The organism is Streptomyces sp. Ru71, from assembly GCF_002920535.1.
Classification (GTDB): Bacteria; Actinomycetota; Actinomycetes; order Streptomycetales; family Streptomycetaceae; genus Streptomyces.
The window spans coordinates 1-57,671 of record NZ_PQSS01000047.1; the positions used below are offsets into that span (position 1 = coordinate 1).

Below are 57,671 nucleotides of genomic sequence, written 5' to 3' on the forward strand. Positions count from 1 at the left end.
ACCCGCCCGTCTCGCTTGGTCGAGAGGTTCTGTCGCGGGGCTCCGCCCCGGACCCCATTACGGGCTCCGCCACGGATGCCCTTGGGGCTGCGCCCCGGGCCCCATCACGGGGCTGCGCCAGGGGCTGTGCCCCTGCCCCGCGGACTCCGCACGGCCGGAGGCCGGTGGTGCGGGGTGCAGGGGGCGCAGCCCCGCCGGGGTTCGGGCGGAGCCCCGGGGCTGGCCTCCTGGCCAAGCGAGACGGGTGGGTGGGTGGGAAACGCCCCCCGGGGTCCGGGGCGGAGCCCCTGGCGGGCGGTGCAAGGCCGGGTACCGGGAGCCGGCCGCAGTCACCCGGCGTTCGTACCACGGCGGAGCCGTTACGCTGGAGGCGTGGCAGTCGTCGATGTATCCGAAGAGCTGAAGTCCCTCTCCTCGACCATGGAGTCGATCGAGGCCGTCCTGGACCTCGACAAGCTGAGGGCAGACATCGCCGTGCTCGAGGAGCAGGCGGCCGCGCCGTCCCTGTGGGACAACCCGGACGAGGCGCAGAAGATCACCAGCAAGCTCTCCCACCTCCAGGCCGAGGTGCGGAAGGCCGAAGCCCTGCGCTCGCGGATCGACGATCTCGCCGTGCTCTTCGAGATGGCCGAGGAGGAGAACGACCCGGACACCCGTGCCGAGGCCGAGTCCGAGCTCGCCTCCGTCAAGAAGGCACTGGACGAGATGGAGGTGCGCACCCTCCTCTCCGGCGAGTACGACTCCCGCGAGGCGCTCGTCAACATCCGCGCCGAGGCGGGCGGCGTCGACGCCGCCGACTTCGCGGAGAAGCTGCAGCGCATGTACCTGCGCTGGGCGGAGCAGAAGGGCTACAAGACCGAGCTCATCGAGACGTCGTACGCCGAAGAGGCCGGCATCAAGTCGACCACCTTCTCCGTGCAGGCGCCGTACGCCTACGGCACCCTCTCCGTCGAGCAGGGCACCCACCGCCTCGTGCGCATCTCGCCCTTCGACAACCAGGGCCGCCGGCAGACCTCCTTCGCGGGCGTCGAGGTCCTCCCCGTCGTCGAGCAGTCCGACCACGTCGAGATCGACGAGTCCGAGCTGCGCATCGACGTTTACCGGTCCTCCGGCCCCGGCGGTCAGGGCGTGAACACGACGGACTCCGCCGTCCGCATCACCCACCTGCCCACCGGCATCGTCGTCTCCTGCCAGAACGAGCGCTCCCAGATCCAGAACAAGGCCACGGCCATGAACGTCCTCCAGGCCAAGCTGCTGGAGCGGCGCCGGCAGGAGGAGCAGGCCAAGATGGACGCCCTCAAGGGCGACGGCGGCAACTCCTGGGGCAACCAGATGCGTTCGTACGTGCTGCACCCGTACCAGATGGTCAAGGACCTGCGGACCGAGCACGAGGTCGGCAACCCCGAGGCCGTTTTCAACGGTGAGATCGACGGCTTCCTGGAAGCCGGAATTCGCTGGCGCAAGCAGCAAGAGAAGTAAGTTTGTCGACAAACTCAACCGCCCCTGAACCAGGGGCGGTTGTTGTTTGTCCAGGTTTTGCAGCACGCTCACACTCGCCAACTCCCGGCAAAGATCACCTTATCCGGACAACCCGTCCACAACGGCCTTGACGTTGCTTTGAAAAATGGGAAGGGTTGAGCGCGGCATGCGTAATTCCGGGGCGCATGTGAACCGGGGGACTTGAGTGAATTCGCTGCCTCCGTTGATCACCGTCCCGAGCGCCGCCTCAAAGACGATCATCTACTGGGGGTAGCAGGCACATGACCAAGAAGACGCGGATCCGGGTCGCGCGGATCGCCGCCGGCGCCGTGATCGCGGCCGGTGCGTCCCTGACGGCGGCGGGCGCCGCCTCCGCACTCGAACTCGACCTCGGCGTCAACGTCGCCGCCGCCGACGGGGACAACGGCGGCGCGGACGGCGGGAACACCGGCGGTGACACCGGGGGTGACACGGGCGGCGACACCGGTGGTGACGACGGCGTGATCGGCGGCGTCATCGGCGGCGCGGACGGCGGCACCGGCGACAACGGCGGTACCGGTGACAACGGCGGTACCGGTGACAACGGCGGTACCGGTGACAACGGCGGTACCGGTGACAACGGCGGTACCGGTGACAACGGTGGCACCGGTGACAACGGCGGTACCGGTGACAACGGTGGCACCGGTGACAACGGTGGCACTGGTGACAACGGCGGCACTGGCGACAACGGCGGTACTGGCGACAACGGTGGTACCGGCGACAACGGTGGCACTGGTGACAACGGTGGCACTGGCGACAACGGCGGTACCGGCGACAACGGCGGCACCGGCGACGGCGGTTCCCAGAACGGCGGTACCGGCAACAACGGCGGTACCGGCAACAACGGCGGTACCGGCAACAATGGCGGTACTGGTGACAACGGCGGCACCGGCACCAACGGCAACGGCGGCGGCTCCACCACCGGCGGTTCCACCGGCGGTACCGGCCCCGACGGTGGCAGCTCCCCGCAGCAGGAGGGCTCCTCGGCCCTGACCGACACCGGCGCGGCCACCTCCACTGGCGGTTCGCACGCATCCGCGCAGGGCAAGGACGGTCAGCTCGCCGAGACCGGTGCCGGTCAGACCATGTTCCTGGTCGTCGGCGCCGCCACGATGATCGCCGGCGGTGTCGGCTTCCGCATCCTGCCGCGCCTCGTCAACGGCCGCGGCGCCGCTGCCTGACCGTAGCGGCGACGGCACCCGCCGTACGCACGACGAAGGGCCCGGAGCTCTACGCTCCGGGCCCTTTCGCGTCGTTGGGTGACCGCGCTCACACGGTCTGGTGCGCCAGCAGTGCCACCGCCGCGATGAGTACGGCCAGCAGCGCGATCAGCGCCATGGGGTTGATCCCCGCGAAGAAGTTCTCCTGCTGCAGCCGCTCGCGGTTCGCACGGCACACGGGGCACCGGCCCTCGCTCACGGGCGCCGCGCAGTTCGCGCACACCAGCCGGTCGTACGTCATGCGCTCGCCCTCCTTGAACCGGTTCTGTCCCATATAACGCACAGGGAAACGCGAACGTTCCCCCTACCACTTTGCCAGGTTCCCGCGCGGCGCGCGTCAAGACGCCGGGAGGCCGGCCGCGACCCCGGCGCCTTCAAAGTTCCGTACAAAAACGCACAACCCTCGCTCAACCGCAACCGGTGACTGCGCTCCCACACTCGCTTCGCGTATGGTCACGCTCATCTACCCCCGGCTACCCGTGGTGCATCCGTGATCCGATTCGACAACGTCTCCAAGGTCTACCCCAAGCAGAACCGCCCCGCCCTCCGGGATGTCTCCCTGGAGGTCGAGAAGGGCGAGTTCGTGTTCCTCGTGGGGTCCTCCGGCTCCGGAAAGTCCACCTTCCTGCGGCTGATCCTCCGCGAGGAGCGGGCCAGCCACGGGCAGGTGCACGTTCTGGGCAAGGACCTCGCCCGCCTCTCCAACTGGAAGGTGCCGCACATGCGCCGCCAGCTGGGGACCGTGTTCCAGGACTTCCGGCTGCTGCCGAACAAGACGGTCGCCGAGAACGTCGCCTTCGCCCAGGAGGTCATCGGCAAGTCCCGCGGCGAGATCCGCAAGTCCGTGCCGCAGGTGCTGGAGCTGGTCGGGCTCGGCGGCAAGGAGGACCGCATGCCCGGCGAGCTGTCCGGCGGTGAGCAGCAGCGCGTCGCCATCGCGCGGGCGTTCGTCAACCGGCCCAAGCTGCTGATCGCCGACGAGCCCACCGGCAACCTCGACCCGCAGACCTCCGTCGGCATCATGAAGCTGCTCGACCGGATCAACCGGACCGGTACGACCGTCGTGATGGCGACGCACGACCAGAACATCGTGGACCAGATGCGCAAGCGCGTCATCGAGCTGGAGAAGGGCCGCCTCGTCCGCGACCAGGCCCGCGGCGTCTACGGCTACCAGCACTGAGACCGCACTTCAGACCGCACGAGAGCCACGGAAAGGCATAACCAGCCGCCATGCGCGCCCAGTTCGTCCTGTCGGAGATCGGTGTCGGTCTCCGCCGCAACCTGACGATGACCCTCGCGGTCATCGTCTCCGTCGCCCTGTCGCTGGCCCTGTTCGGCGCCTCGCTCCTGATGAGCGATCAGGTCAGCCAGATGAAGGGCTACTGGTACGACAAGGTCAACGTCTCGATCTTCCTCTGCAACAAGAGCGACGCCGAGTCCGACCCGAACTGCGCCAAGGGCGCGGTGACCGAGGACCAGAAGAAGCAGATCCTCGACGACCTGAAGAAGATGCCGGTCGTCGACAAGGTCGTCTACGAGTCGCAGGACGAGGCGTACAAGCACTACAAGGAGCAGTTCGGCAACTCCCCGCTGGCCGCCTCCCTGACGCCGGACCAGATGCAGCAGTCGTACCGGATCAAGCTGAAGGACCCGGAGAAGTACCAGGTCATCGCGACCGCGTTCAACGGGCGCGACGGCGTGCAGTCGGTGCAGGACCAGAAGGGCATTCTGGACAACCTCTTCACGCTGCTGGGGTATCTCAACCTGGGCGCGCGCGGTGTGATGCTGGTGATGCTGTCGGTGGCGCTGCTGCTGATCGTCAACACCGTCCGCGTCTCGGCGTTCAGCCGCCGGCGGGAGACCGGCATCATGCGGCTGGTCGGCGCGTCCGGCCTGTACATCCAGGCGCCGTTCATCATGGAGGCCGCGGTCGCCGGTGTGATCGGAGGCACGGTCGCCTGCGCGTTCCTGGTCCTCGGCCAGTACTTCGTGATCGACAACGGTGTGGCGCTGTCGGAGAAGCTCCCGCTCATCAACTTCGTCGGCTGGGACGCCGTGTTGACCAAGCTGCCGCTCATCCTCGCGGCGAGCTTCCTGATGCCCGCGCTGGCGGCGTTCTTCGCGCTGCGCAAGTACCTGAAGGTGTGACGCACACCAAGAGGGCCGCGGGGGCAAGAGCCCCTGCGGCCCTTCCTTGTTGTCCTAGACTCGCCGCCATGTCAGGTCGTGACCTGTTCTGTCAGCCCCGCCGCCTCGGCCGCGGGGCCGCCCTGACCTTCGTGTTCGCGGGCGTGCTCGTGGCGGGCGCCGCCACCGGTTCGCTGCCCGGCACCGGCCGCCCGGACACGGTGGACGCGTCCCGCACGGCCGCCTCGCCCTCCGGGCGCCACGACGAGGTGGCCAGGGCCGCCGCCGAGGCGATGGCCGCCGGCAAGTCCCCCACGGAGGCCGCCGAACGGGCCGTCAGCCGCAGCGGGGACCGCTGGGGCGCCGTCTACTCCCAGGGCGAGTACGAGGAGTTCCAGGAGGCCCTCGACGGCCGCTACACCGGCGTCGGCCTGTGGGCGCGGCGCGAGCGGGACGGCCGTATCGAGGTGACGAGGGTCAGCGGCGGATCGCCCGCCGCCGAGGCCGGACTGCGCCCCGGCGACCGGCTGCGCAGCGTCGACGGGCACAAGGTCGACGGCCGTCCCGTCACCGACGTCGTCTCGTTGCTGCGCGGCGACGCCACCGACGCCCCCGCCGGTACGACGGTGACGCTCGGCGTCGAGCGCGGCACACGCGCGTGGACGCTCACGCTGCGCCGCGCCCGGCTGTCCACGGACTCGGTGACCGTGCGCACGCTCCCGGGCGGGGTCACCGTCATCAGGATCACCGCCTTCACCAAGGGGGTCGGCGACAAGGTCCGCGGCGCCGTGCGCCGGGCACCGGCCGACGCCGGGGTCGTGCTGGATCTGCGCGGCAACTCCGGTGGCCTGGTCACCGAGGCCGTCGACACCGCGTCCGTCTTCCTCGACGGCGGCCTGGTCGCCACCTACGACGTGGACGGCGCCCAGCGCGCCCTGCACGCCGCGCCCGGCGGCGACACCACCCGGCCCCTGGTGGCGGTCGTCGACGGCGGCACGATGAGCGCGGCCGAGCTGCTCACCGGCGCCCTGAAGGACCGCGGGCGCGCGGTCGTGGTCGGATCGCGCACCTTCGGCAAGGGCTCGGTGCAGATGCCGAGCCGGCTGCCCGACGGCTCCGTCGCCGAGCTGACCGTCGGGCACTACCGCACCCCCTCGGGGCGCGGTGTCGACGGCACCGGCATCACGCCGGACCTGGAGGCCGACGGCGAGGCGCTGAAGCGGGCGGCGACGGTGCTCACCGGCCTGGGTGACACCACGTAGGGCGTGTGACCCGGGTTAATCCACTTCCCGCGCACCCCCCGGGTGGTGCGAAAATGGGCGGCACTATGGCTAAGGAAAAAGGGCGCAAGCTGATCGCGCAGAACAAGAAGGCGCGGCACGACTACCTCATCCTCGACACCTACGAGGCCGGTCTGGTCCTCACCGGGACCGAGGTGAAGTCGCTGCGCCAGGGGCGGGCGTCACTGGTCGACGGCTTCGTGCAGCTGGACGGTCACGAGGCGTGGCTGCACAACGTGCACGTCCCGGAGTACAGCCAGGGCACCTGGACCAACCACAGCGCCCGCCGCAAGCGCAAGCTGCTGCTGCACCGGGTGGAGATCGACAAGCTGGAGTCCAAGTCCCAGGAGACGGGTCACACGATCGTGCCCCTCGCCCTGTACTTCAAGGACGGCCGGGCCAAGATCGAGATCGCGCTGGCGAAGGGCAAGAAGGAGTACGACAAGCGCCAGGCGCTGCGGGAGAAGCAGGACCGGCGGGAGACCGAGCGGGCGATCTCGGCGGTGCGGCGCCGGCAGCGGGGCTAGCCGGCCCGCCGGGAATAGGCTGGCATCCACCTGCGTTGGTCACGTACGATGGCAGGTAGCACCGGGCGTCATGCCGGGTGTGCTTCTTGAAAAATCAACATGGGGATGATCGGTTTCGACAGCGGCTGTCGAAGCAGGGGAAGCGTGTCGAGGAAGCGGCCATGATCTCGTAAACCACAGGCCGAAAAAAATAATCGCCAACACCAAGCGCGATTCCTTCGCCCTCGCTGCCTAAGTAGCGACTTGCGAAGTGTCAGCCCGGGGCTGTTCCCGACCCGGATCCTGGCATCAGCTAGGGAACTAAACCTCGATCCCGGTCACGGGGTGAAGAGGGAAATCAAACAGTGACTGAGCCCGTCGGAGACTTGTCCGCGTGATCTCCGGGGCCGAGAAAAGCGAAGCGGACTGCACACGGAGAAGCCCTGGTTCCGCACCGTTGGACGCGGGTTCGATTCCCGCCATCTCCACGAGGCCCCTTTGGGGGCCACCCCATGTGGGCAAGGCCCCGTCGCTTTCGAGCGACGGGGCCTTCGCCTTGTCCGGGCCCAGGGTGCGACGGAGAGCCTCAGGGCGCGACGGAGAGGACGATCTTCCCGGTGGTCCGCCCGGTCTCGCCGGCCCGGTGCGCGGCGGCGGCCTCCTCCAGTGGGAAGACGGTGTCGGCGATCACCCGCAGCCGGCCGGTCTCGACCAGCTCGGTGATCTCCAGCAGGCCCTGGTGATCCGGCTCGACGAGCATGAACACCGCCCGCACACCGGCGGCCTCGGCCTCCTCGTGGGGGAAGGTGCCGTCCGGCGGTACCAGGGAGACCAGCGTGCCGCCGGGGCGCAGCGTGCGCAGGGAGCGGCTCCAGGTCGGGCCGCCGATGCTGTCGACGACCACGTCCACGTCACGGACGCACTCGGCGAAGTCCCGGGTGCGGTGGTCGACGAGTTCGTCCGCGCCGAGTGCGCGCAGCAGGTCGTGCTTCCCGGCACTGGCCGTGCCGATCACGTGCGCGCCGCGGGCCTTGGCGATCTGCACGGCCAGGTGGCCGACGCCGCCCGCCGCGGCGTGGATGAGGACGCGTCGGCCCGGCCGGACGCCGGCGGTGTCGACGAGGGCCTGCCAGGCGGTCAGCGAGGCCAGCGGCAGGGCGCCCGCCTCGATGTGGCTCAACCCCCGGGGACGGGGGGCGAAGTGGCGGGCCGGGGCGGTGACGTACTCGGCGTAGGCCCCGGCCGGGTGCGGGAAGCGCGGCATCCCGAAGACCTCGTCGCCCGGCCGGAACAGGGTCACACCGTCGCCGGTCCGCTCCACCACTCCGGAGACGTCGAAGCCCAGCGTGAACGGCGGGGGCGTACCGTCGGCGAACACCCCGCGTGCGCGGATCTTCCAGTCGGCGGGGTTCACACCCGCCGCGTGCACCCGGACCAGGATCTCCCCCCGGCCGGGCCGCGGGCGTTCGGTCTCGACGACCCTGAGGACCTCCGGAGCTCCGGCGGTCTCCTGCACGACGGCGCGCATCGGGGGAGTGGCGGTGGTGGCGGCCTGGGACATGCGGGCGTTTCCTCCTCGGTGGTGCCTGGCTGCGGTGCCCTCTCGTGGACACGGCACCAGGCTGCCGAGGCGGCCGGGTCCGCCGTAGTGGCCTGATGGTCATGCCGTGAAAGGATCTGGCCATGCATCACGTCGGCGTACTGGCGCTGGACGGCGTCGTCCCCTTCGAACTCGGCATCCCCGCCCGTATCTTCGGCACCGCCCGCGACCCCGCCGGCAATCCGCTCTACACGGTCACCACCTGCAGCCTCGACGGCGGTCCGGTGCGGGCCGACGGCGCCCTGGGCCTCACCGTCACCCGCGACGCCTCCCTGCTGGCCGAGGCCGACACCGTCGTCATCCCGCCGTCCCACACGCTCGGCGTCATCCGCGACGAGGGCCGTCTGCCCGAGGCACTGGCCGGCGCCCTGTCCGCCATCCGCCCCGGCACCCGGATCGTCGGCATCTGCACCGGCGCCTACGTCCTGGCCGCCGCCGGGCTGCTCGACCACCGCCCCGCCACCACCCACTGGCGCGAGGCGGAGCGTCTGCAGCGGATGTTCACCAGCACCCGGGTCGACCCCGACGTCCTCTTCGTCGACGACGGTGACATCTGCACGTCCGCCGGAGTCGCCGCCGGAATCGACCTGTGCCTGCACCTCGTCCGCCGCGACCACGGCACCCGTGTCGCCAACGACGTGGCCCGCGCCTGCGTGGTGCCGCCCTGGCGGGACGGAGGTCAGGCCCAGTACATCCAGCGTCCGGTCCCCGACCCGGCGGCCACGAGCACGGCCCCCACCCAGGCCTGGGCCATGGAGCGACTGGCCGAACCCCTCACGCTCGCCGACCTGGCCGCGCACGCCCACATGAGCGTGCGCACGTTCACGCGCCGCTTCCGTGACGAGACCGGGACCACGCCCGGACGGTGGCTGATCCGCCAGCGGGTCGATCTGGCGCGGCAGTTTCTGGAGACGACGGACTGGCCCGTCGACGTCGTCGCCCAGCGCGCGGGGTTCGGCACGGGCGTCTCCCTGCGCCAGCACCTGCACGCTGCGCTGGGCGTGACCCCGCAGGCGTACCGCCGTACGTTCCGGCCCTACGCCTCGCCGGCGGCGTAGGAGAGGAACGCGGCCCAGACGTGGGCGGGCACGGAGACGTGGGGGCCGCGGGGGGAGAGCTTGGAGTCGCGGACGTGGACGGTGTGGGGGCAGGTGGCGATCTGTGACACCCCTGTGACCGGAGCGGTGGCTTCCGCCACAGCCGTGTCCTCGCCGCCCTGATCGGCTGAGCGGATGCGGACCTCTCACCTCCTGCCCCCCGTCGCCGTCGCCGGTGTCCTGCTGCTCACCGCGTGCGGGACGCGGACGGCGGACGGCCCGGCGGCGGGCCGGGCCTGTTCCTCCCCCTCACCCGTGACCGGAGCGCAAGAGGCGAAGGACGGGGTTCGGATCACCGCGCTCACCGACGTTCGCTGCGGGAGCCTCGGCGTCACGTACGAGGTCACCAACCGCGCCGGTGCGCCGATGACGTACACCGTCACGATCGGCCTGATGTCGGCCTCCGGTGGTGCGCTCGACAACGTGACGCAGACCATCTCGCGGGTCCCGCCGGGCGCGACCGTCCGGCGGACGGCCGGGCCGGGGAGCGCCGTGGGGGAGGTGACGGGCGCGGAGATCGTCAAGGTGCGCGCCGTGCCCTCCGCCGAGGACGCCTCGCAGGGCGGCCCGTGTCCGTCGTCCGGGGTGCGGGTGTACGCCGACCAGGGCGATGCCGCGATGGGCCTGCGGGTCGTCGGCCTGCACCTGGAGAACTGCGGCACCGGCGTCTACCGCCTCGACGGCTATCCGCTCCTGCAGCTCCTCGACGAGGAGCACCGCCAGGTCGACGGTGTGCGTGTCCTGCACGGTGGCGACCAGATCGCCTCCGGGACCGGCGCAGACGGGACACCGGCGCCGCTCGCCCTGAAGCCGGGCGAGCGGGCCGTGGCCGTCATGACGTGGCGCAACACCACGGGGTTCGGCGAGGCGGTGAACGCCCCGTACGTCAGGGTGCGCGCGAAGGCGGGTGTCGCGCCGGTCACGGTGATCCCGGAACTCGACCTGGGCACCACGGGCAAGCTGGGCGTAGGCCCGTGGAAGCGGGACGCCGCCTAGCCTCCGATCTCCGCCGGTTTGACGACCACCCAGCCCCGGTCGGCGTCCACCGGTACGCCGGCGGCCTTCTGCCCGTCCGCCCGCTCGGCCTTCTCGGACTCCAGGGCGTCCGTGTACTTCTGCTTGCGGTTGACCCACAGCCGCAGGCCCCCGGCGCGCACATCGGTGTCGAACAGCATGAACCAGTCCGAGGGGGAGTCGCCCGCGACGAGAACGGGGCGCCGGTAGGGGTCGATGTACTCCTTGATCCCGGCCAGCTTGCCGACGTACCAGGTCGCCGGGGTCCACAGGTACGGCGTCACGATCATGGCGGCGTGCTTGTCCGCCGGGTACGCGGCGTCGAGGAAGTGGCCCTGCTCGATCTGCTTGCGGGCGGTGGTCAGTTCACCGGTGGCGGGGTCGCGCAGCGCGGTCGTGACGCCGATGACGTTGCGCGGTTCGACGCCGAGGCCGTAGCGGGGGTCGGAGACGACCATGCGCACCAGCTCCTCGTGCGCGGCGGTCATGACGTACGGCGTGATCCCGTGCCGCCGCAGCGCGTTGAGGAGTTCGCGCTGGCCCGGGTAGATGCGCGGCGGGTTGACGGTGTCGTGCACGAGGGTGTCGCCGTCGTAGTACGTCACCGGGATGGGGCTGCCGTGGGCGAAGAGTTCGTCGACGTACGTCTTGAGCTCGCGCAGGCTGAAGCCCGAGAAGACCTGCGCGATCCAGGGGTAGCCGATCTTGTCGTCGATCTCGCACAGCCGCACGTAGTACGAGTAGAGGCTCTCGCCGTCCCGGAACGGGATGAGCTTGAGCGACGGGTCGATCGCCTCCCGGGTCAGGACGCCCTTCGTCTCCAGGTAGGGCAGCAGGGCCTCTTCGAGGTCGTAGCGCCAGATGGTGTTGTCGGCGTCGAACACGGCGTAGGCGCCGCGCCCGGCGTGCTCCTCGATGAGCCTGGCCAGCCGGCGCCCCTGCGCCTCGGGCCAGTCGCGCAGGCGGACCTCGCGGCCGGGGGCGGGGCCTTCCGAGGCCCGCGCCGGAATCGGTACGGCCGTCGCGGCGGCGACGACCGGGACGGCACTGAGCAGCTGACGCCGGCTCACGGGCATGCTGACCCCTCTCATTGGGTTTCATATCGCGCAATGCCTCGCCCTATGAGCAACGAAGAGAACCGGTATCGGCCGACCGCTGTCAAGACGTGGTGCGCGCCTGGTGGATGAGCGCGATGAGAAGGGCGACCGCCGCCGTCGTCACCGGCACGCCGTAGCCCGCCGTCGGCGAGGCGTGCTCCGCCATCCAGCCGCCCGCCGCGCTGCCGCACGCGATACCGCCGAGCAGACCGGTCACGGCGAGCGTCATGCCCTCGTTCAGGCGGCCCTCCGGGGTGCGCTGCTGCACCAGCGTCATCATGGTGATCATCGTCGGCGCGGTGGCGGTACCGGCGACCAGCAGCGCGGCCGCCAGCACCAGGAGCGAACCCGACAGGGCCGCCGCCAGCAGCGGCAGCGTCAGCAGCGCCGCCATCGCCGCCAGGCACCACGGGTAGCGCCACTCGGCCGGCCCCGACCCACGCACGGCGCCGAAGACCAGCCCCGCCGCGCCCGAACCGGCCGCCTGGAGCGCCAGGACCACGCCCGCGGCCGCCCGGTGCCCGTGTGCGTCCGCGAACGCGATGGTGACGACCTCCGTCGCCCCGAAGACCGCCCCCGTCGCCAGGCAGGCGGCCAGCAGCGGCGGCATCCCCGGCGCGCGCAGCGGTGAGGCGGCCCGGGTGTGCGGCCGGGGCGGCGGCTCGGTCGAGCGCTGCGCCGCGAACAGCAGCACCCCGCCGACCAGCAGCACCACACCGACCAGCGTGCCCGCCTCCGGGAAGAACGTCCCGCACAGGAAGGCGGCGAGCACCGGGCCCAGCATGAAGCACAGCTCGTCCGCGGCCTGTTCGAAGGAGTTGGCGGTGTGCAGCGCCTTAGCGTCGCCGCGCAGCAGGTGGGCCCAGCGGGCGCGGGACATGCCGCCGGTGTTGGGGGTGGTCGCGGTCGCGGCGTACGCGGCGAACAGCGTCCAGTCCGGGGCGCCGGTGCGCACGCACAGCACCAGCGCGAGGCTGCCCAGCGCCGCGAACAGGGTGGCGGGCACGGCGACACGCGCCTGCCCGTACCGGTCCACCAGCCGCGCGATACGCGGCGCGAGCACCGCCGTGGCGGCCAGGCCGGTCGCGGTGACGGAACCGGCCAGGGCGTACGAGCCCCGGGTCCCGGCGATCATCACGACCGCGCTCACGCTGAACATGCCCATCGGCATACGGGCGAGAAGGTTTCCGAGTGTGAACGCCAGCGCGCCGGGGTGGGCGAAGAGACGGCGGTAGGGGCCGGGCGGGCGGTCACGGGTGCGGGGGGTGAAGTCGGCGAGGACGAGGGTGTCGGCGGTCAGGGCGGGCAGCGGGGCAGGGCGGCGTGAGGGGGTGGTCCCCCGGGTGGTCTGCGGCATGGGTCCAGGCTGGCCCCGTGGGGATCATGGGGTCCAACACCTGATCGTCGCGGATTCACGCAGCTGTGTTGTCAATCGCTCCCGAACCGGGGGCCGGTCCCGATCCACGCTCCCCCGTTGTAGTTTCACCCGGTGCCGACCCCGTCCCCCGCCGACCCCCGCCTGCTGCGCGCCTTCGTCGTCGTCGCCGAGGAGCTGCACTTCACCCGCGCCGCCGCCCGCCTCTACGTCGCCCAGCAGGCGCTCAGCCGGGATGTGCGGCGGCTGGAGCGCGAGCTCGGCACGGAGCTGTTCCTGCGGACGACCCGTCAGGTCGCGCTGACCCCCGACGGGGAGCGGCTGCTGCCGCTGGCCCGCCGGGTGCTCCAGGCGCAGGAGGACCTGCTGGCCGCCTTCTCCCAGGCCCGCCCGCTGCTGGTCGATCTCAACTCGCCCGGCCTGCTCACCGGACGCCGCGTCCTGGAGCGGGCCCGCGAACTCGCCCCCGACTGCGAACTGATGGCCCGCTACGAGAGCGGTCTGACCGGCGCCGCCGCCGAGATGACCGCGGGGCGGCTGGACGCCTCCTTCGGCTGCTACGCCGGCCTGGACCCGGCGCTGCGCGGCGTCCTGGAGCACCAGCCGGTGCGCTACGAGCCGATGGCCGTCCTCCTCCCCGAGGACCACCCGCTGGCCGCGCGGGAGACGGTCCCGCTGGCCGCGCTCGCCGGGGAGACCGTCTACGCCGGAGCCGGCAACCCCCGTACCCCGGAGTGGACCGAGCTCGCCCGCCGCCTCTTTCGGGGGAGGGGGATCGAGGTCGCGCCCCCGGCCCCGCTGGCCGTCGGGGAGGAGGAGTTCCAGCGGCTGATGGCGAAGACCGGCCATCCCGTGCTCGCCGTCGTCGACTTCCCGGCACTGCCCGGCACGGTGGTGCGGCCGCTGGTCGACCCCGTGCCGCTGTCGCCGGTGGCGCTGGTGTGGAGAAAGGGCCTGACTCATCCCGCGCTCGACGCGCTGCGCCGGGCCGCCGCCCAGCTCACGGCCTCTCAGGGGTGGCTGCGGCGACCGAGCGAGGGTTGGATTCCGGCCATGGACGATGTCACAAAGCTGCTCCACAACTGACACGTGGCGACCACGGCTCAGCCACGTGCGCTACATTCATGGCCCGAGCACGGTGTGGTAAAGGGGGCGTTCGGCCCGGGTGGGGGCCTGGTCCGGCCGACGGGTGCTCGGAGTCGTAGACGCTTCCAGAACTGACCCGTGGGGGAAGTACGCGCGTGAACAAGTGGCGGGAAGACGCCCAACCGGAATGGCCCCAGGGAGCATCCGCCTCCTGGAACGTCCCGGTGACGGGGGGAGAAACCCAGGCCCTCCCGGAGACCGGACCCGCCGGCATCCGGCACTCCGGCCTGCCCGACGACGCGACCCGCCCCCTGCGCCGCATCGACATCCCCCAGCCCCCGAGACAGCCCGCACCCCACCCGGCCCCCGGACGGCAGGACCGGAGCAGAACGCCCAGGCCCGGCAGGGATACACGGCCCCCGCGGCCTCGCACCCCGCCGCGCCCGGCGCCGACCGGACGGCGGTGCTGCCCCCGTACGCCGCCGCCGACCAGACGGCCGTCCTGCCGCCCTACGCCGCCGCCCCCCGTCAGCCCGCCCCGCGCCCGGCGCCCACCGCCCCCGCACCGACCCCCGCCCCCCGCGCCCCGCGTGACCCCTGGGCCGAGTCCTCCGCGGCCGCCTCCCTCCCGCTGGAGCACGACCCGCACGAGGTCACCGTCCAGATGGACGCCGTGATGCTGGGCGACACCCGGCTGCGCCCGGTCAAGGCCGGCCCCGGCGCGGCCCAGGACGGCTCTGACGGGCCGGTGTTCGTGGACGAGTCCGGCCGGCGCAGCCGTACCTTCCGGCGTCTGGGCATCGCGATCGGCCTGGCCTGCGCGGTCTACGCCGTCGTCATCGTCGCGACCCTGCTGTCCGGCAGCTCCAGCGCACCGTGGGTGCCCGTACCCGCCCAGGGTGGCGACGACAAGCCCGCCGGGCAGGTCGACCCCTCGACGGTGCCCAGCGTCTCCGCCACCCCGACCTCCCCGGGCTCCTCCGAGCAGGCCGTGACGCCGTCGGCGAGCCCGACCGCCACCGCCGGCACCCGGCCCGGCTCCACGCCCGGCGCCCACGGCTCCGGCACGTCCCTGGTCCGGCCGTCCTCGGCCGGCGCGCGCACCCCGTCCGGCACGTCCACGTCGTCCGCCGGCGCGTCCGCCGGCACCGGCAGCAAGTCCCCGGGCACCCCGAGCACGCCCCCGGGCAGCGGGTCCTCCCACCCGTCCACGCCCAGCGGCGGCGGCAGCTTCCCGCACCCCTCCGCCGACCCGGCCGCAGGCAGCGACACGGTGGCCGACGGACCCGTGGCCCCGGCCCCCGCCCAGGTCACCCCCACCGCAACTGACTCGTCCCCGGAGAACGTCCTCTGATGGCACCCCGCACCAGCCGCCGGCGCTGGCTGCCTCTGCGCTACCTGCTGCCCGTCCTCGTCCTGGTCGTCATGCTCGCCATGCTGATGCTGCGCGGCTACGTGCACAGCGAGATCCTCGCCGACTTCCGGGTGCGGCCCGCCGTGGAGAACGACAAGGTCCCGGTGAGCATCCTGGAGGGCGGCCCGGTCATCGACACCCGGGGCGGCAAGGCCACCACGCTCAGGGTGCCGGACCACCGCATCGTGCTCACCTTCGACGACGGCCCGGACCCGGTCTGGACGCCGAAGGTGCTCGACATCCTCAAGAAGCACGACGCGCACGCCGTCTTCTTCATCACCGGCACCATGGCCTCCCGCTACCCGGACATCGTCCAGCGCATGGTGGACGAGGGCCACGAGGTCGGCCTGCACACCTTCAACCACCCCGACCTCTCCTACCACTCCCACAAGCGCATCGACTGGGAGCTGTCCCAGAACCAGCTCGCGCTCGCCGGGGCCGCCGGCATCCGCAGCTCCCTGTTCCGCCCGCCCTACTCCTCCATGTCGCAGAACATGGACAACGCCTCCTGGCCGGTCACGGAGTACATAGGCAGCCGCGGCTATCTGACCGTCGTCAACGACACCGACAGCGAGGACTGGCGCCGGCCGGGCGTCGACCGGATCATCCGCAACGCCACCCCCAAGGGCGGCAAGGGCGCGATCGTCCTCATGCACGACTCCGGCGGTGAACGCCACCAGACGGTCGAGGCGCTGGACCGGTTCCTGCCGCAGATGCAGCAGCGGGGCTACCAGTTCAAGAACCTCACCGAGGCTCTCGACGCGCCCAGCGGCGACATCCCGGTCAGCGGCCTGGAACTGTGGAAGGGCAAGGCCTGGATCTGGCTGGTCCAGGCGTCCGATGACATCACCGGCACCCTCGTCGTCGGCCTCTCCGTGATCGGCGTCCTCGTCCTCGGCCGTTTCGGCCTGATGCTGGCGCTGTCCGGTGTGCACGCCCGCCGCACCCGTCGCCGCCGCTTCCGCTGGGGGCCCGACGCGCCCGTCACCGAACCGGTGTCGGTGCTGGTGCCGGCGTACAACGAGGCCAAGTGCATCGAGAACACCGTCCGTTCCCTGATGCGCAGCGAGCATCCCATCGAGGTCCTCGTCATCGACGACGGCTCCACCGACGGCACCGCGCGGATCGTGGAGGCGATGGGGCTGCCGAACGTGCGCGTCATACGCCAGCTCAACGCGGGCAAGCCCGCCGCCCTCAACCGGGGTCTGGCCAACGCCCGCCACGACCTGATCGTGATGATGGACGGCGACACCGTCTTCGAGCCGGCCACCGTCCGCGAACTCGTCCAGCCCTTCGCCGACCCGCGCGTCGGCGCCGTCGCCGGCAACGCCAAGGTCGGCAACAAGGACACCCTGATCGGCGCCTGGCAGCACATCGAGTACGTGATGGGCTTCAACCTCGACCGCCGGATGTACGACGTGCTGCAGTGCATGCCGACCATCCCCGGCGCGGTCGGCGCCTTCCGGCGCAGCGCCCTGGAGCGCGTCGGCGGCATGAGCGACGACACCCTCGCCGAGGACACCGACATCACCATGGCCATCCACCGCGACGGCTGGCGGGTGGTGTACGCGGAGAAGGCCCGCGCCTGGACCGAGGCCCCGGAGTCCGTGCAGCAGCTGTGGTCCCAGCGCTACCGCTGGTCGTACGGCACCATGCAGGCCATCTGGAAGCACCGCCGCGCCCTGTTCGAGCGGGGCCCCTCGGGCCGCTTCGGGCGGGTGGGCCTGCCGCTGGTGTCGCTGTTCATGGTGGTCGCCCCGCTGCTGGCCCCGCTGTTCGACATCTTCCTGATCTACGGCCTGGTCTTCGGGCCGACCGAGAAGACGATCGTGGCCTGGTTCGGCGTCCTGGCGATCCAGGCGGTCTGCGCGGCGTACTCCTTCCGGCTCGACCGCGAGCCGCTCACCCCGCTGATCTCGCTGCCGCTGCAGCAGATCCTCTACCGCCAGCTGATGTACGTCGTGCTGCTGCAGTCCTGGATCACGGCCCTGACCGGCGGCCGGCTGCGCTGGCAGAAGCTGCGCCGCAACGGCGGGGTGTCCGCCCCGCCCGGCGGCTCCGGTGAACGGCGGCCCCTCGCGAACGGGATCTCCGCCTGATGGACAGCTCCCTCACCCCGCCCACGCCCCGGGAAGCCCCGCAGTACCCGTACCCGCCCACGCCCCGGCAGGCACCGCCCCACCCGTATCCGTCCGCGCCCCAGGAAGCCGCGCCCCACCAGTATCCGTCCGCGCCCCAGGAAGCCGCGCCCCACCCGTATCCGTCCGCGCCCCAGGAAGCCCCGCCGCACGTGACCGCACCGCCCACCCTGCCGTCCGGCACGAGCGAGGCCGCCCCGTCCGCGGCGCCGCGCCGCGGCCCGGTCCGCGACCGGTACTTCGACCTGCTGCGGGCGATCGCCCTGTTCCGGGTCGTCTTCTACCACCTCACCGGCTGGGCCTGGCTGCCCGTCGTGTTCCCGTCCATGGGCGTCATGTTCGCCCTGGCCGGCAACCTGATGGCCCGCTCCCTCAAGCGCCCGGCGGTGCAGGTCGTACGCGGCCGTATGCGCCGTCTGCTGCCGCCGCTGTGGCTGCTCGGCGCGATCGGCGTCACCGGCATGGTCCTCCAGGGCTGGGGCCCGGACGCGGACGGCCGGCCCGGCTGGTGGTGGCTGCACCTGACCTTCTGGATCGTCCCGGTCAGCGACCCGCCGTACGCGGAGGGGCTGCCCAGCGTCCACGGCATCATCGGCGAGGACTGGGCGGCCGAACTGGCCGGACCCCTGTGGTACATCCGCGCCTACCTCTGGTACGTCCTGCTGTCGCCGCTGATCCTCAAGGCGCTGCGCAGGCTGCCCTGGCCGACGATCGCCTTCCCGATCGCCCTCTCCGCGGCCTTCCAGTTCGGCTACCTCGACTTCCTACCCGGCGAGCGCTTCCCCTCCGCCCTCACCGACTTCAGCACCTTCGGCGCCTGCTGGATCCTCGGCATGGCCCACCAGGAAGGTGTCCTGAAGCGGCTGCCGCGCTACGTCGTGCCGTCCATCGCGCCGTTCATCGCCGCCGTCGGCCTCTGGTACGCCCTGACCCACGGCTTCAAGTCCGGCCACGACCTCGACGACATCCCCCTCGCGCAGGCACTGTGGTCCTTCGCGACGGTGCTGCTGCTCCTGCACGTCAGCCCGTCCTGGTCCGAGTGGCCGCGCCCGCTGCGCCGCCTCGACCGGGTGGTCACGCTGCTCAACTCGCGCGCGGTGACGATCTACCTCTGGCACAACCTGTGCATCCTGATCGCCGCCACGATGTGGGACAAGCTGTGGCGCGTCGACGTGCTCGGCGCGGACGTCCCCTGGCTGCTGGACAGCCTCTGGCCCGTCCTGATCGTCGCCTGGATGCTGATCGCCAGCTGCGTCGTCTGGTTCGGCTGGATGGAGGACGTGGCCGCCAAACGCAAGCCGCAGCTGTGGCCGGACGGCTCCGGCGGCGGTGCCCGCGGCGCGGCCCGCAAGGGGGCGCACCGGAGCTGACCGGCTGAGCCTCACCGGTGGCCCCCGGGCCGAGTGAGAGCAACGTTCCCTCCCGGTCACCCACAGGCACAGCGCGGAAACGCGCCCTCCCTAGCGTCAGGACTCGGCACCCGCAGGTCCCAGGAACCGAGCCCGTCGCACCGTGGAGGCGTCATGACAGCCCCTAGCTCCGCTCCCGCCCCCGGCAGGGGCGGCCGCTGGATCCGGCAGTGGGATCCGGAGGACGAGACCTTCTGGCAGCAGACCGGGGAGAGGATCGCCAAGCGCAACCTCCTCTTCTCCGTCCTCTCCGAGCACATCGGGTTCTCGGTGTGGACCATGTGGTCCGTGCTGGTGCTCTTCATGGGCCCCGAGTACGGGCTGACCCCGGCCGACAAGTTCCTGCTGACGTCGATGGTGACGCTGGTCGGGGCGGTCGTCCGGGTGCCCTACACCTTCGCCGTCGCCGTCTTCGGCGGGCGCAACTGGACGGTGATCTCCGCCGGTCTGCTGCTGATCCCGACCATCTCCGCGTTCGTCGTCATGGAGCCGGGCACCTCCTTCTCCACCTTCCTGCTCGTCGGCCTCCTGGCCGGCGTCGGCGGCGGCAACTTCGCCTCCTCCATGACCAACATCAACGCCTTCTTCCCGCTGCGGAAGAAGGGCTGGGCCCTCGGCCTCAACGCGGGCGGCGGCAACATCGGCGTGCCCGTCATCCAGCTCGTCGCCCTGGCCATCATCGGGGCGAGCGGCGGGCCGCGCGTGCTGCTCGGGATCTACATCCCGCTGATCCTGCTCGCGGCGGCCATGGCCGCGGTGAAGATGGACAACCTGGAGAACGTCCGCAACGACACCGGCGCCGCCAAGGACGCCGCGCGCGACGGCCACACCTGGATCATGTCCTTCCTCTACATCGGCACCTTCGGCTCGTTCATCGGGTACTCCTTCGCCTTCGGGCAGGTGCTCACCAACCAGTTCGGGCGCACCCCGCTGCAGGCCGCCTACGTCACCTTCATCGGCCCGCTGCTCGGCTCCCTGATCCGCCCGATCGGCGGGCGGCTCGCCGACCGGTACGGCGGCGCGCGGATCACCCTGTACAACTACGTGGCCATGGCCGTCGCGACCTCGGTCCTGATCGCCGCGTCCATGCGTGAGTCGCTCGCCCTCTTCACGGTCGCCTTCGTCGTCCTCTTCGTGCTCACCGGGCTCGGCAACGGCTCGACGTTCAAGATGATCCCCGGCATCTTCCAGGCCAAGGCCCAGGCCAAGGGGCTCACCGGGGAGGCGGCCGCCTCCTACGGCCGGCGGCTGTCCGGGGCGTCGATGGGACTCATCGGCGCGGTCGGCGCCCTCGGCGGCGTCGGCATCAACCTGGCCTTCCGGCAGTCCTTCCTCTCCTACGGCTCCGGCACCGGCGCGTTCGTCGCCTTCCTCGCCTACTACGCCGTCTGCTTCGCCGTGACCTGGGCCGTATACCTTCGCCGTACGGCAGCGCGCGGCGAGGCCGGAACCGCGGCCGAGGAGACACCGCAGCTCACCTACGCCGAGGTGTGACGTAACACCGGTGACATGAAGCGGAACCGAGCCTGTCACGCGGCGTTGACAGGCTCGGTTCGCGCGCCGGTCAGCGAGGAGAGCCATGTACGACGAACAGCAGCAACCCCGACGAGCGGATCACGGACCCCTGGCGGGCTTCACCGTGGGGGTCACCGCCGCCCGCCGCGCCGACGAGCTGGGCGCCCTGCTGGAACGGCGCGGGGCTGCCGTCCTGCACGCGCCCGCCCTGCGGATCGTGCCGCTCGCCGACGACGGCGAACTGCTCGCGGCGACCAAGCAGCTCATCGACCACGCGCCGGACGTGGTCGTCGCCACCACCGCGATCGGCTTCCGCGGCTGGGTGGAGGCCGCCGACGGCTGGGGGCTCGGCGAGCAGCTGCTGGGGCGGCTGCGGGAGGTCGAGGTGCTCGCCCGCGGGCCCAAGGTGAAGGGCGCGGTGCGCGCCGCGGGGCTCACCGAGGACTGGTCGCCGTCCAGCGAGTCCATGGCCGAGGTGCTCGACCGGCTGCTGGAGGAGGGCGTCGAGGGCCGCCGGATCGCCGTACAGCTGCACGGGGAGCCGCTGCCCGGGTTCGTGGAGGCGCTTCGGGAGGGCGGCGCCGAGGTGGTGGGCGTACCGGTGTACCGGTGGATGCCGCCGGACGACCTCTCGCCGCTGGACCGGCTGCTGGACGCCGCCGTCTCGCGCGGCGTGGACGCGCTCACCTTCACCAGCGCGCCCGCCGCGGTCTCCCTGCTCGACCGGGCCGAGGAGCGCGGGCTGCTGCCCGAACTCCTCACCGCCCTTCACCACGACGTGCTGCCCGCCTGTGTGGGTCCGGTCACCGCGCTGCCCCTGCAGTCGCGCGGGGTGGAGACGGTCCAGCCGGAGCGCTTCCGGCTGGGACCCCTGGTGCAGCTGCTGTGCCAGGAGCTGCCGGCCCGCTCCCGCTCGCTGCCCGTCGCCGGGCACCGGGTGGAGATCCGCGGACACGCGGTCCTGGTCGACGGCGAGCTGCGGCCCGTCCCGCCGGCCGGCATGTCCCTGCTGCGCGCACTGTCCCGCCGCCCCGGCTGGGTGGTCGCCCGCGCCGACCTCCTGCGCGCCCTGCCGGGCGCCGGCCGCGACGAACACGCCGTGGAAACAGCGATGGCCCGCCTGCGGACGGCCCTGGGCGCCCCCAAACTGATCCAAACGGTAGTCAAACGCGGCTACCGCCTGGCCCTGGACCCAGCAACGGACGCGAAGTACGCGGACGCGTAGGGGGCAGGGGGCTGCTCCGATTCGCCGCGCGCGTGAGTGCAGGGCGGGGTTCGGGGCCGGCCCGATTCGCGTACGCGGACGCGTAGTGCCGGGGTTTCGGGGCCGGCCCGAAGCGCCGCCCCTCCGGCTGGACGCGGAGGCCGAGGGCCCTGGGCCCTCCCGCCCCTCGGCTGCCGGATCCGCCCGGCACTGCGGCCGGGCGGGCACCCGGGCGGGGTCGGTCCGGTGCGGCGGGCGCCTGCCGGCGCGGGCCGCACTCTGTCCCGCCTCCCGAGCCGTCCGGGGCCCGGCATCCCTGGCTCACCTGTCCACCGGGCCGTGGGTTGCCGACGCCGGAGTGGGTCCTTCCTCCGCCGGGCGCGTGGTCCGGGGGGCGCCCGCCCCTCCCGCGCCGGGCGGGTAGGTCCGGGACGCCTGAGTGTGCCTCGCGCCGGGCGGTCAGGCCCGCGACGCGTAAGTCCGGCCCGCGCCCCGTGCGTAGTCCCGCCCCGTCCGAGGGCTACCCCGCGTCGCAGTGGGCAGGCACTGTGGAAGGGAGCGATTCCGGTGGGCTAACCCTAGGCGGTGACAGGGGCATGGCACTGGTGACGGCCACGGCACCGTACGAGCTGCGCTTCGACGCGGGGCGGGTCTGTCTCGACCTGCTCGCCACGACCCATCCCGTCGAACGGCTGGACTCCGTCGAGGTGCTGTGCGCCTGGATCACCGGCTCCGGGCTCGTCCCGCCCGGCACGGCGCTCACCCACGCCGACGCCACCTGGCTGCGCGGCTTCCGCGAACTACGCGGCCAGGTGAGCCAGTTGGTGCGCGGCTGGCTGTCGCCCGGCCCGCTGCCGTACGACCTCGCGCTCGCCCGGGTCAACGACACCGCCCGCACCCCGCCCCCGTCCCCCGGGCCGTGCGCGGCCAGGACGGCGTACTCGTACGGCAGTTGGCCGGCACCCCGGAGTGCGCCGCCCTGCTGGCCGCCGTCGCCAGGGACGCCGTGGAGCTGCTCACCGACCCCGCCGCCCGCGCCGCGCTGCGGCAGTGCGAGGGCGACAACTGCCCGATCGTCTACCTGGACACCTCCCGGGGGCGCCGGCGCCGCTGGTGCTCCAGCGAGGTGTGCGGCAACCGCGAGCGCGTGGCCCGCCACCGCCGCCGGGTGGCCTCGCGCACCAAGGGAGCGGGCGCCCGCCTCGCGGCCTCCGCCCGGGGCGCGGCGACTTCGCCGAGAGGAGCCTCGACGTGACTTCCGTTACACCCGGTTTACCTACGGTCCCGTAGGGAAGCGGAACCTGATCTTGCCTTCAGTGGGGGAAATGTAAAGAACGCGGGGCGGGAATGTGCGTGCATGTCCGCCCTCGTCACCCGACCCCACGGAAAACTGTCACCCCGCTTTGAACATCCAACAGCCCGCTTCCGTACCGGTGGACGAGCGACCGACTGGGGGAAGCCCCGGACACCGGAGGTGGGCGTGCGCAAGGATTCCGTCGTGGCCAATGAACGTGGATCGAGGGCCCGACATCGCGCTTCCCAGCCCTCGGAACCCGACGAGGAGCTGGTGCGTGCCCTGTATCGAGAGCACGCCGGACCCCTGCTCGCCTATGTGCTGCGCCTGGTCGCCGGAGACCGTCAGCGCGCCGAGGACGTGGTGCAGGAGACGCTCATCCGTGCCTGGAAGAACGCCGGCCAGCTCAATCGAGCGACCGGTTCGGTACGCCCCTGGCTGGTGACGGTCGCGCGCCGCATCGTCATCGACGGCCACCGCAGCCGGCAGGCCCGGCCGCAGGAGGTCGATCCGTCGCCGCTGGAGGTCATCCCCGCGGAGGACGAGATCGACAAGGCGCTGTGGCTGATGACGCTGTCGGACGCGCTCGACGACCTGACCCCGGCCCACCGGGAGGTGCTCGTCGAGACGTACTTCAAAGGGCGTACCGTCAACGAGGCGGCCGAGACCCTGGGCATCCCCAGCGGCACCGTCCGCTCAAGGGTTTTCTACGCCCTTCGGTCCATGAAGCTGGCACTGGAGGAGCGGGGGGTGACGGCGTGATGAGCGGGTACGGGGGAATGCGAGGATTCGGCATGGAAGGTCCGGGTAACACTGGTCCCATGCAGGGATCACCGGCCCCGAACGAGCACGAGACCGTCGGCGCCTACGCCCTCGGGATTCTGGACGACGCCGAAGCAACCGCTTTCGAGGCCCATCTGGCCACCTGCGAGTGGTGCGCCCAGCAGCTCGACGAACTGGCCGGCATGGAACCGATGATGGCCGCGCTCGCCGACCTGCCCGGCGCGGGCACACCCGCGATCGGGGAGTCCCTGTCGGCCAGGCCCAGCCCCCGGCTGGTGGAGCGGCTCGTCGACGAGGTCGCCGAGCGGCGTGCCGCGAAGCGCCGCCGCGGCTTCTACATGGTGGCGGCCGCCGCCGCGCTGATCGTCGGCGGTCCGCTGGTCGCCGTCGCGACGACCGGCTCCGACTCGGGCGGCTCCAACCAGGCGGCGCCGGCCAGCCCCGCCAAGACGCTGTTCTCGACCATGGGCGACAAGGTCACGGGCACCGACCCGTCGACCCAGGTCACCGGCACGGTCGGGATGGCGCAGAAGGACTGGGGCACCCAGGCGGTCCTGGAGCTGAAGAACGTCAAGGGGCCGCTGAAGTGCTCGCTGATCGCCGTCGGCAAGAACGGTGAGCGCGAGACGGTGTCGTCGTGGTCGGTGCCGGGGTGGGGGTACGGCATCCCCAACGCCAAGACCGAGGAGTCGAAGAACCCGCTCTACATCGGGGGTGGGGCGGCGTTCAAACCGAACGAGATCGACCACTTCGAGGTGATGACGTTCGACGGGAACAAGCTGGTGCAGATCAAGGCGTGAGCCTCCGGCGGTTCGCGGCGCCTACCGAGGTGGGCGGTTGCTGCCGTCTTGCGGGTGCGGGTCGTGGGGGGCTGGTCGCGCAGTTCCCCGCGTCCCTGGGGTTGGCACACCGCCCGGCACCCGGCAGCTCCGTCCCCTCGCCTCTTGTGGTCTCCTTCGCGTACGGTTGACGGCTGCCCAGCACGTCAGAAGGGGGCCCGGTGGCCGCTCAGGCACAGCAATCCGCGGTCGATCCGGTTCACGACTCGGTTCGGGACCGGGAGATCGATGTCGAACAGGAACACCTCGACCGGGTGTACCGGCGCCTTGAGGAGAAGATCCACGAGGCCGAGTTCCTCATGCACGACGCGGCCCGCCGCGGCCAGGTCGGCACCCCCGGCGCGCTCGCCGAGCGGGACGCGCAGGTCTTCCGGGCGGGCGTCCACCTCAACCGGCTGAACAACGAGTTCGAGGACTTCCTCTTCGGCCGCATCGACCTGCTGCTCGGCAAGGACGGCAAGAAGGGCCCCGACGGGGCGTACACCGCCGTGGAGCCCGCCGAGGGCGCCGTGCGGCCCGACAACACCGCCGACATCGCCGAGACGCTGCACATCGGCCGGATCGGCGTCCTCGACGAGGACTACGCCCCGCTGGTCATCGACTGGCGGGCGCCCGCCGCCGCCCCCTTCTACCGGTCCACGCCGGTGGACCCGGGACGGGTCGTGCGGCGCCGGGTCATCCGCTCCAAGGGGCGCCGTGTGCTCGGCGTCGAGGACGACCTCATGCGCCCGGAGCTGACGGCGTTCCTCGACGGCCGGGAGCTGCCCGTCATCGGGGACGGCGCCCTGATGGCCGCACTGGGGCAGGCCCGCACCCACACCATGCGGGACATCGTCGCCTCCATCCAGGCCGAGCAGGACATGGTGATCCGCGCGCCCGCCGCGTCCGTGACGTACGTCGAGGGCGGGCCGGGCACGGGGAAGACCGCCGTCGCGCTGCACCGCGCGGCCTACCTGCTCTACCAGGACCGGCGTCGCTACGCCGGCGGCATCCTGATCGTCTCGCCCACCCCGCTGCTCGTCGCCTACACCGAGGGCGTGCTGCCCTCGCTCGGCGAGGAGGGCCAGGTCGCCATCCGCGCGATCGGCTCCCTGGTCGACGGGGCCGAGGCCACCGTGTACGACTCCCCGGCCACCGCCCGCGCCAAGGGCTCAAGCCGCATGCTGAAGGTGCTGCGCAAGGCCGCCCGGGGGGCCCTGGAGGGGCCGGACACGCCGACCCGGCTGCGGGTCGTCGCCTTCGGGCGGCGCCTGGAGCTGGAGGCCGGGCAGCTGGAGTCCATCCGGCGCAGCGCCCTCGGCGGTACGGCCCCGGTGAACCTGCTGCGTCCGCGCGCCCGCAAGCTGCTGCTGGACGCGCTGTGGGAGCAGTCCGGCGCGGCCGGCCGGCACACCGATCCGGAGCTGGCCGCCGAGCTGCGGTCCTCCTTCGACGAGGACGTCAGCACCGAGGACTCCTTCCTGGAGTTCCTGGACGCCTGGTGGCCCGAGCTGACCCCACGGGGCGTGCTGGCCGCCATGGCCGACGAGAAGCGGCTCGGCCGCTGGGCCCGCCGGGTCCTCAACCCCGGCGAGGTCCGCAAGGTCGCCCGCTCGCTCAGACGCGACGGCTACTCCGTGCACGACATCGCGCTGCTGGACGAGCTCCAGGCGATCCTCGGCTCCCCGGCGCGGCCGAAGAAGCGGCGCGAGCTCGACCCGCTGGACCAGCTCACCGGCCTGGAGGAGCTGATGCCGGTGCGCGAGGAGTCGCAGCGCGAGCGTGCCGAGCGGCTGGCCGCCGAGCGTGTGGAGTACGCCCACGTCATCGTCGACGAGGCGCAGGACCTCACACCGATGCAGTGGCGCATGGTGGGCCGGCGCGGCCGGCACGCCACCTGGACGGTCGTCGGCGATCCGGCCCAGTCCTCCTGGTCCGACGTCGACGAGGCCGCCGAGGCGCGCGACGAGGCCCTCGGGACGCGTCCGCGCCGCCGCTTCCAGCTCACCGTGAACTACCGCAACCCGGCGGAGATCGCCGAGCTGGCCTCGAAGGTGCTGGCGCTGGCGATGCCGGGCTCCACGGCCCCGACGGCGGTGCGCTCCACCGGCGTACGGCCGCGGTTCGCCGTCGTCGAGGACTCGCTGGAGAAGACCGTGCGGGCCGAGGCCGAGCGGCTGCTGGGGGCGGTCGACGGCACGGTCGGTGTCGTCGTCGCCATGCAGCGCCGTGAGGAGGCGCGGCGGTGGCTGTCGGGGCTGGGGGAGCGGGTGGTGGCGCTCGGCAGCCTGGAGGCCAAGGGGCTTGAGTACGATGCGACGGTCGTGGTCTCGCCGGCGGAGATCGCGGACGAGAGCCCTGCGGGGTTGCGGGTGCTGTACGTGGCGCTGACCCGGGCCACTCAGCAGCTGACCGTGGTTTCGGGTGACCGCGATGACGCGGATGCCTCCGGGGTGCCGGACCTGCTGCGCGACTGACGCCTGCGGCGGCCTGTGCGGGTTGCGTTGTGGTTGCTCGCGCAGTTCCCCGCGCCCCTTAAGTGCCTGCGGCGGCCGGGGCCGTCGGGTGCGGGGAAAGAACTTGTCCGGGTGGGAATGGTCTTCCTCGATCCGTTTGTTAGCCTGGGTGTGGCACCGGCTCGATCCAAGCCCCCGGGCCCAACCTTTGTCCCTCAGAGGGACCACTTGCCGCGAGGCGAGCATGGCGGGTCGGTGTCATGAACGTTGAGGAGACCCACGTCACCACGTGACGTGGGTCTCTTTATTTGTCTGATCGCTTGCCGTACTCTCTCGCATGGCGGAAGTCGTTTTCCGAAAACGCGCGCCTGGCGTATCCCTGCCCGTGAACAAAACGTCCGCAATCCGGGGCGACTACCACGTACTCAGGGGTAGGTGCGACGATCGGACGGCTACAAACTCAGCGCAACGGTGAAAGCAGAGGAAGTCGGCCATGGCAACGGCGCCCAGCGTCTCCTACTCGATGACGATCCGGCTGGAGGTGCCCGCGAGCGGAACGGCCGTCTCGCAGCTCACCACCGCCGTGGAGTCCTCCGGAGGCTCGGTGACCGGCCTCGACGTCACCGCATCCGGGCACGAGAAGCTCCGGATCGACGTCACGATCGCGGCCACCTCCACCGCACACGCCGAGGAGATCGTCGGCAAGCTGCGCACCATCGAGGGCGTCACGCTGGGCAAGGTCTCCGACCGTACGTTCCTGATGCACCTCGGCGGCAAGATCGAGATGGCGTCCAAGCACCCCATCCGCAACCGTGACGACCTCTCCATGGTCTACACCCCGGGTGTGGCCCGGGTCTGCATGGCCATCGCCGAGAACCCCGAGGACGCCCGGCGTCTGACCATCAAGCGCAACTCCGTTGCGGTCGTGACGGACGGCTCCGCCGTGCTGGGCCTGGGCAACATCGGCCCGAAGGCCGCGCTGCCGGTGATGGAGGGCAAGGCGGCCCTGTTCAAGCGGTTCGCCGGCATCGACGCCTGGCCGATCTGCCTGGACACCCAGGACACCGACGCCATCGTCGAGATCGTCAAGGCCATCGCCCCCGGGTTCGCCGGCATCAACCTGGAGGACATCTCCGCGCCCCGCTGCTTCGAGATCGAGGCGCGGCTGCGTGAGGCCCTCGACATCCCGGTCTTCCACGACGACCAGCACGGCACGGCCATCGTCGTCCTCGCCTCCCTCACCAACGCCCTGCGCGTGGTCGGCAAGGGCATCGGGGACGTGCGGGTCGTGATGTCCGGCGCCGGCGCGGCCGGTACGGCCATCCTCAAGCTGCTGCTGGCCGCCGGTGTGAAGAACGCCGTGGTCGCCGACATCCAGGGCGTCGTGCACGCCGGCCGCGAGGACCTGGTCGACGCGCCCGCCGACTCCGCGCTGCGCTGGATCGCCGACAACACCAACCCCGAGAACCTGACGGGCACGCTCAAGGAGGCCGTGCGCGGCGCCGACGTCTTCATCGGCGTCTCCGCCCCGAACGTGCTCGACGGCGACGACGTGGCCGCCATGGCCGAGGGTGCGATCGTGTTCGCGCTCGCGAACCCGGACCCCGAGGTGGACCCGGCAATCGCCCGTCAGACGGCGGCAGTTGTGGCCACCGGCCGTTCCGACTTCCCGAACCAGATCAACAACGTGCTGGTCTTCCCGGGTGTCTTCCGCGGCCTGCTGGACGCGCAGTCCCGCACCGTCAACACGGAGATGATGCTCGCCGCCGCGAAGGCGCTGGCGGACGTGGTGACCGAGGACGAGCTGAACCCGAACTACATCATCCCGTCCGTCTTCAACGACAAGGTCGCCGGCGCGGTGGCCGGGGCGGTCCGGGACGCGGCCAAGGCGGCCGGGGCGGCCGCGAAGACGGACGACACGGCCGTCTGACCGCTTGTGAGACTTCCCACGGCCGCCACCCGGCGCGTCGTGGAACCGGGGCCCTTCGGCCGCCCTCTATGGTGGGCGGCCGGCCAGTGGCGAGGGTGACGGCCGGGACGGTGGCGCTTTCGTGTGACTCCCAAGAGTGTTCTCACGACTCCTGCGGGTGGTGGATTGGCTTTCCCGCCGCAGGTAGGGGCAGGATGCGTCTCTGGGCGCTCGCGTCAGCGGACGGCACCGGCCCCCGGGACCGTCCGACGACCCTGGCAGCAACGGCTTCGCTGTGTCCGATATGCGGCTGTCGCCGCATGGCACGCCCCAACGGCAAGAAGAACACGGGAGTAACAACATGAACCGCAGTGAGCTGGTGGCCGCGCTGGCCGACCGCGCCGAGGTGACCCGCAAGGACGCCGACGCCGTGCTGGCCGCGTTCGCCGACGTCGTCGGCGATGTCGTCGCCAAGGGCGACGAGAAGGTCACCATCCCCGGCTTCCTGACCTTCGAGCGCACCCACCGTGCCGCTCGCACCGCCCGAAACCCGCAGACCGGTGAGCCGATCCAGATCCCGGCCGGCTACAGCGTGAAGGTCTCCGCGGGCTCCAAGCTCAAGGAAGCGGCCAAGGGTAAGTGACCTGGCCGTCCGTACGCCACGGGACGGCGTACGAGACGCTCTGAACGTCGATGGGGCGGCCCCCCTTCCCGGGGGGCCGCCCCATTCGTCGTAGGTGCCCTGTGGCCCGTTACAGGGCCTGGCCGGGCAGCTCCACCTTCGCGCCCAGGGCCACGAGCTTCTCCATGAAGTTCTCGTAGCCGCGGTTGATCAGGTCGATGCCGTGCACCCGGGACGTGCCCTGCGCGGCGAGGGCCGCGATGAGGTACGAGAAGCCGCCGCGCAGGTCGGGGATGACCAGGTCGGCGCCCTGGAGCTTGGTCGGTCCTGAGACGACCGCCGAGTGCAGGAAGTTGCGGGCGCCGAAGCGGCAGGCCGAGCCGCCCAGGCATTCGCGGTAGAGCTGGATGTGCGCGCCCATCTGGTTCAGCGCCGAGGTGAAGCCGAGACGGGACTCGTAGACCGTCTCGTGGATGATGGACAGGCCCGTGGCCTGCGTGAGGGCCACCACCAGCGGCTGCTGCCAGTCGGTCTGGAAACCGGGGTGCACGTCCGTCTCCAGCGCGATGGACTTCAACTGCCCGCCGGGGTGCCAGAAGCGGATGCCCTCGTCCTCGATCTCGAAGGCGCCGCCCACCTTCCGGTAGGTGTTCAGGAACGTCATCATCGAGCGCTGCTGCGCCCCGCGGACGTAGATGTCACCCTCGGTGGCCAGCGCCGCCGACGCCCAGGACGCGGCCTCCAGCCGGTCCGGCAGGGCACGGTGGGTGTAGCCGCCCAGCTTGTCCACACCGGTGATGCGGATCGTGCGGTCGGTGTCCATCGCGATGATCGCGCCCATCTTCTGCAGGACGCAGATCAGGTCCTCGATCTCGGGCTCGACGGCCGCATTGGACAGCTCCGTCACGCCCTCGGCGAGCACCGCCGTCAGCAGCACCTGCTCGGTGGCGCCGACGGAGGGGTAGGGCAGCCGGATCTTCGTGCCGCGCAGCCGCTGCGGGGCCTCCAGGTACTGGCCGTCCGCGCGCTTCTCGATGACCGCGCCGAACTGGCGCAGCACGTCGAAGTGGAAGTCGATGGGCCGGCCGCCGATGTCGCAGCCGCCCAGGCCCGGGATGAACGCGTGCCCGAGGCGGTGCAGCAGCGGGCCGCAGAACAGGATCGGGATACGGCTGGAACCCGCGTGGGCATCGATGTCAGCGACGTTGGCGCTCTCCACCCGGGTCGGGTCGAGCACCAGCTCGCCCGGCTCCTCACCCGGACGGACCGTCACCCCGTGCAGTTGCAGCAGGCCGCGCACGACCCGCACGTCGCGGATGTCCGGAACGTTGCGCAGTCGACTCGGCTCACCGCCCAGCAGGGCGGCCACCATGGCCTTCGGCACGAGGTTCTTCGCGCCGCGGACACGGATCTCGCCCTCCAGCGGGGTTCCGCCGTGGACAAGCAGGACATCGTCGTTGACGGTCATGTATCTCGCGTTCCGATGAGTCGGGCAGGGGGAGAGAGACAGAGTAATCGCCACGGACCCCCCTGAAGTAAGCCCGCGGACCGCCCGGGAACGTCATAGCTGTGTCACAACACGAACCGTTGAGTACCGGGCACGTGCGGTCACCGGCGCGGCGCGTGCCCCCGTGACGCCTCCGTGAGCCGTGACCTGCCTTCACCCGCCTACCCCGATTGCCTCCCCACAGCCCGGGAAGATGCGGGATCATGTCTGGCATGACCGAGGTGTCCTCGCTCACAGGGCGGCTGCTCGTGGCCACCCCCGCCCTGGCGGACCCGAACTTCGACCGTGCGGTGGTGCTCCTCCTCGACCACGACGAGGAGGGCTCGCTCGGTGTCGTCCTCAACCGTCCCACGCCGGTGGGCGTGGGCGACATCCTGGAGGGCTGGGCGGACCTCGCCGGGGAGCCCGGCGTCGTCTTCCAGGGCGGCCCGGTCTCGCTGGACTCGGCCCTCGGCGTCGCCGTCGTCCCGGGCGACCCGGGCGCGGACGGCACCCCGCTCGGCTGGCGGCGGGTGCACGGCGCGATCGGCCTGGTCGACCTGGAGGCCCCGCCCGAGCTGCTCGCCTCCGCCCTCGGCTCCCTGCGGATCTTCGCCGGATACGCCGGCTGGGGCCCCGGCCAGCTGGAGGACGAACTGGTCGAGGGCGCCTGGTACGTCGTCGAGTCCGAACCCGGCGACGTCTCCTCCCCGTCCCCCGAACGGCTCTGGCGCGAGGTGCTGCGCCGCCAGCGCAACGAGCTGGCGATGGTGGCGACGTACCCGGACGACCCGACGCTCAACTGAACCGTGTGACCTTCAGTACCCTGGCTTTTATGAGCACTCTTGAGCCCGAGCGCGGGACTGGTACGGGGACCCTCGTAGAGCCGACGCCACAGGTGTCCCACGGTGACGGTGACCACGAGCGCTTCGCCCACTACGTCCAGAAGGACAAGATCATGGCGAGCGCCCTCGACGGGACGCCCGTCGTGGCGCTGTGCGGCAAGGTCTGGGTGCCGGGCCGCGACCCGAAGAAGTACCCCGTGTGCCCCATGTGCAAGGAGATCTACGAGTCCATGGGCGCCGGCGGCGACGACGGCGGCAAGGGCGGCAAGGGCGGCGGCAACAAGTAGTCCGCCGGAGGGCCGGGTCCCCTGCCCCCGTGTCCGCGAGGTCCCCGGGTGCGCTGCGCGCGCCGGGGACCTTTGTGGGTTCCCCGGGCAGCGGCGTGCGGCCCGGCGACTGAGGGCAACTGGTTCAGACCTCTTGTGGGCGCATTGCCGGTGTCCCTAGCCTTCCGCTGTGTGCGGCGGCCGTGAAGCGCCGGTGGCGTTACCCGCGGCCGCTGTGAATGTTGTGCGCCGGTTTCCCGCCGCGGGGGCGGGCCGCGACGGAGCGGCGGAGGACGGACGTGAGTGCAGCGGAACTGATTCCGGCGCCGGGGGCCGTACGGACGCGCGGCGCCGCCTTCGCCCTCGACGAACGCACCGGGCTCGACGCCGGACCCGGCACCGAGGCGACGGCGCGCTGGCTGCGCGGCATCCTCGGCGCGGCGACGGGCCTGGCACTGCCCCCGGGCACGGGCCCGCACGGCGGGGCGATCCGGCTGCGCGTCGACGACACCGGGAGCCTCGGGCCGGAGGGCTACCGGCTGTCCGTCGACGAGGCCGGCGTCAGCGTGCACGGCGGCGGGCCGGCCGGTGTCTTCTGGGGTGCGCAGACGCTGCGCCAGCTGCTCGGCGCCGAGGCCTTCCGGCGCGCGCCCGTCACGCCCGGCCGGCGCTGGACGGTGCCCGGCGTGACCGTCGAGGACGCTCCCCGCTTCGGCTGGCGCGGCCTGCTGCTCGACGTCGCCCGGCACTTCCTGCCCAAGGACGGGGTGCTGCGGTACCTCGACCTGATGGCCGCGCACAAACTCAACGTCCTGCACTTCCATCTGACCGACGACCAGGGCTGGCGCGTCGAGATCCGGCGCTACCCGAAGCTGACGGAGACCGGCGCCTGGCGCTCGCGCACCAAGGTCGGCCACCGCGCCTCACCGCTGTGGGACGAGCGGCCCCACGGCGGCTTCTACACCCAGGACGACATCCGGGAGATCGTCGCCTACGCCGCCGAGCGGCATATCACCGTCGTCCCGGAGATCGACGTACCGGGACACTCGCAGGCCGCCATCGCCGCGTACCCGGAACTCGGCAACACCGACGTCATCGACACCACCGCCCTCTCCGTCTGGGACACCTGGGGGGTGAATCCCAACGTACTCGCCCCCACCGACAACACCCTGCGCTTCTACGAAGGGGTGCTGGAGGAGGTGCTGGAGCTCTTCCCCTCGGCCTTCGTCCACCTGGGCGGCGACGAGTGCCCCAAGGACCAGTGGCGGTCCTCGGCCGCCGCGCAGGCCCGCATCAAGGAACTCGGCCTGGCCGGCGAGGACGGGCTGCAGGCGTGGTTCATCGCCCACTTCGACCGGTGGCTGACCGAGCGCGGGCGACGGCTCATCGGCTGGGACGAGATCCTGGAGGGCGGCCTCGCGCCGGGCGCCGCCGTGTCGTCCTGGCGCGGCTACGGGGGCGGGATCGCCGCCGCCCGCGCCGGCCACGACGTCGTCATGTGCCCCGAGCAGTATGTGTACCTGGACCACCGTCAGGCGCCGGGCGAGGAGGAACCGGTGCCCATCGGCTTCGTGCGCACACTGGAGGACGCCTACCGCTTCGAACCCGTGCCGGCGCGGCTCACCGAGGACGAGGCCCGGCATGTGCTGGGCACACAGGCCAACCTCTGGTCGGAGGTGACGGAGGACCAGCAGCGCGTGGACTACCAGGTCTTCCCGCGCCTGGCCGCGTTCGCCGAGGTGGCCTGGAGCGCCCTGCCCGCGCCCGCGCAGCGCGACTTCGCGGGCTTCGAGCGCCGTATGGCCGCCCACTACCAGCGACTTGACGCGCTCGGCGTCGCCTACCGCCCGCCCACCGGACCGCGGCCGTGGCAGCGGCGGCCCGGTGTCCTCGGCCGCCCGATCGAGGGCACGCCGCCGGACAAGTAGCGCCCGCCGGCCGGACGGACGGCCGTCGCCCGGCGGTACGGACGGAGGTTTTCCACAGGCCCCGCGCCGCGCGAACAGGTAATGGCACAATCCCATCAGGGTCACCGAAGAGTGCCAATTAGCGCGCTTCGGTGAAGCCGTACGAAAACGGACGTTCTCGCCGGTGAGGTGGGCGAACGCCTCCTACCGGACCCGCGTCCTCGGCTGCACGGAAGATGTGCCAGAGTTGCCACGTCCGCCCTGTCAGCACGTACCGTACGGCGCAACAGGTGGGACCAGGTGGGGCAGCGGGAAGGGGCAGCCGGTTTTGACCACGCACGCACCGCAGGCGGCGCAGACCGTCACGCTGCCCACGACGCTGGACGAGGCCGTGGCGGCCCTGACCGCCATGCCCGCCGCCGTGCCGGTCGCGGGCGGCACCGACCTGATGACCGCCGTCAACTCCGGGCAGCTCAGGCCCGCCGGACTGGTCGGCCTGAACCGGATCAGCGAGATCCGCGGCTGGCAGTACCTGGACGGCCACGCCCTGCTCGGCGCCGGCCTCACGCACGCGCGCATGGGCCGCCCCGACTTCGCCGCCCTCATCCCGGCGCTGGCCGCCGCCGCCCGCGCCGCCGGCCCGCCGCACATCCGCAACGCCGGCACGCTCGGCGGCAACATCGCCTCCGCCGCCCCGACCGGCGACGCGCTGCCCGTATTGGCCGCGCTGGAGGCCACCCTGATCATCGCGGGCCCGGGCGGGGAGCGCCGGGAGATCCCGGTCTCGCACCTGCTGGCCGGGATGGACATGCTGCGCGCCGGTGAACTCATCGGCTACGTGCGCGTGCCGCTGCTGCACGCCCCCCAGGTCTTCCTGAAGGCGACCGGCCGCACCGGCCCCGGGCGCTCCGTCGCCTCCGTCGCGCTGGTCCTCGACCCCGCGCGCCGGGGCGTGCGCTGCGCGGTCGGCGCCATAGCGCCCATGCCGCTGCGGCCCCTGGAGGCCGAGCACTGGGTCGCCCAGCTCATCGACTGGGACAACAACCGCGCCATCGTCCCCGAGGCGCTGCAGGCCTTCGGCGAGTACGTCGCCGCGGCCTGCATCCCCGACCCGGTCCCGGAGGCGGACGGCTCCGTGGCGCAGCTGCCGCCCGCCGTACTGCACCTGCGGCGCACCGTCGCCGCGCTGGCCCGACGAGCACTGGGGAGGGCGTTGTCGTGACCGACGACCAGCACGGACCGGGCACCCCCCAGGGCGGCGGCCGCTGGGACCCGCTGCCCCAGGGCGACTACGACGACGGCGCGACCGCCTTCGTCGAGCTGCCTGAGGGCGGCATCGACGCGCTGCTGGCCGGCGACAGCCCGCTCGCCGCGCCCGGCCACGGCTACGTGCCGCCGCAGATAACGGTGGCCCCCGCCACGACCGCCGGCACCGACCCCGCCGCCACGGGCACCTGGAGCATGCCCGTGGACGGCGCGCAGTGGGGCACGCCGGCGCAGGGCGAGGCCTCGCAGCCGGGCGCGGACGACCGGTTCACCTACCAGCCCGGGGCGACCGGGCAGTGGAACTTCGAGGAGCACACGGGCGCGTACGGCGCCGGGGCCGCCGAGCAGGAGCCCGCGCCCGCCCCCGGGCACGACGTCACCGGGCAGTGGTCCATCCCCGTCGCCGGGGGCGACCTGCCGGACGAGTCCGGCGAGTACACCACGTCCGCGCTCGTCGAGCAGTGGGGCGGCACCCCGCCGGCCACCCTGCCCGGGGGCGCTCCCGCGCCCTGGGCGACCGGAGCACCGGGCCAGCCCTGGGACACCCCGCAGCCGGCCGCCGAGACGCCGGGCGAGCAGCCGCAGGCGCAGCCGGCGCACGGGGGCGACGCGGCCACCGGGCACGCGCACGACGCCGGTTACCCCCAAGCGCCGGACACCGGGCACTTCGCCGGGCACGGGGGCGAGTACGCCGCCCCCGCGGACGTCCCCGTGACGGACACCGCCGCGGCGGCCCCTGCCGAGACGGCCGGCGCTCCGGAGGCGTCCGCCGCTCCCGAGGCACCCGCCGACTCCGAGGCGCCGGGCGACGAGTCCGCGTCCGCCGCCGAAGCCCCGGACGACGAGGAACTTCCCGCGGAGGGCGCCCCCACCGCCGTACCCGAGCAGGAGCCGTACGCCGAAGAGGCGGCGCCCCAGGAGCCCGCGGTGTCGCCGGAGCGGCGGGAGACGCCGGAGCAGCAGGAGCAGGCCGAGAGCCCGGCGGACCCCTCCGGGGAGCCCGCCGCGCCCCAGGACGCCCCCGCCCCGCACGCGCCCGAGGCGTCCGCCCCGCACGACGAACGGCCCCTCGCCTCCTACACGCTGCGCGTCAACGGCACCGACCGGCCCGTCGGCGACGCCTGGATCGGCGAGTCGCTGCTGTACGTGCTGCGCGAGCGGCTCGGGCTCGCCGGAGCCAAGGACGGCTGCTCGCAGGGCGAGTGCGGCGCCTGCAACGTGCAGGTCGACGGCCGGCTCGTCGCCTCCTGCCTGGTGCCCGCGGTCACCGCCGCCGGCAGCGAGGTCCGCACCGTCGAGGGCCTCGCCCAGGACGGGCAGCCCTCCGACGTGCAGCGGGCGCTCGCCCGGTGCGGCGCGGTCCAGTGCGGCTTCTGCGTGCCCGGCATGGCGATGACCGTGCACGACCTGCTGGAGGGCAACCCGGCACCGACCGAACTGGAGGCCCGCCAGGCGCTGTGCGGCAACCTGTGCCGCTGCTCGGGCTACCGGGGCGTCCTGCGGGCCGTCCAGGAGGTCGTCGCCGAGCGTGAGGCACTGCGCGCGGGCGACGGTGAGACGGACGGCGACGAGCCGCGTATCCCGCACCAGGCGGGCCCGGGCGCCGGGGGAGTGCACCCGAGCGCGTTCGAGGCCGGCGGACACCCGGCCGCCTTCGGCGACCCCGGCGGCCCGCACGGGCACGACCAGCAGCCGTACGGACAGGGAGAGGACGGAGGCCAGGCGTGAGCAACGAAGCCGCCGCCGCGACCACCACCGCGGAGGCAGCACCCGCCCCCGAGCAGATCCCGCACGGCCTGGGCGCCTCCCTGCAGCCCGCCGACGCCCGCGCCAAGACCGAGGGGACCTTCCCGTACGCGGCCGACCTGTGGGCCGAGGGCCTGCTGTGGGCGGCCGTGCTGCGCTCCCCGCACCCGCACGCGCGCATCGTGTCCATCGACACCAGCCACGCGCACGAGATGCCCGGCGTGCGCGCCGTCGTCACCCACGAGGACGTCCCCGGCAGCCCGGTGTACGGCAGGGGCGCCGCCGACCGCCCGGTGTTCGCGGCCGACGTCGTACGCCACCACGGCGAGCCCATCGCGGCCGTCGCCGCCGACCACCCGGACACCGCCCGGATGGCCGCCGCGGCCGTCATCGTCGAGTACGAGGTGCTCGACCCGGTCACCGACCCCGAGCACGCCTTCGAGGCCGAGCCGCTGCACCCGGACGGCAACCTGATCCGGCACATCCCGCTGCGCCACGGCGACCCGGAGGCGCTCGGCGAGGTCGTCGTCGAGGGCCTGTACCGCATCGGCCGCCAGGACCCCGCCCCGATCGGCGCCGAGGCCGGCCTCGCCGTGCCCCGCCCCGACGGCGGTGTGGAGCTGTACACGGCGTCCACCGACCCGCACGCCGACCGCGACACCCTCGCCGCCTGCTTCGGCCTGGAGCCGGAGCGGGTGAAGGTCGTCGTCACCGGCGTGCCCGGCGCGACCGCCGACCGTGAGGACCAGGGCTTCCAGCTCCCGCTCGGCCTGCTGGCGCTGCGGACGGGCTGCCCGGTGAAGCTGACGGCGACGCGCGAAGAGTCCTTCCTGGGCCACACCCACCGGCACCCCACCCTGCTGCGGTACCGCCACCACGCGGACGCCGAGGGCAAGCTGGTGAAGGTCGAGGCGCAGATCCTGCTCGACGCGGGCGCGTACGCCGACACGTCCTCCGACGCCCTGGCCGCAGCGGTCTCCTTCGCCTGCGGCCCGTACGTCGTGCCGAACGCCTTCATCGAGGGCTGGGCCGTACGCACCAACAACCCGCCGTCGGGCCATGTGCGCGGCGAGGGCGCCATGCAGGTGTGCGCCGCCTACGAGGCGCAGATGGACAAGCTGGCGAAGAAGCTCGGCCTGGACCCGGCGGAGCTGCGCCTGCGCAACGTCATGGCCACCGGGGACGTGCTGCCGACGGGCCAGACCGTCACCTGCCCGGCGCCCGTCGCCGAACTCCTCCAGGCGGTACGGGACTTCCCCCTTCCGGAGCTGCCCAAGGACACTCCGGAGGAGGACTGGCTGCTGCCCGGCGGCCCCGAGGGCGCGGGCGAACCGGGCGCGGTGCGGCGCGGCGTGGGCTACGGCCTGGGCGTGGTGCACATGCTCGGCGCGGAGGGCGCCGACGAGGTGTCGACGGCGACCGTGAAGGTGCACGACGGGGTGGCGACCGTGCTGTGCGCGGCGGTGGAGACCGGACAGGGCTTCGCCACGCTGGCCCGGCAGATCGTGCAGGAGACCCTCGGCATCGACGAGGTGCACGTGGCGCCCGTCGACACCGACCAGCCCCCGGCGGGCCCGGGCTGCCGGGGCCGCCACACGTGGGTGTCGGGCGGCGCGGTCGAACGCGCGGCGAAGATGGTCCGCACCCAGCTCCTGCAGCCGCTGGCCCACAAGTTCGGCATGTCCACCGAACTGCTGCAGATCACCGACGGCAAGATCACGTCGTACGACGGCGTGCTGTCGACCACCGTCACCGAGGCGATGGACGGCAAGGAACTGTGGGCCACGGCCCAGTGCCGCCCGCACCCGACCGAACCGCTCGACGAGTCGGGCCAGGGCGACGCCTTCGTCGGCCTCGCCTTCTGCGCGATCCGCGCGGTGGTGGACGTCGACATCGAGCTCGGCTCGGTGCGCGTGGTGGAACTGGCCGTCGCCCAGGACGTGGGCCGGGTCCTCAACCCCGCGCAGCTCACCGCGCGGATCGAGGCGGGCGTCACGCAGGGCGTGGGCATCGCGCTGACGGAGAACCTGCGCACCCCGCGCGGCCTGATCCGCCACCCCGACCTCACCGGGTACGCGCTGCCGACAGCCCTGGACGCGCCCGACATCCGGATCGTCAAGCTGGTCGAGGAGCGGGACGTGGTCGCGCCGTTCGGCGCGAAGGCGGTCAGCGCGGTGCCGGTGGTGGCCTCACCGGCGGCCATCGCGTCGGCGGTGCGCGCCGCGACCGGCCGCCCGGTCAACCGCCTGCCGATCCGCCCGCAGGCTGCGGTGGTGAACAACTGACGGGTCCGTTGTCAGTGGTGGGGCGTAGTGTTCTGACCACGGGAGAGGCACAGCGCTTCTCCCGTACGGGGAAGCGCACGGGGGAAGCATGAGCACGCACACCATCACCGCAAGGGGGCCCGACACGACGTCCGGGCTGGCCCTGGACCTGCCGCCGCGGCTGCTGGACGAGGAGTTCGGCGCCGGGCGGATCGTCCGCTTCGAGGAGATCGACTTCCCGCGCACCCTCACGCACGAGCCGACCCGCCGCTTCCTGCGCGAGGTCGGCCTGCCGGAGGAAACCCCGTGGTTCCGGCTGGACCTGGACGTCCCGCTGGCCACGCTGGAGGAGTACGCCGTGCACGAGCTGCGGTCGCCCCTCCCCCTGCCGCCGGGCGCGTCCCGACTGGTACGCCTCGGCGAGGCCGCGGAGGGCACGAGCCTGACGCTCGACGGCACGACGGGCGCGGTCCTGTCGTGGCCGGGCCCGGGCACGGCACCCCAGCCCCTGAAGGCCGACGTCTCCGGCCTGGCGTTCCTGCTGTGGCTGGCCCACCACCGCAGCGCACGCGCGCTCGGCGACATGGGCGAGCCGGTGGCGCTGGCGCCGTAGGGGAGCGGCACGCCCGCCCGGACAACAGAAATGGGTGGCACGGCCCCGCGTGCCACCCCTTCCCGCACCCGCCGCGGCCCGTGAGGCCGCGACGGATCAACCCAGAGGCCGTGGCGGGAATTGAACCCGCGTAACTCGCTTTGCAGGCGAGTCCCTGAACCACTCGGGCACACGGCCGGGTCGGTCGGAGCTTTCGGGCTCCGTGCCGAACTCGGTGAGATGACCGTACGGCCGGGGAGAAGTGGGGCTCAAGGGAAACGGGGGTGGTGCAACGCGACTGCCATACCGCGTTCATGAAGGGAGGGTGCGACAGGGGCCAAAGCCGGTTGCGGGCCTTACCCTGGCGACCATGACCGCCCTCGAACCGCACGACAGCGACGTCGTACACGACCAGGCCGCCGACGAGGCGGGCACGGGGACGCAGGGTTCCCACGAGACCGTGCTGAGCCGGTCCTACCGGGCCCTGAGCATCGGGATCGTCTCCGTCATCGTCCTGATCGCCTTCGAGGCCACCGCCGTGGGCACGGCGATGCCGGTCGCGGCGCGGGAGTTGAACGGGGTGTCGCTGTACGCGTTCGCGTTCTCCGGGTACTTCACGACCAGTCTGTTCGGCATGGTGCTGGCCGGGCAGTGGTCCGACCGGCGGGGGCCGCTGGGGGCCCTCACGTGCGGGATCGGTGCCTTCGGGGCCGGGCTGCTGTTGTCGGGGACGGCGGGGGCGATGTGGCTGTTCATCGCCGGGCGGGCCGTTCAGGGGCTCGGTGGCGGGCTGGTCATCGTCGCGCTGTACGTGGTCGTGGGGCGGGCGTATCCCGAGCCGTTGCGGCCGGCGATCATGGCGGCGTTCGCGGCGGGCTGGGTGGTGCCGTCCGTCGTCGGCCCGCTGGCGGCCGGCGCGGTGACCGAACACCTCGGATGGCGCTGGGTGTTCGTCTGCATCCCCGTGCTCGTCGTCGTCCCGCTGGCGCTCGCGCTGCCGCAGATACGGCTGCGGGCGTCCGGGCCGGTGGAGAGCGGCGCCGACGCTCCGGGGCGCGAAGGCGCCGGACGCGCGGCCGACCGCCGCCGCCTGCGGCTCGCGCTCGGCATCTCCGCCGGCGCCGGGCTGCTCCAGTACGCCGCCCAGGACCTGCGCCCGCTGTCCCTGCTGCCCGGCGCCGCAGGCGTCGCGCTGCTCGTGCCCTCGGTGCTGGGGCTGCTGCCCCGCGGCACCTACCGTGCCGCCCGCGGGCTGCCGTCGGTCGTGCTGCTGCGCGGCATCGCGGCCGGGTCGTTCATCGCCGCCGAGTCGTTCGTCCCGCTGATGCTGGTCACCCAGCGCGGGCTCGCCCCGACCCTCGCCGGGTTGTCGCTCGCCGCGGGCGGCGCGACCTGGGCGCTGGGCTCCTGGGTGCAGTCCCGGCCCCGGGTGGAGCCGTACCGGGAGCGGCTGATGACCCTCGGCATGGTGCTGGTCGCCGCCGCGATCGCCGCCGCGCCGAGCGTACTGATCGAGGCGGTGCCGGTGTGGACGGTCGCCGTCGCCTGGGGCTTCGGCTGCTTCGGGATGGGCCTGGTGATCTCCTCCACCAGCGTGCTGCTGCTCCAGCTGTCCGCGCCCGAGGAGGCCGGCGCCAACTCCGCCGCGCTGCAGATCTCCGACGGCCTGTCCAACGCGCTGCTCCTCGCCGCCGGCGGGGCGGCTTTCGCCTCCCTGGGCGGCGGCACGGTGAGCCATACGGTGACCCGGGCAGCGGGGGCCGGGACCCACCCGGCCGCCTTCGCCGCGGTGTTCCTGCCGATGGCGGGGGTGGCGCTGGTGGGCGCCTGGGTGACGAGACGGCTGCGGGAGCGATGAGGGGGGAGGGGGCGTGCCGTGTCCGGTTGTCCGGACGAGGGGGTGGCGGGTCGGTCTCCGGTCGTTCGCACGAGGGGGCGGCGTGCCGTGTCCAGGTCGTCCGGACAGGGGCGGCGTGCCGTAATCCTGTCGCCCCGGGGTGAACCCCGTTCGTAGCCTTCCGGCATGGACGAGCTGACCTTGGCCCTCGATCCCGCCCTGCGCGAGGCCCTCGACGATCTCGCGGACGCGACCGGGCGGCGGCCGGAGGAGGTCGCGCGGGAGGCCGTGCGCCGGTACGTCGGTGAGGAGGCCGCGCGGGTGCGGGCCGCCGCCGAGCGGCTCGCCGGGGCCCACGCCGAGCTGCTGCGGAGGCTGGGCGAATGACCGCGCACCCGAGCCCGGCCGGCACCCGGCACCTCGCCGTCGCCGAGGTCACCGCGCTCGCCGCGGTCGCCTTCGGGGGACGGGCGCCCGAGGCGCGGGAGGCCGGGCTGCTCGCGTCCGCGGTGCACCGACCCCGGGCGCGGATGTTCGGCACCCCGGCCTACGACGACCTGTACGAGCAGGCCGCCGCGCTGCTGCACGCGCTCGCCGCGAACCACCCCCTCGTCGACGGCAACAAGCGCACCGCCTGGCTGGCCGCGGCCACCTTCCTCGTCGTCAACGGGGTCGATCTCGCGGGCTGCGACCAGGACGTGGCGTATGACCTGGTCATCGACGTGGCCTCGGGCGAGGAGAGTGACGTGGGGGCGATCGCGGGACGGCTGAGGGCGCTGTGACGTGAGTCCCACCCGTGGGCGACCCGGCCTCGTCCGGGCGTCCGCGCCGGGTCGGCGCCGGTAGGGTGGCCCGGTTGTCATACGTAGCCGAGCCGCCCGACCTTGATCCCGGAGACCGTGACTACCACCGCCAGCACCAGTTCCGCGCACTCGCACCACCTGTCGCCCGCGTTCCCCGGCCGCGCCCCCTGGGGCACCGCCAGCAAGCTGCGTGCCTGGCAGCAGGGGGCGATGGAGAAGTACATCCAGGAGCAGCCGCGTGACTTCCTGGCAGTCGCCACCCCCGGCGCAGGCAAGACGACCTTCGCCCTGACGCTGGCGTCCTGGCTGCTGCACCACCACGTCGTGCAGCAGGTGACCGTCGTCGCCCCCACCGAGCACCTGAAGAAGCAGTGGGCCGAGGCGGCCGCCCGGATAGGCATCAAGCTGGACCCGGAGTACTCCGCCGGACCGCTCGGCAAGGAGTACCACGGCGTCGCCGTCACCTACGCCGGCGTCGGTGTGCGGCCCATGCTGCACCGCAACCGCTCCGAGCAGCGCAAGACCCTCGTCATCCTGGACGAGATCCACCACGCCGGTGACTCCAAGTCCTGGGGCGAGGCGTGCCTGGAGGCCTTCGAGCCGGCGACCCGGCGCCTGGCGCTGACCGGTACGCCGTTCCGGTCCGACACCAACCCCATCCCCTTCGTGACGTACGAGGAGGGGGCGGACGGCATCCGGCGGTCGTCGGCGGACTACACCTACGGGTACGGCTCCGCGCTCGCCGACGGCGTCGTGCGGCCGGTCATCTTCCTCTCCTACAGCGGCAACATGCGCTGGCGCACCAAGGCCGGCGACGAGATCGAGGCCCGCCTCGGCGAGCCGATGACCAAGGACGCCATCAGCCAGGCCTGGCGCACCGCGCTGGACCCGCGCGGCGAGTGGATGCCGTCCGTGCTGCGCGCCGCCGACCAGCGCCTCACCGAGGTCAGGAAGGCGATCCCGGACGCCGGTGCCCTCGTCATCGCCTCCGACCAGGACTCCGCCCGCGCCTACGCCAAGCTGATCCGTGAGATCACCGGCCACAAGGCGACTCTCGTACTTTCCGACGACGCCGGTGCCTCGAAGCGGATCGACGACTTCAGCGCGAGCGACGACCGCTGGATGGTCGCCGTCCGCATGGTGTCCGAGGGCGTCGACGTGCCGCGCCTGGCGGTCGGCGTGTACGCCACCACCATCTCCACGCCGCTGTTCTTCGCGCAGGCCGTCGGCCGTTTCGTACGGTCGCGGCGGCGCGGCGAGACCGCGTCCGTGTTCCTGCCGACCGTGCCCGACCTGCTCTCCTTCGCCAACGAGATGGAGCGCGAGCGCGACCACGTCCTCGACAAGCCGAAGAAGGACGGCGAGGAGGACCCCTACGCCGAGGAGGACAAGCTCCTCCAGGAGGCGGAGCGGCAGCAGGACGAGGACACCGGCGAGCAGGACATGCTGCCCTTCGAGGCGCTGGAGTCCGACGCCGTCTTCGACCGGGTGATGTACAACGGCGCCGAGTTCGGCATGCAGGCCCACCCCGGCAGCGAGGAGGAGCAGGACTACCTCGGCATCCCCGGACTGCTGGAGCCCGACCAGGTGCAGATGCTGCTGCAGAAGCGGCAGGCCAAGCAGATCGCGCACAGCAGGAAGAAGCCGGCCGAGGAGGCCGACCTGCTGGAAATGCCCGCCGAGCGGCGGCCGGTGGTCACGCACAAGGAGCTGATGGAGCTGCGCCGCCAGCTCAACACGATGGTCGGCGCCTACGTCCATCAGAGCGGCAAGCCGCACGGCGTCATCCACACCGAGCTGCGCCGGGTGTGCGGCGGCCCGCCCAGCGCCGAGGCGACGGCGGGGCAGCTGCGGCAGCGGATCGCCAAGGTGCAGGAGTGGGCGACGCGGATGAAGTGACGCCCCGCGGGGCGTCTTCGAGGGTCGGCGCGTGCCGAACGTATCGGGACAAACACAGGTAGTCCGTATCGGCCGTTGCCCGGATTCTGGACGGAGCCTTCCGCTGAGCGAACCTGCTTCGCTACTGTCCCGCTACGCACACGCCCCGTGGCAGCGCCGCCGCGGAGCGCAGCCGTGAAGCGACTTGAGTCCGGAACGACCCGGACCGTCACCGATCGGCGGCCTTCGTTGCGCGTCGCCGACGGGACTCGGTGACGCATCCGTCCCTGTGGAGGCCCGCCGACCTCACCACTTGGAGGAGTGGGCGTCGTGACCGCGGAGACCTCTCAGACGCTCGACCGAGGACTGCGGGTCCTCAAGCTGCTGGCCGACACGGACCATGGGCTGACCGTCACCGAGCTTTCCCACAAACTGGGTGTGAACCGGACCGTTGTGTACCGGTTGCTCGCCACGCTGGAACAGCACGCCCTCGTACGACGGGACCTGGGCGGCCGCGCGAGGGTGGGCCTGGGCGTCCTGCGCCTGGGCCGCCAGGTGCACCCGCTGGTGCGGGAGGCGGCACTGCCGGCGCTGCGTTCGCTGGCGGAGGACATAGGCGCGACCGCGCATCTGACGCTGGTGGACGGAACGGAGGCGTTGGCCGTCGCGGTCGTGGAGCCGTCGTGGACGGACTACCACGTGGCGTACCGGGCCGGGTTCCGCCATCCGCTGGACCGGGGGGCCGCCGGCCGCGCGATCCTCTCGGCCCGGCAGAACCCGCTGGGCGAGCCCGGGTACACGCTCACCCACGGGGAGCTGGAGGCGGGCGCGAGCGGGGCGGCGGCGCCGCTGGTCGGGGTGACCGGCGTGGAGGGCAGCGTGGGCGTGGTCATGCTCGCCGACGCCGTACCCGAACGGGTCGGCCCCCGAGTGGTGGACGCGGCACGGGAGGTGGCCGAGGCCCTGAGGTGACCGGGGCACGGACGTGACCGGGGACGCGGGACGGCGTTCCCCGGGGTGCCGGGGTGCCGGGGTGCCGGGGTGCCGGGGTGCCGGGGTGCCGGGGTGCCGGGGTGCCGGGGTGCCGGGGTGCCGGGCCCGGGAGCCGCGAACCGGGAGCCCGGGGCCCGGAGGCCCCGAAGCCTGGGCGCCGGCAGCCCGGCGGCCGGGAAGCCCGGGGCCGAGAGCCCGCGGGCCGGGGGCCGGGGGCGCGGGACGGGCTTCCCCGGGCACCGGGACTGCTAACCGGGAAACCCGGGGCCTGGAGGCCCCCGGAGCTTGGGAGCCGGGCGCCGGAAGCCCGGCGGCCGAGAGCTGGGGGCGCGGGACGAAGTTCCCCAGGAGTCAGGAGCCAGGAGCCCGGGGCCCGGAGGTCCGGGAGCCCGGAGCCCGAGGCCCGGGGTCCGGGGTCCGGGGTCCGGTGGGCCGGTGGCCGGGCGGCAGCCGGGTGTCCGGGGGGCGTTAGATTGGCTTTGTGTTCTCTCGCCTCACACGCCCCCAGGCCCTCGCCGTCTGCGCGCTGCCCGTCGTGGCCCTGCTCGCCACGGCGGCGTTCGCGCCGTTGCCGTTCTCGGTGGCGCAGCCGGGCGACACGGCGAACGTCCTCGGTGACCACAAGGGCACGCCGGTCATCACGATCACCGGGGCGCCGACCCGGAAGACCAGCGGTCAGCTGCGGATGACGACCATCGTGGCGACCGGCCCCGACGCCAGCGTCTCGCTCGGTGACGTCGTCGACGGCTGGTTCGCCACCGACCGGGCGATCATGCCGCGCGACGCGGTCTACCCGAGCGGGGAGAGCGTCAAGGAGGTCGAGCGGCACAACCTCGCGCAGATGGAGGAGTCGCAGGACGCGGCGACCAAGGCCGCGCTCGGCTATCTCCACCTCAGCGACAAGAAGGTCAAGGTCGATCTGAAGCTGGCGGACATCGGCGGCCCCAGCGCCGGGCTGCTGTTCACCCTCGGCATCATCGACAAGCTCGACGGCGACGGCAGCGGCGGCGACCTCACCGGCGGCCGCACCATCGCCGGCACCGGCACCATCGACGCCGACGGCAAGGTCGGCGCGGTGGGCGGTGTGGGGCTGAAGACCCAGGCCGCCCGCCGGGACGGGGCGACCGTCTTCCTCGTACCGAGGGCGGAGTGCTCCGACGCCAAGGGCGAGCTGCCCAAGGGGCTGCGGCTGATCCCGGTCACCACGCTCAAGAGCGCGGTGGACGCCCTGGTCGCCCTGGAGAAGGGCAAGGGCTCCGTCCCCAGCTGCTAGGCGGGGCCGGGCGTGGCCAGACGCAGGCCCACCTCCACGAGGGTCCAGCCGAGGCGGGCGCGCAGTTCCCGCCGGGGCTGCGGCGAGGGCTCGGGCGCGATGTGGCGGTGCGCCTCCGCCTGCGAGATGCGCTGGCGGTGCAGGACGAGGTGCGTGTGCGGATCGAGCATCGGAGCCTCTCTCAGTCCGTGATGAACGGGAAGACGTGCGTGTGGACGCGGACGTGCTCGGCGTCGGGGGACTCGTCCTGGTCCCGGTAGCCCTCGATCAACTCGTGCATCTTCGCGATGAGTTCGGCCGCGCGAGCGGGGCCCAGCCGGAGCGTGAAGTCGCTCATGTCAGTGGCGTGCGACCAGGCCGGCAGCCAGTCCTCCCGGGTGGCCACCCAGGTGGACACTTCCCGGGCGTGCGTGGCGCCGATCTCGTGCAGATAGGTGTCCGCCGCTCCCCGGGTGTCCGGGTCGGTCGAGTGGAGCAGGTTCTCGTCGAAGCTGACTCCCTCGGCGACGGCCCGCCACCAGCGCTCCCGTCCCTTGCCGTGCTCGGGGGCGTCCTCCACGAACCCGTGCGCGGCGAGCTGCCGCAGGTGGTAGCTGGTGGCCCCGCTGGACTCGCCCAGCCGCCCGGCGAGCTGGGAGGCGGTGGCCGGGCCGTGCAGGCGCAGCGCGCGGAGCAGCTGCATGCGCAGGGGATGGGCGAGCCCGCGCAGTGAACGGGCGTCGAGCGTACGGACGTTGCGGTGTTCAGGCTCGGGCATGCGTACAAAGGTAGCGTTGCAAAGACCTCTTTGCAACGGCTTCTTTGTAACTCGCCCCGGCTCAACTCGCCCCGGCTCAACTCATCCCGGCCCGACCCGCCCCGCACAACCCGCCGCAACCGCCCCCTACTTCACCAGCCCCTCCTTCTTCATCCAGTCCAGCGCCACCTGATGCGGGTCCTCCCCGTCCACGTCCACCTTCGCGTTCAGCTGCTGGGCCACCTTGTTGTCGAGGCGTTCCGTCAGCGGGGCCAGGACCTGGGCGATGGCCGGCCACTTCTTGAAGGTGCCGGTGTTGATCTCGGGGGCGGCGTTGTAGTTGGGGAAGAACTTCTTGTCGTCGTCCATCACCACCAGGTTCATGGACCGGATCCGCCCGTCGGTGGTGAACACCTCGCCGTAGGTGCAACTGCCCTTCGCCGTCTGGGTGTAGATGATCCCGGTGTCCATCTGCGTGACGTTCTTCGCCGGGATGTCCATCCCGTACTTCTTCTCCATCCCCGGCAGCCCGTCCGCCCGGTTGGCGAACTCGCCCTCCACGCACAGCGTCACCGCCCCCGGGTCCTTCTTCGCCAGCGCCGCCACGTCCGACAGGGTCCGCGTGCCGTACTTCTTGTGCGCGTCCTGGTTCATCGCCAGCGCGTAGGTGTTGTTCAGCCGGGACGGGGGCAGCCAGGTCAGCCCCTCCTTCACGTCGGCGTCCTTCACCGCCTGCCACTGCTGCCGCGGATCGGGGATGGGCGTGCTGTGGCCCTGGTAGGTGATCCACGCGGTGCCCGTGTACTCGTACATGGCGTCCGCGTCGCCGTTCTTCACCGCCTCCCGGCCGCCGATGGAGCCCTGGATGCCGGTGCGGTCCACGACGTGCGCGCCGGCCGCCTGGAAGGCGATGCCCATCATCGCGCCGTGGATCAGGCTCTCCGTGAACGACTTCGACGTGACCGTCAGATCCGCCCCCTTGAGCGGCTCGCCCTGGCCGATCAGGCCGGGTTTGACGTCGTCGCTCATCGGGGAGCCGCTGGTCAGCCCGCAGCCGACCGCGGCGAGCAGCACGCAGACCGGCCATGCGCGGGCGCGGAGGCGTCGTGTCACGTGCCCACCTCCAGCCCCCGCGGTTTGAGCAGCAGCTCGGCGAGCGAGGCCAGCCAGTCCACCAGCAGGGCGAGGGAGACGGTGAGGATCGAGCCCAGGATCAGCACCGGCATCCGCTGGGTGGTGATCCCGGTCGTGATGAGGGTGCCCAGGCCACCGCCCCCACCGAACACGGCCAGCGTAGCCGTGCCGACGTTCAGCACGAGCGCCGTGCGCACCCCGGCCAGGATCAGCGGCACCCCCAGCGGCAGCTCCACCCGCAGCAGCACCCCGAGCGGGGACATCCCGATGCCCCGGGCGGCCTCCAGCAGCATCGGGTCGTTGGCTCTCAGGCCCGCGATCGTGTTGGACAGCACCGGCAGGATGGCGTAGGCGATCATGCCGATCAGGGCGGACCGGCGGCCGATGCCCAGCCAGATCACCAGCAGCGCCAGCAGACCGATCGCCGGGGTGGCCTGCCCCATGTTGGCGAACGTCATCGCCACCGGCGTGGCCCGGCGGAAGGCCGGGCGGGTCAGCAGGATGCCCAGCGGGATCGCGATGATCAGCACGAAGAAGGTGGAGATCACCGTCAGCTGCACGTGCTGCCACAGCGCCTTGGAGACCTGGCCGCCGGACAGGGCGTTGGTGGAGATCCGGTCCAGGTCGGCCTGCTCGAACCACAGCCAGGTCGCCAGCAGCACGGCGACCAGGAACGCGGGCAGGAAGGTGAGCTTCTGCCAGGTCACCCGCCGGTGCGGGGCGGGCCGGGGCGGCGCCGGCGCCTCCTCCTCGTCGAGCCGGTCCGCACCGCTGCCGAGGTCGCTCATGCCTTCTTCCCCCCTGGCTCGCCCTCCTGTTCCGCGTGCGTCTGCGCCGACCGGGCCACCTCCAGCTCGTGCTGGTGCTCGATGGCCTCAAGACGGTCGGCCTCCAGCAGCTCGTGCACGGAGTTCATCAGCGTCTCCATGTCGACGACCCCCGTGTAGGCGCCGTACCGCCCGGTCACCGCGACCCGCCCGGCGCTGTCGGTGAGCACCGCCTCCAGCGCGTCGCGCAGGGTCGCGTCCCGGGTCACCGTGTCGCTGACCAGCGTCCCCGCCCGCGCCAGCGAGCCCTTGGCCCGCATCAGGTCGCCGCGCCGCAGCCACTTGTAGGGGCGGCGGCGCTTGTCGAGCAGCAGGATCTCGTTGGTGCCGCTGGAGCGCAGCAGGCCGAAGATCTGCTGCAGCGGGGTGTCCACGGTGACCGTCGGATAGTCGGTGATCTCCACATCGCGTACGCGGGTCAGGTTCAGCCGCTTCAGGGCCGCCCCGGCGCCGACGAACCCGGAGACGAAGTCGTCGGCGGGGTTGGTCAGGATCGCCTCCGGGGTGTCGAACTGGGCGATGTGCGAGCGCTCGCGCAGCACCGCGATGCGGTCGCCGAGCTTGATGGCCTCGTCGAAGTCGTGGGTGACGAAGACGATCGTCTTGTGCAGCTCGTGCTGGAGCCGGATCAGCTCGTCCTGGAGGTGGTCGCGGGTGATCGGGTCGACCGCGCCGAACGGCTCGTCCATCAGCAGCACCGGCGGATCGGCGGCCAGCGCGCGGGCCACGCCGACGCGCTGCTGCTGCCCGCCGGACAGCTGGCGCGGATAGCGGCCGTGGAACTCGCCGGGGTCCAGCCCGACCAGGTCCAGCAGCTCCTCCACCCGGGAGCGGATCCGGGACCTGGACCAGCCGACCATCCTCGGCACCAGCGCGATGTTCTGGGCGACGGTCATGTGCGGGAACAGGCCCGCCGACTGGATGGCGTAGCCGACCTTGCGGCGCAGCTTCACCGGGTCCATGTCGGTGACGTCCTCGCCGTTGATGCGGATGCGCCCGCCGGTCGGCTCGATCAGCCGGTTGATCATCTTCAGGGTCGTCGACTTGCCGCAGCCCGAGGGGCCGACGAAGATCACGGTCTCGCCGGCCTTGATCTCCATGCTGACGTTGTCGACGGCCGGTGCGGCACTGCCCGGGTAGCGCTTGGTGAGGTTCTCCAGCTCGATGGCCGCCCCCGCGACGGAAGCCCCCGAGGCGCGGGACACGTCAGGCACGTCAGGCACGGATCCCCCTGGGGATGGTCAGCCGTCCGATCAGGACGTACGCGGCGTCGAACAGCAGGGCGAGCACGATGATCCCGAGCGTGCCCGCGAGCACCTGGTTCAGGGCGTTCTTGCTGCCCAGCGAGGCCAGCCCGCGGAAGATCTCGTTGCCGAGCCCGGGCCCGGAGGCGTAGGCGGCGACGGCCGCGATGCCCATCAGCATCTGGGTCGCCACCCGGATGCCGGTCAGGATCGGCGGCCAGGCCAGCGGCAGCTCCACCCGCACCAGCCGCATCGGCCCGGACATGCCGATGCCGCGCGCCGCGTCCACCAGCGCCGGATCGACACCGCGCAGGCCCACGATGCAGTTGCGGACGACCGGCAGCAGTCCGTACAGCGTCAGCGAGATCACCGTTGGCGGCACACCCAGGCCCACGACCGGGATCAGCAGACCGATCATGGCGAGGGAGGGGATGGTGAGGAGGGTGGCCGTGGTGAGCGTGGCCAGGTTGCCGGCCCAGCCGCTGCGGTAGGTCGCGACCCCGATGAGCACGCCCAGCGCGGTCGCCAGGACCATGCACTGGAAGACCACGCTGGCGTGTTGCCAGGCGTCGGTGAGCAGCTGCTGGTGGCGCGTGCCGAGGTACTCCCAGAAGTTCACCCGGCCTCACCTCGCCCCACTGACGGCTACACGGAACGCTCCCGGTCCTCCGCCGCCTGCTGCACCAGCGGGATGATCCGCAGCGGCACGGGGTTCTCCATGACGATCGCGGTGGAGGCCCGGACGATGCCATCAAAACCGACGACCCGGTCGATCACCCGCTGGAGATCGGCGTTGGAGCGGGCCACCAGCCGGCACATCATGTCCCCGGTGCCGGTCGTGGTGTGCAGCTCCAGCACCTCCGGCACGGTCGCCAAGTGGGCGCGTACATCGGCCCCTTGGCCCTGCCGGATCTGCAGCGTGGCGAACGCGGTGACCGGGTAGCCGAGGGCCGCCGGGTCCACCTCGGGGCCGAATCCGCGGATGACTCCGTTCGACTGAAGCCGGTCCAGCCGGGCCTGCACCGTCCCGCGTGCCACACCGAGCCGCCGGGACATCTCCAGCACCCCGATGCGCGGTTCCTGCGCGAGCAGCACGATGATCCGGCCGTCCAGGTGATCGATCGCCACAGCAGCCTCCCAGGGGTGGGCATCCTGTACAGAAAGGCCGTAGGTACGGCCGTATCGCTGAGCAGATTGCCCAGTGAACACGCAAACTATTGCGCACCTTGCAGAGCGGGGCCAGGCTTCGGCTATGACGCAGACCACACACCACACTCCCGACACCGCCCGGCAGGCCGACCCCTTCCCGGTCAAGGGAATGGACGCGGTCGTCTTCGCCGTGGGCAACGCCAAGCAGGCCGCGCACTACTACTCCACCGCCTTCGGCATGCAGCTGGTCGCCTACTCCGGACCGGAGAACGGCAGCCGCGAGACCGCTTCGTACGTGCTGGAGAACGGCTCCGCGCGGTTCGTGTTCACCTCGGTGATCAAGCCCGCCACCGCCTGGGGGCACTTCCTCGCCCAGCACGTGGCCGAGCACGGCGACGGCGTCATCGACCTCGCCATCGAGGTGCCGGACGCGCGCGCCGCGTACGCCTACGCCGTCGAGCAGGGCGCGAAGAGCGTCGCCGAGCCGTACGAGCTGAAGGACGAGCACGGCACCGTCGTCCTCGCCGCCATCGCCACCTATGGCGAGACCCGCCACACCCTCGTCGACCGCAGCGGCTACGACGGCCCCTACCTGCCGGGCTACGTCGCCGCCAAGCCGATCGTCGAGCCGCCCGCCCAGCGCACCTTCCAGGCCATCGACCACTGCGTGGGCAACGTCGAGCTCGGCAAGATGAACGAGTGGGTCGGCTTCTACAACAAGGTCATGGGCTTCACGAACATGAAGGAGTTCGTGGGCGACGACATCGCCACCGAGTACTCGGCGCTGATGTCGAAGGTCGTCGCCGACGGCACGCTCAAGGTCAAGTTCCCGATCAACGAGCCCGCCATCGCCAAGAAGAAGTCCCAGATCGACGAGTACCTGGAGTTCTACGGCGGTGCCGGCGTCCAGCACATCGCCCTGAACACCGGCGACATCGTGCAGACCGTGCGCACCATGCGCGCGGCCGGCGTGGAGTTCCTCGACACCCCCGACTCCTACTACGACACGCTGGGGGAGTGGGTCGGCGAGACCCGGGTGCCGATCGACACCCTGCGCGAGCTGAAGATCCTCGCCGACCGTGACGAGGACGGCTATCTGCTGCAGATCTTCACCAAGCCGGTCCAGGACAAGCCGACCGTCTTCTTCGAGATCATCGAGCGGCACGGCTCCATGGGCTTCGGCAAGGGCAACTTCAAGGCGCTGTTCGAGGCGATCGAGCGCGAGCAGGAGCGGCGCGGCAACCTCTGAGCTCCGCTCGCCGGCCAGGTCAACGGTTCGTTCGTCTTTGTCCGCGGCGCCGTTGTGGCTGGTCGCGCGGTTCCCCGCGCCCCTTTGGGGCGCGGGGTCTCAACTCGGGATCTTGGTCTGTGGGGGTTCGCCCAGTGCGGCCAGGGCGCTTCGGGCCTCCTGCGCGTCCAGGGGGGAGAAGTACGGGTTGATCCGCAGGGCCTCCTGGAGGTGGCGGCGGGCCGGGCCCGTCTGGCCCAGGGACTTCTCGATCATGCCCCGGTGGAAGGCGTACGGCGCGCTGCGCACCGTACCGCCGTGCTCCCGGTCCGTGGCGGCCACCGCGAACCTCAGCGCCTCCCGGTCCTGGCCCGCCCGGTGCAGCGCCCAGCCCAGCGCGTCGGCCACCTCGATGCCGGGCTGGCGCTGCCACTCGGCGCGCAGCAGCCGCACCGCCTCCACGGCGTCCCCGTGGTCGGCCTCCAGCCGGCCGAGCACCAGCGCGTCGTCCACCCCGCCCGACTCCTCCAGCCGGACCCGCTCACGCAGCAGGTCGTACTGCACCCGGGCCGGCTGGGCGAGCCCCAGCGAGTCGTACAACTCGCCCAGCTCCAGCGCGTAGGCCGGCAGCGGCTGCCGCTCCAGCGCCACCCGGTACGCGCTCAGCGCCTCCGAGGTGCGCCCAAGCGCCGCCAGCGCCCGCCCCTGCCCGGCCTGGCCCGCCCGCTGGTCCGGGTCCAGCCGCACCGCCTCGCTGAAGTGCCGCAGCGCCACCTCCGGCTCCCCGCGCTCGAACGCCAGCTGCCCCGCCCGCTCCAGATACGCCGCCTGCTCGGACGGGTTCCGCGCGGCCGCCGCCGCGTCCGCCAGCGCCGCCGCCGCGTCCTCCCGCCAGCCGCGGTCCCGGAACACCCCCGCGGCCCGCGCCCGCACCGCCGGACCGGAGTGCAACGCCGTCAGCCGGTCCAGGGCCCGCCCTGCCGCCTTGTAGTCGCCGACCCCGGTGCACGCGTCGATCAGCGGCCCGTACGCCGTCCACCGCTTCGGCTGGGCCTTCAGCGCCTCCTCGGCGTAGCCGCGCGCCGCCCGGAAGTCCCGCCGCGCGTTCGCCAGCACCGCGAGCCCCTCCAGCGCCTCGGCGTTGCCCCGCTCCCGCACGGTGAGCGAGGTGCGCAGCGCCCGCTCCGCCTTCGGGAACGCGCCCGCCGCGTCCGCCGTGCGGCGGCCCTGCTCCACATAGGCGGTGCCCAGCACCGCCCACGCCGCCGCGTCCTTGGGACGGGTGCGCAGATACGCCTCCCGCTCGGCGATCAGCGCGTCCAGATCGGGCAGCGCCGCCGGCACCCCGGCGCGCACCGCGGCCTGCGCCTGCGCCCCCGCGGCCGGCTGCGGCGGCCGTCGCACGGGCTCCCCGCCGGGCCGCAGCACCAGCACCGCCCCGCCGAGCACGAGCGCGCCCGCGAGCGAGGCGAGCAGCACCCGGACCGGCCACCGGCGACGCGCGGGCGCGGCTTCCTCGACCCTCTCCCGGTTCCTGCTGCCGTGGTTGTCCATGGCGCTCACTGTGCGCCAGCACCCCCGCCGCCCACGGCATACGGCAGCCGCCGTCCACAGGGGTTCACACCGATGGCCCCCGGGTGCGAACCTGTGATCATGAGCCGTATCGAAGCGCCTCGCGACGAGCACACGGGCAACCTCCTGGACCGGCTTCTGTCGTATCTGCCCGCCGAGGCGGTCCTCACGGACCCCGACGTCACGGCCTCCTACGCCAACGACATGGCGAGCTTCTGCCCGGCCGGCACCCCGGCCGTGGTGGTCCTTCCGCGCACGGTCGAGCAGGTGCAGCACGTCATGCGCACCGCCACCGAACTGCGCGTCCCGGTCGTCCCGCAGGGCGCCCGCACCGGCCTGTCCGGCGGCGCCAACGCCACCGACGGCTGCATCGTGCTGTCCCTGACCAAGATGGACCGCATCCTGGAGATCAGCCCCGTCGACCGGGTCGCCGTCGTCGAACCGGGCGTGATCAACGCGACGCTCTCCCGCGCGGTGGACGAGTACGGCCTGTACTACCCGCCGGACCCGTCCAGTTGGGAGATGTGCACCATCGGCGGGAACATCGGCACCGCCTCCGGCGGCCTGTGCTGCGTGAAGTACGGCGTCACCGCCGAGTACGTGCTCGGCCTGGACGTCGTCCTCGCCGACGGCCGCCTGATGTCCACCGGCCGCCGTACCGCCAAGGGGGTCGCGGGATACGACCTGACCCGCCTGTTCGTCGGCTCCGAGGGCTCGCTCGGCATCGTCGTCCGGGCCGTCCTCGCGCTCAAGCCGAAGCCGCCCGCGCAGCTGGTGCTGGCCGCGGAGTTCGCCTCGGCGGCCGCCGCCTGTGACGCGGTGTGCCGGATCATGGAGGCCGGACACGTGCCGTCACTCCTCGAACTGATGGACCGTACAACGGTCAAGGCGGTCAACGACCTCGCCCACATGGGCCTGCCCGAGACGACGGAGGCGCTGCTGCTGGCCGCCTTCGACACCCCCGCCCCGGCCGCCGACCTCGCGGCCGTCGGCGCGCTGTGCGAGGCCGCCGGCGCCACCCAGGTCGTCCCGGCCGAGGACGCCGCCGAGTCGGAACTGCTGCTCCAGGCCCGCCGGCTGTCCCTGACGGCACTGGAGGCGGTCAAGGGCACGACCATGATCGACGACGTGTGCGTGCCCCGCTCCCGGCTCGGGGACATGCTGGAGGGCGTCGAGCGCATCGCCGAGAAGTACAACCTGACCATCGGGGTCTGCGCCCACGCCGGCGACGGCAACACCCACCCCACCGTCTGCTTCGACGCCGCCGACCCCGACGAGTCCCGGCGCGCTCGCGAGTCGTTCGACGAGATCATGGCCCTCGGCCTGCAACTCGGCGGCACGATCACCGGCGAGCACGGCGTGGGCGTCCTGAAGAAGGAGTGGCTGGCGCGCGAGATCGGCCCCGTGGGCGTGGAGATGCAGCGGGCCGTCAAGCAGGTCTTCGACCCGCTGGGCATCCTCAACCCCACGAAGCTCTTCTGACCGCTTCCTCCCGGACGCCTCACTGGGCGAGCAACTGGTCGAGCGCGTCGTCGATCCCCAGCTGCTCGCCCTCCGTCCCCGGCGGCACCACCCGCAGCGTGCGCTCCAGCCACGCCGACACCTGGGCGGCGGGCGCCTCCAGCAGGGCGTCCCCGTCCGGCGAGCTGAGCGCCATCAGCACGACGCCGCGCCCGTCGACCTTCGTCGGCCACACCCGCACGTCCCCGTGCCCGCACGGCCGGAACACCCCCTCCACCAGCAGCTCCCGCGCGAACGTCCAGTGCACCGGGCACTCGGAGTTGATGTGGAAGGCGATGTGCACGGCGTAGGGGTCGTCGGTGCGGTAGGCCAGCCGGGCCGGTACGGGGATGCCGCGTTCCGGCGACAGGATCAGCCGCAGCTCCAGTTCGCGTTCCACGACGGTGTGCGTCACGTGCGTTCCTCTCGGTCGTAGGCCCCACGGTGGGCCCGCGGGAGGTGAGAGGGGGCCGGGCCGGAAGCATTACGCGGGTTCGGAGAATTTTTTTCCGAGGCGGTGAAGGAACGGGTGCGGCGTTGCCCGGAAAGGGGTGGGTCCGGCGGGAGAGGCGGTGGCGCTCGCGCTCGTCTGATAGATGTGGAGGCCGCCATACGACCCCCTCGACAGATACGGGACGACGGACATGAGCGCCCCAACCCCGGCCCCCGGCGACGACCGGCCCCGCGAAGGCTATTACCCGGACCCGTCCATCCCCGGATACGTCCGCTACTGGAACGGCGCCGCCTGGATCCCGGGCACCAGCCGCCCCGCACCGACGGACGGCGAACAGCTCCCGCCCCCGCCGGGCGCCCACCCGGCGACCGCGCCGGCCGCGGTCGAGGAGACCGGGCCGCACTTCTTCGACGAGGACCCGCAGCCGGAGGCCAACCCGGCGGCCGATCAGGGCGGTTCGGCGCCGGCGGGTGCCGGGCAGGGCGGTGCGGTGCAGGGTCCGGTGGCGGGCGGAGCCGGGCAGGGCGCTCCTGGTGGTCCTGTGCAGGGGCCCGTCGGTTCCGCGCCGGGCCCTTCCGCCTCCGGTGCCGCGCCGCAGGGCGGCTGGCCGCAGCCGGCGTCCGCGTGGGGTGCCGACCGGTCCCAGCAGTCCGGCTTCGGCGGCGACCAGGACCGGCGCGTGTCGTGGGGCGCGGCCCCGGGCACCGACCCCCGGGTCCCGGCCGAGCGGCGCACCTACAGCCCGGCCGACGCGGCGCCGGGTGCCGCCGCGGGCTCCGGTGACGTGCCCTCCGACGGCACGTTCGTCTTCCGGCGCCCGACCGGCGGGGCGGACGCGGGCAAGGGCGCGGCCGGAACCCCGGGCGCCCCGGCGGGCGGTGCCGGCGGCCGGGCCGGCGCGGGCCGCGGCCGCGACTCGGACGAGGGCACCATGACGTTCCGCGCGGTCCCCCCGCGCGCCGGCACGGCCTCCGCGCCGGGCGGTGCCGCGCCGCAGGGTCCCCAGGCGCCGCAGGGTGCGCAGACCACGCCGAGTGCGCAGGGTCCGCAGGCCCCGCTGCCCGGTTCCCAGCAGGCCGCCCCTACGGCCACCCCGGGCGCCCAGGCCGCAACCCCCGGCGCCCAGGCCGGCCCGCAGGCCGCAGCCCCCGGCGCCCCGGCCTCCGCCACCGCCGCCCCGCCCGGCGTC

The 57,671-nt window shown here is 72.5% G+C and carries 50 protein-coding genes, 1 tRNA gene, 1 other RNA gene and 1 pseudogene (1 of these 53 running past the window's edge); 37 read left to right on the top strand and 16 right to left on the bottom strand.

The annotated features are described in order from the left end of the window. Positions 1–372: 372 nt before the first annotated feature. Complete coding sequence (gene prfB, locus C3489_RS24700; protein ID WP_103784252.1) at positions 373–1,479, top strand: peptide chain release factor 2; 1,107 nt, start codon at positions 373–375, stop codon at positions 1,477–1,479. A gap of 281 nt (positions 1,480–1,760) precedes the next feature. Beyond that, entirely contained in the window at positions 1,761–2,699 is a 939-nt protein-coding gene (locus tag C3489_RS24705) for a hypothetical protein (protein WP_103784253.1), read from the top strand. Between the two features lie 88 nt (positions 2,700–2,787). Here the strand turns inward: C3489_RS24705 and C3489_RS24710 are convergent, their stop codons facing one another. Next, positions 2,788–2,979, bottom strand: a complete 192-nt coding sequence (locus C3489_RS24710) for a hypothetical protein (RefSeq protein ID WP_103784295.1) — start codon at positions 2,977–2,979, stop codon at positions 2,788–2,790. Positions 2,980–3,228: 249 nt separating this feature from the next. Between C3489_RS24710 and ftsE the strand changes: the two genes are divergently transcribed. From ftsE to ssrA, 5 genes are all read left to right on the top strand, one after another. Beyond that, entirely contained in the window at positions 3,229–3,918 is a 690-nt protein-coding gene (gene ftsE, locus C3489_RS24715; protein WP_103784254.1) for a cell division ATP-binding protein FtsE, read from the top strand. 50 nt (positions 3,919–3,968) lie between these two features. Further along, on the top strand, positions 3,969–4,886 hold the full coding sequence (gene ftsX / locus C3489_RS24720; protein ID WP_103784255.1) for a permease-like cell division protein FtsX: 918 nt from the start codon (positions 3,969–3,971) through the stop codon (positions 4,884–4,886). 68 nt (positions 4,887–4,954) lie between these two features. After that, a complete protein-coding gene (locus tag C3489_RS24725) occupies positions 4,955–6,127 on the top strand; it encodes a S41 family peptidase (RefSeq protein ID WP_103784256.1) in 1,173 nt (390 codons plus the stop codon). Between the two features lie 65 nt (positions 6,128–6,192). After that, entirely contained in the window at positions 6,193–6,672 is a 480-nt protein-coding gene (gene smpB / locus C3489_RS24730) for an SsrA-binding protein SmpB (protein WP_103784257.1), read from the top strand. Between the two features lie 101 nt (positions 6,673–6,773). Next, positions 6,774–7,142: a transfer-messenger RNA gene (gene ssrA, locus C3489_RS24735) on the top strand. Positions 7,143–7,237: 95 nt separating this feature from the next. Here the strand turns inward: ssrA and C3489_RS24740 are convergent. Next, positions 7,238–8,212: an NADP-dependent oxidoreductase gene (locus C3489_RS24740; RefSeq protein ID WP_103784258.1), complete on the bottom strand. Its 975-nt coding sequence runs from the start codon at positions 8,210–8,212 to the stop codon at positions 7,238–7,240. A 122-nt stretch (positions 8,213–8,334) separates the two neighbouring features. Between C3489_RS24740 and C3489_RS24745 the strand changes: the two genes are divergently transcribed. Further along, entirely contained in the window at positions 8,335–9,309 is a 975-nt protein-coding gene (locus tag C3489_RS24745; protein WP_103784259.1) for a GlxA family transcriptional regulator, read from the top strand. Here C3489_RS24745 and C3489_RS24750 read toward each other — a convergent pair. Next, on the bottom strand, positions 9,288–9,419 hold the full coding sequence (locus tag C3489_RS24750; protein ID WP_258054931.1) for a DUF397 domain-containing protein: 132 nt from the start codon (positions 9,417–9,419) through the stop codon (positions 9,288–9,290). The genes C3489_RS24745 and C3489_RS24750 overlap by 22 nt on opposite strands. Before the next feature lie 64 nt (positions 9,420–9,483). On the opposite strand from C3489_RS24750, the gene C3489_RS24755 reads away from it, so the two are divergent. Then, on the top strand, positions 9,484–10,344 hold the full coding sequence (locus C3489_RS24755) for a DUF4232 domain-containing protein (RefSeq protein WP_103784261.1): 861 nt from the start codon (positions 9,484–9,486) through the stop codon (positions 10,342–10,344). On the opposite strand, the gene C3489_RS24760 is transcribed toward C3489_RS24755, so the two are convergent. Together C3489_RS24760 and C3489_RS24765 are read right to left on the bottom strand one after the other, a co-directional pair. After that, a complete protein-coding gene (locus tag C3489_RS24760; RefSeq protein WP_103784262.1) occupies positions 10,341–11,438 on the bottom strand; it encodes a haloacid dehalogenase-like hydrolase in 1,098 nt (365 codons plus the stop codon). The genes C3489_RS24755 and C3489_RS24760 overlap by 4 nt on opposite strands. Before the next feature lie 82 nt (positions 11,439–11,520). Beyond that, entirely contained in the window at positions 11,521–12,816 is a 1,296-nt protein-coding gene (locus C3489_RS24765; RefSeq protein ID WP_103784263.1) for an MFS transporter, read from the bottom strand. 132 nt (positions 12,817–12,948) lie between these two features. Between C3489_RS24765 and C3489_RS24770 the strand changes: the two genes are divergently transcribed. The 12 genes and pseudogenes from C3489_RS24770 (at position 12,949) to C3489_RS24830 (ending at position 29,503) form a co-directional block, all read left to right on the top strand. Continuing rightward, entirely contained in the window at positions 12,949–13,920 is a 972-nt protein-coding gene (locus C3489_RS24770) for a LysR family transcriptional regulator (protein WP_103784264.1), read from the top strand. 463 nt (positions 13,921–14,383) lie between these two features. After that, positions 14,384–15,274: a hypothetical protein gene (locus tag C3489_RS24775; protein ID WP_103784265.1), complete on the top strand. Its 891-nt coding sequence runs from the start codon at positions 14,384–14,386 to the stop codon at positions 15,272–15,274. Next, entirely contained in the window at positions 15,274–17,433 is a 2,160-nt protein-coding gene (locus tag C3489_RS24780; protein WP_103784266.1) for a bifunctional polysaccharide deacetylase/glycosyltransferase family 2 protein, read from the top strand. The genes C3489_RS24775 and C3489_RS24780 overlap by 1 nt, the downstream gene beginning before the upstream one ends. Before the next feature lie 191 nt (positions 17,434–17,624). Next, a complete protein-coding gene (locus tag C3489_RS24790) occupies positions 17,625–18,842 on the top strand; it encodes an acyltransferase (RefSeq protein ID WP_181139830.1) in 1,218 nt (405 codons plus the stop codon). Between the two features lie 153 nt (positions 18,843–18,995). Then, complete coding sequence (locus C3489_RS24795) at positions 18,996–20,375, top strand: NarK/NasA family nitrate transporter (protein ID WP_103784267.1); 1,380 nt, start codon at positions 18,996–18,998, stop codon at positions 20,373–20,375. A gap of 85 nt (positions 20,376–20,460) precedes the next feature. Continuing rightward, positions 20,461–21,621: a uroporphyrinogen-III synthase gene (locus C3489_RS24800; protein ID WP_103784268.1), complete on the top strand. Its 1,161-nt coding sequence runs from the start codon at positions 20,461–20,463 to the stop codon at positions 21,619–21,621. 575 nt (positions 21,622–22,196) lie between these two features. Continuing rightward, positions 22,197–22,855, top strand: a pseudogene (locus C3489_RS24805) (CGNR zinc finger domain-containing protein). A gap of 219 nt (positions 22,856–23,074) precedes the next feature. After that, positions 23,075–23,656 carry a sigma-70 family RNA polymerase sigma factor gene (locus tag C3489_RS24810; RefSeq protein ID WP_103784269.1) on the top strand — a complete coding sequence of 194 codons (582 nt, stop codon included), beginning with the start codon at positions 23,075–23,077 and terminating at the stop codon, positions 23,654–23,656. Further along, positions 23,656–24,477 (top strand): anti-sigma factor, encoded by an 822-nt coding sequence (locus tag C3489_RS24815; RefSeq protein ID WP_103784270.1) that lies wholly within the window; start codon positions 23,656–23,658, stop codon positions 24,475–24,477. Before C3489_RS24810 ends, C3489_RS24815 begins: the two co-directional genes overlap by 1 nt. Before the next feature lie 200 nt (positions 24,478–24,677). Next, entirely contained in the window at positions 24,678–26,972 is a 2,295-nt protein-coding gene (locus C3489_RS24820) for a UvrD-helicase domain-containing protein (RefSeq protein ID WP_103784271.1), read from the top strand. A gap of 472 nt (positions 26,973–27,444) precedes the next feature. After that, complete coding sequence (locus C3489_RS24825; RefSeq protein ID WP_103784272.1) at positions 27,445–28,881, top strand: NAD-dependent malic enzyme; 1,437 nt, start codon at positions 27,445–27,447, stop codon at positions 28,879–28,881. A gap of 340 nt (positions 28,882–29,221) precedes the next feature. Then, positions 29,222–29,503, top strand: a complete 282-nt coding sequence (locus C3489_RS24830) for an HU family DNA-binding protein (RefSeq protein WP_103784273.1) — start codon at positions 29,222–29,224, stop codon at positions 29,501–29,503. Between the two features lie 109 nt (positions 29,504–29,612). Here C3489_RS24830 and murA read toward each other — a convergent pair whose 3' ends face one another. Continuing rightward, positions 29,613–30,950 (bottom strand): UDP-N-acetylglucosamine 1-carboxyvinyltransferase, encoded by a 1,338-nt coding sequence (murA, locus tag C3489_RS24835; RefSeq protein WP_103784274.1) that lies wholly within the window; start codon positions 30,948–30,950, stop codon positions 29,613–29,615. A gap of 251 nt (positions 30,951–31,201) precedes the next feature. Between murA and C3489_RS24840 the strand changes: the two genes are divergently transcribed. From C3489_RS24840 to C3489_RS24870, 7 genes are all read left to right on the top strand, one after another. Then, positions 31,202–31,774 carry a YqgE/AlgH family protein gene (locus C3489_RS24840; RefSeq protein ID WP_103784275.1) on the top strand — a complete coding sequence of 191 codons (573 nt, stop codon included), beginning with the start codon at positions 31,202–31,204 and terminating at the stop codon, positions 31,772–31,774. Positions 31,775–31,803: 29 nt separating this feature from the next. Next, the gene (locus C3489_RS24845) at positions 31,804–32,100 is read left to right on the top strand and encodes a DUF3039 domain-containing protein (protein ID WP_103784276.1); all 297 of its coding nucleotides are present in this window, start codon (positions 31,804–31,806) and stop codon (positions 32,098–32,100) included. 218 nt (positions 32,101–32,318) lie between these two features. Further along, positions 32,319–34,007: a beta-N-acetylhexosaminidase gene (locus C3489_RS24850; RefSeq protein ID WP_103784277.1), complete on the top strand. Its 1,689-nt coding sequence runs from the start codon at positions 32,319–32,321 to the stop codon at positions 34,005–34,007. A 307-nt stretch (positions 34,008–34,314) separates the two neighbouring features. Further along, positions 34,315–35,208, top strand: coding sequence for a xanthine dehydrogenase family protein subunit M (locus tag C3489_RS24855; RefSeq protein ID WP_103784278.1), 894 nt, complete (start codon positions 34,315–34,317; stop codon positions 35,206–35,208). Continuing rightward, positions 35,205–36,980, top strand: a complete 1,776-nt coding sequence (locus C3489_RS24860; protein ID WP_103784279.1) for a 2Fe-2S iron-sulfur cluster-binding protein — start codon at positions 35,205–35,207, stop codon at positions 36,978–36,980. Before C3489_RS24855 ends, C3489_RS24860 begins: the two co-directional genes overlap by 4 nt. After that, entirely contained in the window at positions 36,977–39,283 is a 2,307-nt protein-coding gene (locus C3489_RS24865; RefSeq protein ID WP_103784280.1) for a xanthine dehydrogenase family protein molybdopterin-binding subunit, read from the top strand. Before C3489_RS24860 ends, C3489_RS24865 begins: the two co-directional genes overlap by 4 nt. A gap of 88 nt (positions 39,284–39,371) precedes the next feature. After that, positions 39,372–39,875 (top strand): SUKH-4 family immunity protein, encoded by a 504-nt coding sequence (locus C3489_RS24870; protein WP_103784281.1) that lies wholly within the window; start codon positions 39,372–39,374, stop codon positions 39,873–39,875. A gap of 105 nt (positions 39,876–39,980) precedes the next feature. On the opposite strand, the gene C3489_RS24875 is transcribed toward C3489_RS24870, so the two are convergent. Further along, positions 39,981–40,052, bottom strand: a tRNA-Cys gene (locus C3489_RS24875). Between the two features lie 172 nt (positions 40,053–40,224). On the opposite strand from C3489_RS24875, the gene C3489_RS24880 reads away from it, so the two are divergent. The 6 genes from C3489_RS24880 (at position 40,225) to C3489_RS24905 (ending at position 46,638) form a co-directional block, all read left to right on the top strand. After that, positions 40,225–41,712 (top strand): MFS transporter, encoded by a 1,488-nt coding sequence (locus C3489_RS24880; RefSeq protein WP_103784282.1) that lies wholly within the window; start codon positions 40,225–40,227, stop codon positions 41,710–41,712. A 165-nt stretch (positions 41,713–41,877) separates the two neighbouring features. After that, positions 41,878–42,078: a hypothetical protein gene (locus C3489_RS24885; protein WP_103784283.1), complete on the top strand. Its 201-nt coding sequence runs from the start codon at positions 41,878–41,880 to the stop codon at positions 42,076–42,078. Next, entirely contained in the window at positions 42,075–42,473 is a 399-nt protein-coding gene (locus tag C3489_RS24890; protein ID WP_103784284.1) for a type II toxin-antitoxin system death-on-curing family toxin, read from the top strand. The genes C3489_RS24885 and C3489_RS24890 overlap by 4 nt, the downstream gene beginning before the upstream one ends. Before the next feature lie 117 nt (positions 42,474–42,590). Further along, the gene (locus tag C3489_RS24895; RefSeq protein WP_103784297.1) at positions 42,591–44,393 is read left to right on the top strand and encodes a DEAD/DEAH box helicase; all 1,803 of its coding nucleotides are present in this window, start codon (positions 42,591–42,593) and stop codon (positions 44,391–44,393) included. A 309-nt stretch (positions 44,394–44,702) separates the two neighbouring features. After that, the gene (locus C3489_RS24900; RefSeq protein WP_103784285.1) at positions 44,703–45,344 is read left to right on the top strand and encodes an IclR family transcriptional regulator; all 642 of its coding nucleotides are present in this window, start codon (positions 44,703–44,705) and stop codon (positions 45,342–45,344) included. Positions 45,345–45,846: 502 nt separating this feature from the next. Then, the gene (locus tag C3489_RS24905; protein WP_103784286.1) at positions 45,847–46,638 is read left to right on the top strand and encodes a S16 family serine protease; all 792 of its coding nucleotides are present in this window, start codon (positions 45,847–45,849) and stop codon (positions 46,636–46,638) included. Here C3489_RS24905 and C3489_RS38790 read toward each other — a convergent pair. The 7 genes from C3489_RS38790 to C3489_RS24935 all read right to left on the bottom strand — a co-directional run bounded on the left by C3489_RS38790 (position 46,635) and on the right by C3489_RS24935 (position 51,707). Beyond that, positions 46,635–46,808, bottom strand: a complete 174-nt coding sequence (locus tag C3489_RS38790; protein WP_181139829.1) for a hypothetical protein — start codon at positions 46,806–46,808, stop codon at positions 46,635–46,637. The genes C3489_RS24905 and C3489_RS38790 overlap by 4 nt on opposite strands. 11 nt (positions 46,809–46,819) lie before the next feature. Beyond that, the gene (locus tag C3489_RS24910) at positions 46,820–47,395 is read right to left on the bottom strand and encodes a transcriptional regulator (RefSeq protein ID WP_103784287.1); all 576 of its coding nucleotides are present in this window, start codon (positions 47,393–47,395) and stop codon (positions 46,820–46,822) included. Between the two features lie 126 nt (positions 47,396–47,521). Next, entirely contained in the window at positions 47,522–48,403 is an 882-nt protein-coding gene (locus C3489_RS24915) for a glycine betaine ABC transporter substrate-binding protein (protein WP_103784298.1), read from the bottom strand. An 80-nt stretch (positions 48,404–48,483) separates the two neighbouring features. Beyond that, on the bottom strand, positions 48,484–49,296 hold the full coding sequence (locus tag C3489_RS24920) for an ABC transporter permease (RefSeq protein WP_103784288.1): 813 nt from the start codon (positions 49,294–49,296) through the stop codon (positions 48,484–48,486). Next, positions 49,293–50,558 (bottom strand): betaine/proline/choline family ABC transporter ATP-binding protein, encoded by a 1,266-nt coding sequence (locus tag C3489_RS24925; RefSeq protein ID WP_374936777.1) that lies wholly within the window; start codon positions 50,556–50,558, stop codon positions 49,293–49,295. Before C3489_RS24925 ends, C3489_RS24920 begins: the two co-directional genes overlap by 4 nt. Continuing rightward, positions 50,551–51,198, bottom strand: a complete 648-nt coding sequence (locus C3489_RS24930) for an ABC transporter permease (protein ID WP_103784289.1) — start codon at positions 51,196–51,198, stop codon at positions 50,551–50,553. The genes C3489_RS24925 and C3489_RS24930 overlap by 8 nt, the downstream gene beginning before the upstream one ends. Before the next feature lie 26 nt (positions 51,199–51,224). Further along, on the bottom strand, positions 51,225–51,707 hold the full coding sequence (locus C3489_RS24935; RefSeq protein WP_103784290.1) for an Lrp/AsnC family transcriptional regulator: 483 nt from the start codon (positions 51,705–51,707) through the stop codon (positions 51,225–51,227). Between the two features lie 124 nt (positions 51,708–51,831). On the opposite strand from C3489_RS24935, the gene hppD reads away from it, so the two are divergent. After that, positions 51,832–52,977: a 4-hydroxyphenylpyruvate dioxygenase gene (gene hppD, locus C3489_RS24940; protein ID WP_103784291.1), complete on the top strand. Its 1,146-nt coding sequence runs from the start codon at positions 51,832–51,834 to the stop codon at positions 52,975–52,977. A 99-nt stretch (positions 52,978–53,076) separates the two neighbouring features. On the opposite strand, the gene C3489_RS24945 is transcribed toward hppD, so the two are convergent. Beyond that, positions 53,077–54,510 carry a lipopolysaccharide assembly protein LapB gene (locus C3489_RS24945; RefSeq protein WP_103784292.1) on the bottom strand — a complete coding sequence of 478 codons (1,434 nt, stop codon included), beginning with the start codon at positions 54,508–54,510 and terminating at the stop codon, positions 53,077–53,079. 93 nt (positions 54,511–54,603) lie between these two features. Here C3489_RS24945 and C3489_RS24950 point away from each other — a divergent pair, with 93 nt between their 5' ends. After that, entirely contained in the window at positions 54,604–56,010 is a 1,407-nt protein-coding gene (locus tag C3489_RS24950; RefSeq protein WP_103784293.1) for an FAD-binding oxidoreductase, read from the top strand. A gap of 19 nt (positions 56,011–56,029) precedes the next feature. Here the strand turns inward: C3489_RS24950 and C3489_RS24955 are convergent, their stop codons facing one another. Beyond that, positions 56,030–56,443, bottom strand: a complete 414-nt coding sequence (locus C3489_RS24955; RefSeq protein ID WP_103784294.1) for an SsgA family sporulation/cell division regulator — start codon at positions 56,441–56,443, stop codon at positions 56,030–56,032. Between the two features lie 229 nt (positions 56,444–56,672). Here C3489_RS24955 and C3489_RS24960 point away from each other — a divergent pair. Continuing rightward, the coding region annotated (locus C3489_RS24960; RefSeq protein ID WP_146075348.1) for a DUF2510 domain-containing protein crosses the window boundary (this coding region is incomplete at its 3' end): on the top strand, positions 56,673–57,671 show 999 of its 1,124 nt. The annotated region continues 125 nt past the right edge of the window.

Coding starts and splice junctions, on each gene's coding strand:
- C3489_RS24705 (WP_103784253.1), top strand. CDS start 1,761: ATGACCAAGAAGACGCGGATCCGGGTCGCGCGGATCGCCGCCGGCGCC.
- C3489_RS24710 (WP_103784295.1), bottom strand. CDS start 2,979: ATGACGTACGACCGGCTGGTGTGCGCGAACTGCGCGGCGCCCGTGAGC.
- ftsX (WP_103784255.1), top strand. CDS start 3,969: ATGCGCGCCCAGTTCGTCCTGTCGGAGATCGGTGTCGGTCTCCGCCGC.
- C3489_RS24725 (WP_103784256.1), top strand. CDS start 4,955: ATGTCAGGTCGTGACCTGTTCTGTCAGCCCCGCCGCCTCGGCCGCGGG.
- smpB (WP_103784257.1), top strand. CDS start 6,193: ATGGCTAAGGAAAAAGGGCGCAAGCTGATCGCGCAGAACAAGAAGGCG.
- C3489_RS24740 (WP_103784258.1), bottom strand. CDS start 8,212: ATGTCCCAGGCCGCCACCACCGCCACTCCCCCGATGCGCGCCGTCGTG.
- C3489_RS24745 (WP_103784259.1), top strand. CDS start 8,335: ATGCATCACGTCGGCGTACTGGCGCTGGACGGCGTCGTCCCCTTCGAA.
- C3489_RS24755 (WP_103784261.1), top strand. CDS start 9,484: ATGCGGACCTCTCACCTCCTGCCCCCCGTCGCCGTCGCCGGTGTCCTG.
- C3489_RS24760 (WP_103784262.1), bottom strand. CDS start 11,438: ATGCCCGTGAGCCGGCGTCAGCTGCTCAGTGCCGTCCCGGTCGTCGCC.
- C3489_RS24765 (WP_103784263.1), bottom strand. CDS start 12,816: ATGCCGCAGACCACCCGGGGGACCACCCCCTCACGCCGCCCTGCCCCG.
- C3489_RS24780 (WP_103784266.1), top strand. CDS start 15,274: ATGGCACCCCGCACCAGCCGCCGGCGCTGGCTGCCTCTGCGCTACCTG.
- C3489_RS24795 (WP_103784267.1), top strand. CDS start 18,996: ATGACAGCCCCTAGCTCCGCTCCCGCCCCCGGCAGGGGCGGCCGCTGG.
- C3489_RS24800 (WP_103784268.1), top strand. CDS start 20,461: ATGTACGACGAACAGCAGCAACCCCGACGAGCGGATCACGGACCCCTG.
- C3489_RS24815 (WP_103784270.1), top strand. CDS start 23,656: ATGAGCGGGTACGGGGGAATGCGAGGATTCGGCATGGAAGGTCCGGGT.
- C3489_RS24825 (WP_103784272.1), top strand. CDS start 27,445: ATGGCAACGGCGCCCAGCGTCTCCTACTCGATGACGATCCGGCTGGAG.
- C3489_RS24830 (WP_103784273.1), top strand. CDS start 29,222: ATGAACCGCAGTGAGCTGGTGGCCGCGCTGGCCGACCGCGCCGAGGTG.
- murA (WP_103784274.1), bottom strand. CDS start 30,950: ATGACCGTCAACGACGATGTCCTGCTTGTCCACGGCGGAACCCCGCTG.
- C3489_RS24840 (WP_103784275.1), top strand. CDS start 31,202: ATGACCGAGGTGTCCTCGCTCACAGGGCGGCTGCTCGTGGCCACCCCC.
- C3489_RS24845 (WP_103784276.1), top strand. CDS start 31,804: ATGAGCACTCTTGAGCCCGAGCGCGGGACTGGTACGGGGACCCTCGTA.
- C3489_RS24850 (WP_103784277.1), top strand. CDS start 32,319: ATGTTGTGCGCCGGTTTCCCGCCGCGGGGGCGGGCCGCGACGGAGCGG.
- C3489_RS24870 (WP_103784281.1), top strand. CDS start 39,372: ATGAGCACGCACACCATCACCGCAAGGGGGCCCGACACGACGTCCGGG.
- C3489_RS24880 (WP_103784282.1), top strand. CDS start 40,225: ATGACCGCCCTCGAACCGCACGACAGCGACGTCGTACACGACCAGGCC.
- C3489_RS24885 (WP_103784283.1), top strand. CDS start 41,878: ATGGACGAGCTGACCTTGGCCCTCGATCCCGCCCTGCGCGAGGCCCTC.
- C3489_RS24890 (WP_103784284.1), top strand. CDS start 42,075: ATGACCGCGCACCCGAGCCCGGCCGGCACCCGGCACCTCGCCGTCGCC.
- C3489_RS38790 (WP_181139829.1), bottom strand. CDS start 46,808: ATGCTCGATCCGCACACGCACCTCGTCCTGCACCGCCAGCGCATCTCG.
- C3489_RS24910 (WP_103784287.1), bottom strand. CDS start 47,395: ATGCCCGAGCCTGAACACCGCAACGTCCGTACGCTCGACGCCCGTTCA.
- C3489_RS24915 (WP_103784298.1), bottom strand. CDS start 48,403: ATGAGCGACGACGTCAAACCCGGCCTGATCGGCCAGGGCGAGCCGCTC.
- C3489_RS24920 (WP_103784288.1), bottom strand. CDS start 49,296: ATGAGCGACCTCGGCAGCGGTGCGGACCGGCTCGACGAGGAGGAGGCG.
- hppD (WP_103784291.1), top strand. CDS start 51,832: ATGACGCAGACCACACACCACACTCCCGACACCGCCCGGCAGGCCGAC.
- C3489_RS24945 (WP_103784292.1), bottom strand. CDS start 54,510: ATGGACAACCACGGCAGCAGGAACCGGGAGAGGGTCGAGGAAGCCGCG.